The sequence below is a fragment of the Carboxylicivirga marina genome, from assembly GCF_016612505.1.
GTDB classification, from domain to species: Bacteria; Bacteroidota; Bacteroidia; order Bacteroidales; family Marinilabiliaceae; genus Carboxylicivirga; species Carboxylicivirga marina.
Genome location: NZ_JAENRR010000005.1, coordinates 115,343 through 170,530, shown reverse-complemented (window position 1 = coordinate 170,530; position 55,188 = coordinate 115,343). Strand labels below are relative to the sequence as shown.

Sequence of the window (55,188 nt, the reverse complement as noted above, 5' to 3'; positions counted from 1 at the left end):
AGAATGCTTAAAAGCCATTAGTTATTCACATTTATTGTTGATAACTAATGACTTATGATGTTGTTAAGGATTAACTAGTTACTAGAATAAGAATAATTGTTTTTGTTTGAATAGCTTCTTAAACGTATCTCAAAAAATATTGTAAATGTATTTTGTTTAGATATTAATGTGAGAAATAAGGTTATGAGCTTATTAGTACATATTACCATTCGGCCTCTTTTTATTATTGTACTTGTTTTAACAAAAGCGTTAGTAAAACCGTAAAGTTGAGAGCTTGCTCGAAAATCATACGGTTGCACTTAGGCTTGAGTTAAATAAGAGTACAATAATAAAAGCAGCCTTGAACTTTTTTCCTTAGTTTTTTGGTTTAAGCTAAAAAAGTAAGTTGGGTTTGGGCGAATAGCCCAATCAATATAAAATATTTATGACAACATCGCTTTTAATTAAATTATTAAGCAATGTTGGATTCGTTTTCTAATGGATTTTTACTATTTTGTAGTTATCAATTCGAAATCATCGTCGCAGGGTCATAATTATTAACCATTTAAATTTAGTAATTATGACACGTAGAAAAGCTCAAGAAGTGAACGCCGGCTCAATGGCCGATATAGCGTTTTTGTTGTTAATATTTTTCCTTGTTACCACAACAATGGATAGCGACAAAGGATTAGGAACGGTACTACCACCGTTTATTGATGAACCAGATCCATTAACACCACCAAAGAATGATCGGAATGTATTTGAGATATTGGTTAATGCCGATAATCAATTAATGGTTGAAAAACAAGCGATGGATATAAGTGAGTTAACAATTGCCACCAAGGAGTTTGTTTTAAACCCACACAATAAATTAGATTTATCTGATAAGGAAACTAAAATCATTAAATTCTTAGGCGAAAGACAGGTGAGCAAGGGAATAATTTCGTTACAAACAGCAAATGATACCGAGTATCAGACATATTTGTTAGTGCAAAATGAAATTATAAGGGCTTACAACGAAATGCGCAATGATTTTTCTAATGAGCTGTTTGGGAGCGACTATAAGAAGCTCACAAAAGAAGAGAAAGAAGCAATTAGGAAAGCTTGTCCGAAATTAATTTCGGAGGCGGAACCAGTGAAGATTAACTAATATGGGAGTAGAAGAAAAAACCGGCCTAAGCCGGTTTTTTCTTTGGATTATTATAATGGAATATTTCCATGCTTCTTGGGCGGATTTGACTCATTTTTATTTTGAGACATTTCCAAGGCCTGTATCAATTTAAAGCGCGTTTCTTTCGGAAGAATAATCTCATCGACATATCCGAGTTCGGCTGCTCTGTATGGATTGGCAAAGTTTTCACGATAGTCATCTACACGCTCTGCTTTGGCAATTTCATCGGTTTCGCCTCTAAAGATGATGTTTACAGCACCTTCAGGTCCCATTACAGCTATTTCGGCAGTTGGGTATGCAAAATTAATGTCTGCTGATAAATGTTTTGACGCCATTACGTCGTATGCACCACCATAGGCTTTACGGGTGATAACCGTAATTTTAGGAACCGTAGCTTCGGCATAGGCATACAATAATTTGGCACCATGTTTAATAATACCGCCATATTCCTGCACTGTGCCTGGTAAAAATCCTGGTACATCAACAAAAGTAACAACCGGGATGTTGAAAGCGTCACAGAATCGTACAAATCGTGCTCCTTTGGCTGATGATTCAATATCCAGTACGCCTGCAAGGTAATTTGGCTGGTTTGCTACAATACCAACAGTTCGGCCTGCCATTCGACCAAAGCCGGTTATAATATTCTGCGCATAATTAGGCATTACTTCAAAAAAGTGCTGGTTGTCCACCACTTTACCTATGATATCGTGCATATCATATGGCTTATTCGGATCGGCAGGAATGAGTTCTTGCAATTCTTCACTCTCGCGCCTGATATCATCTGTGGTTGGCAGTACAGGTGGATCTTCCATATTATTAGAAGGAAGAAAGCTTAAAAGCTCACGAATCATCATTAGCGTATGTTCGTCATCATCACCCATAAAGTGCGCGACTCCACTCTTAGCATTATGGGTCATTGCCCCACCCAGCTCTTCTTTGGTAACCTCCTCATGTGTAACGGTTTTAATCACTTCAGGACCTGTTACAAACATATAACTGGTGTCCTTCACCATAAAAATGAAATCCGTTAGGGCAGGAGAGTATACGGCCCCACCGGCGCAAGGACCCATGATGGCTGAAATCTGTGGAATCACACCAGATGATTTAACATTAAGGAAAAAGATATCGCCATAGCCAGCCAGACTTTGAACGCCTTCCTGAATGCGGGCACCACCTGAATCGTTTAATCCAATAAGTGGAGCTCCCATTTTAAGTGCCAGTTTCGATACTTTAATAATCTTGTCGGCATTTGTTCGGCTTAATGAACCGCCAAAAACAGTGAAATCCTGGGCGAAAACATACACTAGCCTGCCATCCACTTTTCCATATCCAGTAATAAAGCCATCGCCAGGGAAATGATTTTTTTCCATCCCGAAATTGTTGCATCGGTGCTTTACCAATTTGTCCAGTTCAACGAAAGTGCCAGCATCTAAAAATACATCAATACGCTCTCGTGCTGTTAGTTTGCCACCTTTGTGTTGCTTTTCAATTCGCGCTTCGCCACCACCAGCTTCGGCTTCACGGTTGCGCTCCTCAAACTTCTTATATTTATCTTCTAAATTCTGCATTGTTCCAATTTTTCGTGTTATTCGATTTCGATTAATGGTTGATGGCCTTCAACGGCATCTCCTTCATTTACATGAATAGATTTAATAATGCCATCGACAGCGCTTTTGTATTCACTTTCCATTTTCATGGCAGATACAACAATAACCGTTTGACCTTTTTCAACAGTATCACCGACATTAACTGGTATCTTAACGATTTTACCTGGCATAGGTGTCGAAATCGTATTTCCACCGGCATCAAGGTTTGATTTTGAAGCATTGCGATAACGCGTTGCTGCATCAATCACCTCAATTTCGTAATAGTTGTTGATGGTGTTTACTTTGTAGTGGTTCAAGTCGTCTCCTTCAATCATCTCCATGTTAATGGACTGACCTTCAACTATTATGGAGTAAGCGTCATGTTCAACCTTTACCAAATCTAAATCATAAATTCGGTCGTCAATATCGACTTTGTATTTTGTGCCGTCCTGTTCCAGGATTTTAATTTTTGCTCGGCGCGTATCTATTTTAAGTTCAATAGGCATATTAGCTGATTTATAGTCGTATTACATTTTTACGTCGGCCATACTCTTTCCATGCCGATTTATTTGGTGTGGCCACATTTGTTTTGACTGCCGCTTCCTCCAGCTTTTGTGTATAGTCAAGAAATGCCACAAATAGGGCAACATCTTCACAGAAGTCAGTGCAATCATCCTCACTGGTCATTAAAAAGTCCATATTCTTTTCAATAAAGTGTGTGTCATAATTACCATCAACAAAATCATCTGCTTCCATAATTCGAGCTACAAAAGGAATAGATGTTTTAATACCTGTAATTTTGTATTCAAACAATGCTCGTTTCATGCGCTCAATAGCTTCTTCTCTCGTTGGAGCCCACGAAATTAGCTTGGAAATCATAGGGTCGTAATGAAAAGGTATTTCATAACCCTCATATACATAGCCATCGGTTCGGATTCCTAATCCCATTGGCTCAGTAATGTTTTTCACAACTCCCGGGCAAGGCATGAAATTGTTCTTATGGTCTTCGGCATAAATACGACACTCAATAGCATGTCCATTTTGGCGTAAGTCTTCTTGCTTAAACGATAAAGGCAGACCATTGGCAACGTTAATTTGAGCTTTAACAAGATCAACGCCTGTGGTGCGCTCTGTTATTGGGTGCTCAACTTGAAGGCGAGTATTCATCTCCAAAAAGTAAAAATTATGGTCGTTGTCAACTAAGAACTCTACGGTGCCTGCCCCCACATAGTCAACTGATTTGGCAGCGGCAATTGCTTGTTCTCCCATCTTCTGACGTAACTCTTGTGTCATAAGTGGGGAAGGTGTTTCTTCAACTACCTTTTGATGGCGACGCTGCACTGAGCACTCTCTTTCGAAGAGATGTACATAATTGCCATGCTGATCGGCCATTATCTGAAACTCAATGTGATGGGGTGATTCAATGTATTTTTCGATGTAAACTGCATCATCACCAAAGGCTGAGCGAGCTTCAGATTTAGCCATTTCATAAGCATTCACCAGCTCTTTATCTTCTCTGACAAGGCGCATACCTTTTCCGCCACCACCAGCACTTGCTTTAAGCATAACGGGGTAGCCAATCTCATCGGCAATGGACTTTAGTTTGCTCGGATCATCAATGTTCTCTTTTGTGCCAGGAACAACAGGCACATTTGATTCGATCATTAATTGACGGGCGGTTAGCTTGTCACCCATTGTGTTAATGGCGTGAATCGAAGGTCCGATGAAAATGATGCCAGCTTTTTTCACTTCCTCTGCAAAGTGTGCATTTTCAGATAGGAATCCATAGCCCGGATGGATGGCATCTGCTTTACATGAAGTAGCTACTTCAATGATTTTATCGACCTTTAAGTAACTTTCAGTTGAAGCAGCCGGTCCTACACAATAGGCTTCGTCTGCATATCTAACATGTTTAGCTGTTCTGTCAGCTTCGGAGAAGATGGCCACCGATTGGATGCCCATTTCACGACATGAGCGCATGACGCGAACGGCTATTTCACCTCGGTTGGCAACTAAAACTTTTTTGATCATAATGGAATAAAGATTTTTTTAATAAAAAATTAGAAGTCGAAATGTTTCAAAGAACATATAAAGACCTATAATTCCGTGTTGCAAAAAAGCTGATTTTTATCAGACTACCAAATTGTTTTATGATTTAGTTTGGAATGAATATAAATAAGTTCGGCACTAAACACCTGCCAATGTTGAAAAGTTATTAAGTGTATCTTTGTTATAATAATTTAATTTTGACTATTATGCTTAAGAAAAAAGTAGAAGAAATACTGATTAATCAAATTGAAAAGGAAGCATATTCTTCCAACTTGTATTTAGCTATGGCTGTTTGGGCCGATACTAATGGCTATGAGGGAACAGCAAATTGGCTTTATGCTCAGGCGGAAGAAGAGCGTCTTCATATGATGAAATTCATCAAGTATGTGAATGAGCGTGGAGGAAAAGCTATTATTCCGGCCATTGAACAACCACCTTCAAATTATGATGGTATAAAAGCTGTTTTTGCACAAGTTCAAGAGCATGAGCAGTATGTAACAGAGTTGATTAGTGGTATTGTGGGTGTGTGTCTTGATGAAAAGGATTTTACTACTCACAATTGGATTCAGTGGTTTGTTACTGAGCAAATTGAAGAAGAAGCTTCAGTAGCTGCTATCAATGATAAATTAAACCTGTTGGGCGATCACAATTTGTATATGTTCGATCGTGACATTATGAGTATGCGTGGTCAGGTACCTGCGAGTGCTGAGTAATGAATGTAATACATGAAAGATAAAACAAGAAAGCCGGCTATTTTGCCGGCTTTCTTGTTTATCAATTAGTAACAATCCGCTTAATGACGAATCGTTTTCATAATTTCTTCTTCTTTCGATATTTCATCACCAGCGAGTGTTATAGCAGTTTCAACAATTGCGAGGTGCGAATAGGCTTGTGGGAAGTTTCCAAGTAATCGGCGTGTTTTAAAATCTAAATCCTCGCTAAACAAACCTAAGTGATTGCCATAGGAAAGCAAGGTTTCAAACTTTTGTGTTGCCTCATCTTTCAGGCCGATTTTATACAAACTATTAATTAGCCAAAATGAACAAATAGTAAATGCAGATTGTGGCTCGCCGAAATCATCTTCATTTTTATAGCGATACATCAAACCATCGTGTTCTAACTCCTTTTTAATGGCTAAAACTGTTTTTTTGTATCGTTGATCATCTGCTTCAATAAAACCATATGATTCCATAAGCAGTACAGCAGCATCTAAATCATTTGAACCATATGATTGGGTAAATGTGTGTTTCTCTTCTGACCAGGCATTTTTATGAATATCTGCAGAGATTTCTTCTTCTAGTGTTTTCCACTGCTTGGCATATGTTTCTCTACCTAATAAACGTGCAATTTTTTGCGCACGATCAATTGCAACCCAACATAGTACTTTGCTAAAGGTGAAGTGTTTTCCTTCACTGCGAATTTCCCAGATACCTTTATCTGGTTCTTGCCAGTTTTCATCCACAACCTTTACGATGTTACGAACGATAGTCCATAAGTCTTCGCTATTACCTAGTGTGGTTTTGAATCGCTCAAAATATTGTAAAACAACATCCATCAATATTCCGTAGATGTCGTTTTGCTTTTGTACATATGCTGCATTACCGATACGCACTGGTTTACTGCCTTCGTATCCAGATAGGTGATCAAGTTCAATTTCATGCAGGTTCTTTTCACCATGTATGCCGTACATGATTTGCATTTTTTCACCTTTATCGGGCATTAAGGCAATAATAAAGTTCAGGTATCTTTCTGCAATCCGTTCATGACCCAATTGTGTCATTATTTTCACCACCATGGAGGCATCACGAATCCAACAAAAACGATAATCCCAGTTTCGCACCTCACCAATAGTTTCAGGTAATGATGTCGTAAGAGCTGCTAATATCGCACCTGATTTCTGATAATTAAGGAGCTTAAGCGTTAAGGCACTACGATTTATCTCCTTATCATATTTTTTAAATGTCGTTGTTTTATCTGACCAGTTCAACCAATATACCTTAGTGCGCTGGTGCTTTAAGTATGATCGGCTTGTCGACTGCTGAAGTAGCTTCTGATTATAGCTCAACAGTATAAACTCATTTTGCTTAATCGTTACTGGCAGCCTTTCTTTTATACTTTTTTTATCAAATGATGAATACAAATAAATTGAATCATATTCACCGTTGGTAGTATAGGCTTTGATGTACTCTTCTTCAACATCAACCTGTGTGTCAGGTAGTGCATATTCAAGCTTCGGTTCAAAGTTGATTACCACATTAACCGAACCTGATATGTGCTTGATATATCGAACGATGTCAGGCGGGGTGTAATAAACACCATCTTCATTACGGTAACGCGGCATAAAGTCATGAAGCTCAAATACACCGGAAGCACAAATAAATTTGGTTACTAATATATTTGTACGAGTGATGTAAAACTGCTCCGTTTCATATTCTTCTGTTGGTCTGACACTAAAAAAACCACCCTTTTCATCGTCAAGTATTTTTGCAAATGTTGATGGAGATGCAAAATGCGGTAAACACAACCATTCCACCGAGCCGGTTTTCGAAACCAACGCAGCACTTCGACAATTACCAATGATACCGTAATCAAGGTTCTTCATACGCAAATAAACTTATGCAAATTCAGTAAAAACTTCTTTTTTATAAACAATGATATAACCTATAAAGATGTATATTTGCTTTATAGTGCAAAAAAAATGGTATTTTTTTAATAATGCTACTATTTGGGGGTTTCTTTTAAAAAATCATGTTTCTAATATAATCTGCCTCTCGTAATTAGTTTGATAATCAGTGTTATATCTGGTTTTGTTATTAAGCTGTTGCATAGCAGAAAATAATCAAATTTAAGCCTATGTCAAAACTTCATATTGTTGCCAACAGGTTGCCGTATAGTTTAGTAAAAGAAGAAAGTGGATACAGTTTAATCGAAAGTGTGGGTGGATTGGCTACTGGAATGAAATCAGTATATACCGAATACGGAGGTAAATGGATTGGATGGTCAGGTGTTAATTCTGATGACTTGTCGACTGATGATAGTGCCGAAATTGATAGTTTGCTTAGTGAAAAGAGTTGTGTGACGGTTCCGTTAAGTGAGCAGGAAATACTTGAGTATTACGAAGGCTTCAGCAATAAAACGGTTTGGCCATTGTTTCATTATTTTACGCAGTATGTCGATTATTCTCCAGAAAATTGGAAAGCATACAAGCGTGTTAATCAGCGATTTGCCGATAGAGTCCTTGAGGTGGCTGAAGATGGGGATACTGTGTGGGTACACGATTATCAATTGCTATTAGTGCCGGGTATGATTAAATCGATGAAACCCAATGTGACAGTTGGTTTTTTTCTTCATATTCCGTTTCCATCATATGAGGTGTTTAGGATATTACCATGGCGTATGGAGCTGTTAGAAGGAATGTTGGGAGCTGATTTATTAGGTTTCCATATTTACGACTATGAACGTCACTTCTTAAGTTCGGTTCGTCGCTTATATGGTTATGAAATTGCCTTCAACGAAATTCATGCTGAAGATCGAATTATTAAGGCCGATTCTTTCCCAATGGGAATTGACTATGATAAATTTAAGAAAACATCAGCTGCAGTGATGCAGAAAACGATTCAGGAACGCTCTGAATTACATCAGGAGTTGGAGAAGTATTTTATGACTTCGCCAAATCGACGTTTGATTTTATCGATTGATCGCCTGGATTACACCAAGGGAATTCCTCAGCGCTTGAAAGCTTTCAGGAAATTCATGGAGAAATATCCGGAGTTTCATGGGAAAGTGACGCTGATAATGTTAGCTGTTCCTAGTCGGGGGCAGGTAGAGGAGTATATGATGCTTAAAAAAGAAGTGGATGAATTGGTTGGTAATATCAATGGTACCTATGGAAGCATTAATTATACGCCAGTTTGGTATTTCTATCGCGCAATGCCATTCGAGAATCTGGTTGAGCTATACAATATGTCTGATGTCGCCTTAATTACACCTTTACGTGATGGTATGAATCTGGTGGCTAAGGAATATGTCGCTTCACGAGGTAATCAAACAGGTGTCATTGTATTGAGTGAGATGGCAGGTGTTTCTAAGGAAATGGGAGAGGCCATAACCATTAATCCAATTAACGAAGATGAAATTGCCGAAGCTCTTTATCGTGCTTTAACAATGCCAATTGAAGAGCAGAAAGAGCGTATGGGGTATTTGCAGGAAAGGATTCAGCGTTATTCTGTTTTTAAGTGGGCTGGTGAATTTGTTGATGCCTTGGAGAATGTGAAGCGTATACAAAAGGAATTTTTGGTTAAGAAGATTACTTCTAGTGTTTTTGAGGATTTAAATGCTAAATACAATAAAGCTAAAAAACGTGCTATCTTCCTTGACTACGATGGAACACTAACTTCATTTCATAAGAATCCGCAAGAAGCGACTCCAAATGAAGAGTTGTACACGATTTTAAATCGTTTAATAGCTGATGAGAGGAATACAGTTACCATTATTAGTGGTCGTGACCGATACACGCTCGAGAAGTGGTTTGCTGATGTACCTATAAACCTTATTTGTGAACATGGTGTTTGGTTGCGCAAGTATGGTGAGGAATGGCAGACGCTTACGAAAGTTAATAATGACTGGATGCCTGTTATCCGACCAGTGCTAGAGCGATTTGTTGATCGTACACCAGGTTCATTTATTGAGGAAAAGAACTATTCGTTAGTATGGCATTATCGTAAGGCCGAGCCAGAACAGAGCTTGATTCGTGCCAATGAACTCAAAGATGAGTTGCTTAATTTAGTTGGCAACCTTAACCTCGAAATTATGGAAGGTAGCAAGGTGATTGAAGTCAAAAGTGGTGGTATCAATAAGGGAATTGCTGCAAATCAGTTCATCAATAATGAGAAATTTGATTATTTAATGGCAATGGGTGATGACTGGACAGATGAATATATGTTTAAAGAGCTGCAAGCAGAAGCAATAACAGTAAAAGTTGGTATTCAACGGACAAGTGCTAACTACAAACTAGAATCAGTTGATGCTGTGCGCAAATTCTTAAAACAATTAAGTGAATAGTACAAATTAAGGATGCAAAAAAAAAACGGCGCTGTTAAAGGTGCCGTTTTTTGTATCTGCCATCGTTAAATCTCTATTTTTCCTTTGAATACAAAAGTTGCCGGCCCCTTTAGCCATACATCATCAAATCCGATTTCATTTGGCTTCATCGTAACTTCAAGTTTACCTCCCAGAACATCGACTTTAAAATGTGTGTATTCAGGTTTTAATAAATGTGCCGAAATGGCAGATGCCACAACACCTGTTCCGCAAGCAAAGGTTTCATCTTCTACGCCACGTTCGTATGTCCGTACTTTAATCTGGTTCTCTGAATCAAACTGCACAAAGTTAACATTTGTGCCATCCGGGGCATATAACTCTGAGTATCTAATTTCTTTCCCTTCCTGAACAACATTAACATCGTCAACGTCATTAATAAAACAAACATGATGAGGGGAGCCGGTATTCATAAAAGTATAATTGTCAGCTTTTTTGATATCGTTAACGCTTATCATTTTAAGATTGACAATGCCATCGTTGTATGTTGCATGATGTTCACCATCAACTGCCATAAAAGAAAAGCTCTCAGGTGATTTAACAACATTCATATGCACAGCAAAAGCTGCAATACAACGTCCTCCATTACCACACATAGATGCTTCTCGGCCATCGCTGTTAAAATAGCGCATTGTAAAATCGAGTTCAGGGTGGCTTTCTAATAACATTAGTCCATCACCGCCAATGCCAAAATGTCTATCACACAAATGGTTGATTAATGAAACGTCATCTCCGTTAAACTGATTGTTTCTGTTGTCAATAATAACAAAATCATTGCCGGTTCCTTGATATTTATAGAAGTCAATCATACTCATTTTAAGTACTTTATTTAGTGTGTAACTAAACAAAAGACAAAACGTCTTGTTTTCATTACAAAAATACGTTGATATGACAGAATATCCTTAAAGTTTGGCAAAAAAACGTTAAGGTCAAGTTAAAGTAGGTGTCGGGTATAATTTTTGAGAACAATCTTTTACTATATTTCAATATCTAGATATAATAAATGTTAAAATCAGATGAATCTATTTGATGAAGATTGATTTTCGTAATTTACCTAACAGTAACTTAATAAAAGGATTATAATATGAATGCAAAAAGATTTTTTTTCACATTTGCCATTGCTGTTGTTACAGCTGTGAGTGTCGTTTATGTTTATTCACGCATTTCAAATAATGAACCCCAAATAATAACAGTTAAAGAGCAGGTCCCAGCCATTGGTCAGTTCGCATCTGCCCAGGTACAGGGTAATTTGCCTGATTTAACCTATGCTGCTGAAAGTAGTGTTCATGCTGTCGTTCACGTGAAAACCAGAAGCAGTGGGAAGGATTATTATTCCAATAACCCATTTTATGAGTTCTTTTTTGGTCCTGGAAGTGGATACCGTCAGCAACCACAACCTGTAATGGGGGCAGGTTCTGGTGTAATTTTAACTAAGGATGGATACATCATTACGAATAACCATGTCGTTGATAATGCCGATGAGATTGAAGTAACGCTAAATGACCGCCGTACATTTTCGGCAACTTTGGTAGGTGCAGATCCAACCTCTGATATTGCTTTATTAAAAATTGATGCAGAAGAATTACCGTTTGTGCCATATGGGGATTCAGATAACCTTAAGATTGGTGAATGGGTATTGGCTGTTGGAAATCCATTTAATTTAACTTCGACAGTAACAGCTGGTATTGTAAGTGCAAAAGCACGAAGCATTAATATTATTGCCAATCGAAATCAAACGCTCGGTGTTGAATCATTCATTCAAACAGATGCGGCTGTTAATCCTGGTAATAGTGGTGGGGCATTAGTAAACCAGCGAGGCGAATTGGTGGGAATTAATACCGCTATTGCATCACGCACAGGATCATTTACGGGTTATTCTTTTGCGGTACCGGTTACCATCGCTAAAAAAGTAGTTGCTGATTTAATGGAATTTGGTGAAGTACAGCGTGGTTTATTAGGTGTGAGTATAGTTGAAGTGAGTAATGTTACAAAAGATCAGGCTGATGAACTTGGTATTTCAATTGATAAAATAGAAGGTGTATTAGTTGGTAGTGTGGCTCCAAACGGTGGAGCAGAAGAAGCTGGAATTAAAGCCGGAGATATTATTTTGTCCGTTAATGGAGAGGATGTAAACTCGGTTCCTGAGTTGCAGGAGAGGGTAAGTATGCATCGACCTGGTGAAAAAGTAAATTTAATTGTGTTACGTAATGGAAAACAGAAACCTTTTGAGGTCACTTTACGTAATATACGCGGAACAACCGGTATTATTTCTTCGAATAAATTTGACGAAACTTTAGGAGCTACCTTAGAAGCAGTGTCTACGAGTGATTTACGTCGCCTTGGAGTGCGTTATGGCATACAAGTTGTAGAAGCAGGAAATGGAAGTTTACGTCAAAGTGGTGTTAAGGAAGGGTATATTATTACTAAAGTAAATAATATGCCTATTAAAACCGTTGGTGATTTTACGGCAGCAGTAAGTGAGGCTCAGGATGGATTGTTTTTAACAGGAATTTATCCAAATGGTAGAGTCGTGTACTATGCTGTAAACCTTGCTGATTAAAATGTTTTCTGGCTTTAAGGCATGAAAAGGTTGGAAAAATAAGGAATTTGTAGTACTTTTGTGCCGGATTTTTTATAAGGAATATGAGACAACTCAAGATAACTAAGTCGATAACTAACCGCGAAAGCGCATCTCTGGATAAGTACTTGCAGGAAATTGGACGTGAAGAACTAATTTCTGTTGAGGAAGAAGTAGAGTTGGCTCAGCGAATAAAAAAAGGTGATCAAATTGCTTTGGAAAAATTAACCCGAGCAAACCTTCGTTTTGTTGTATCTGTTGCAAAGCAGTACCAAAATCAGGGATTAAGTTTACCTGACTTAATTAATGAAGGAAACCTTGGATTGATTAAGGCGGCTGAAAAATTTGATGAAACCAGAGGATTTAAGTTTATTTCATATGCTGTTTGGTGGATTAGACAATCTATCTTACAGGCTTTGGCAGAGCAGTCTCGTATTGTTCGCTTGCCGCTTAATCAGGTTGGCTCGTTGAATAAAATCAATAAAGCTTACTCCAAATTTGAGCAAGAGAACGAACGTAAGCCTTCACCAGAAGAATTAGCAGATAAGTTAGAGTTACCGCCAGAAAAGGTGGCTGATACAATGCGTGTTTCAGGTCGTCATATTTCAGTTGATGCGCCATTTGTTGAAGGTGAAGATAATAGTTTGTTGGATGTATTGGTAAATAGCGATTCTCCAAATGCCGATAAGTCTTTGATTAATGAGTCATTAGCTCGTGAGATTGAAAGAGCATTAGCAACATTAACTGAGCGTGAGAGTGATATTATCAAATTATTCTTCGGTATTGGTTGTCAGGAAATGACACTTGAAGAAATTGGTGAGCGCTTTGGATTAACGCGTGAGCGTGTTCGTCAGATTAAAGAAAAGGCAATTCGTCGTTTGCGTCACACTTCTCGAAGTAAATTGTTGAAATCTTATTTAGGATAAACTACAATTAAATATATAATAAGCCTCGAAGTAATTTACTTCGAGGTTTTTTTATGCATTAATTCTTCAAGCCTTTTAATCTCGTCACGATACTGTGCTGCTGTAATAAAATCCAGTTCTTTGGCAGCTTTTTGCATCTCTTTTCTTGTTTTCTCAATTGTTTTCTTAAGTGCATCGCTACTCATGTATTCCACAACCGGGTCTGCAGCTATATTATTGGTGTCGGGCTCAACGTAGGCTTTTGAATTAGTAGATGATTCAATAATGCTTGTTAATTGTTTGTTTATTTGTGTTGGTACGATATTGTTATCCTGATTGTATTTTAGCTGTTTCTCACGTCGGTATAATGTAGCGTCAATGGTAGCTTGCATACTTTTGGTAATTTTGTCAGCATACATAATAACTCGGCCATTTAGGTTACGCGCGGCTCTGCCTGCTGTTTGGGTCAATGAGCGTTCAGAGCGTAAGAAGCCTTCTTTATCGGCATCTAAAATGGCCACTAGAGATACTTCTGGCAAGTCTAAGCCTTCGCGTAATAGATTAACTCCAATAAGCACATCGAATGTACCTAAACGTAGGTTTTCCATTATTTTGACACGTTCGAGCGTATCTACGTCCGAATGAATGTATTCGCATTTGATTGAAAGGCGGGTCAGGTACTTTGTTAATTCTTCAGCCATGCGCTTGGTAAGGGTTGTTACTAATATGCGCTCTTTCTTCTCGATACGGTCGTTTATTTCATTAATTAGATCGTCAATTTGGTTTTGACTGGGCCGGACATCTATTTCAGGATCCAACAAGCCGGTTGGTCGAATTAACTGCTCAACAACAATGCCTTCAGATTTTTCCAATTCATAATCGGCCGGGGTTGCACTAACGTATATGATTTGGTTAATTAGTGTTTCAAATTCTTCAAACTGCAAAGGGCGGTTGTCCATGGCAGCAGGTAATCTGAATCCATATTCTACAAGATTTTGTTTTCTTGATTTATCACCACCATACATGGCTCTAATTTGCGGGATAGTTACATGGCTCTCATCAATAACAACCATGTAATCGTCAGGGAAATAATCAAGTAAACAGAATGGTCGTGTGCCTTCTTGTCGGCCATCAAAATATCGCGAATAGTTTTCGATACCTGGGCAATATCCAAGTTCGCGAATCATTTCTAAATCGTAATTAACTCGTTCATCAAGGCGCTTGGCTTCTTGTGTTTTACCATTTCCTCGTAGAAATGCCAGGTGTTGAGTTAAATCATCCTGTATTTCTTTAATGGCTTCCTGTGTTCTTTCTTTGGACGTGATGAAGATATTCGCCGGATAAATTGTGATTTTATCCATTGATTCAATGCGCTTTCCATTTTCGGGATGGAAAATTTCTATGTCTTCAATTTCATCTCCCCAAAAGATAATGCGGCAAGCGTGATCGGCATAAGCTAGAAATATTTCTACCGTATCTCCTTTAACTCGAAAGTTGCCGCGTTCAAACATTACTTCATTTCTGGAATATAGGCTGTCAACCAATTGTCGAAGGAATACATTTCTCGAAATGCTCATTTCTTTTTCTAGGGTAATGACACCTGAATGGAAGTCTTCAGGATTACCTATGCCATAGAGGCAAGAGACAGATGAAATTACGATCACATCTCTTCGTCCTGATAATAGAGCAGATGTGGCACTAAGTCTTAATTTTTCAATCTCATCATTAATCGATAAATCCTTTTCAATGTATGTGTCTGTAACCGGCAAATATGCTTCAGGTTGATAGTAATCGTAATAAGAAACGAAGTATTCAACTGCATTTTTAGGGAAGAATTGTTTAAACTCACCATATAGCTGTGCAGCTAGTGTTTTATTGTGCGAGAGTATAAGGGTTGGTTTCTGAACTTGCTCAATCACATTTGCTACTGTAAAAGTTTTGCCAGATCCGGTCACTCCCAGTAGCGATTGATGTTTCGTGCTTTCAGTGATACCCTGAGTTAATTGTTCAATAGCTTGTGGTTGATCTCCTGTTGGAGAAAAGTCTGATATTATCTTGAGTTCCATGAGAGGTCTGTTTTCAGAAACATAAAAGACAAAAAAAGAGTTGCTTTTGCAACTCTTCTGTATAATAATTTAGTTATCTATCTTTTTTTTCGACGCTTCTTATTAATAGACTTCAAATTCTTTTTCGATGAACTCTTGTATTGAGAGCGTGTTTTTAAGTATGCTTTACGATTGTATTTAGGCTCATTTTTCCAGCGACTGTCATCGATTAAGAATGTTAAGCCAAAACTGGTCGTATAGTAAAAGTCATTGGCATCTGTTTTATGTACATTGCCAGCTCCGTCTGTCCACTCACTGTGTGCATCAAGTTCATCGGATGTAGGGAAGGTGCCAATAGCTTCTATGTTTACGCTCCATTGAGAGTTTATCCAATATGATAAACCAAGGCCTCCTGCAATGGATGCAGTGATACCACTTTTGTCTCTCCAGTGAAGGCCGTCTTCATTACCAGACCCAGTACCAAAATATTCTGACGCACTATAGTAAATCATTCCAACCTGTCCGATTACATAAGGGTTGAAAGAACGTTGTTTATAGTATCCTAGTAATATATTTAATGGTTTAAATGACGCTCCAACATTAAACTCAGCATAGGTGTTATCGAAATAGGCGTATATGTCACCAACGTAATTTATTTCATCACCAGAAGAGTACGCGTGTTGAGTTCCACTCATTTTTCCACCCATAATCGAGGCTCTTCCTGACAAAAATGGAGTTAGTTCTTTCTCGCCAACTACTCCTAGTGAAAAATTTGTTCTGCCATCGTCAACCAAATCACCATAAAAATGGTTAGCACCAACACGTCCGGTGACACTAAAACCCTCCCAAATACGTGGTTTTCTTCTGCGTTGTGCATTAGATTCAGGTAGGATGGTTGCAAGCAAAACAATAAATACAATAAAATATCTAAATGATAACGGCATTCGAATGTGCTTTAATTACGATGTAAAAATGTAAAAAACTTTACGATTACGAAAATCAAATGTTTCAAAGTTGTAATAAAGATGCGTGTTTATGGAAAAAACTTTACAGAATGCACTTTTTTTTTAACCAAAGTACCTATTTATTTGATGTAAATATTCTGCGCCGCTTTAATTGTTTCTTTAATAATGTCGAAATCTGAGTAAAATAGATTGAATTCAGGTAGTCCTGGAATGCCTCCCATTTTAATCGCTTCGTTTTTATATTCCATTGGTGAATCAAATGTTTTACGAGCAGAAAAATGAAATTCGCTTGCTTTTGTGATTTTACCAATTTTTGCAATGTTATCAGGTTTAATGCCTGAGCCTACTAAAATTGTTATTTTATTAGCCGCTTTTTCTACAAGTTTAGAAATATTTTGTACACCTAAGAGTGCCGTTTGCTCCATTCCGGATGTGAGAATTCGAGAAACACCTATGTCAATGAGTTTATTGAGTGCAATAAATGGGTCTTTGCACATATCAAATGCGCGATGAAAAGTAAATGGTAAATCGCCACATGCAGCTATTAATTTTTTTGTGTTTTTAACATCAATCTCCCCCGATTTTAATAAACAACCCGAAACGAAGCCGTCGGCGCCAAGTTGTTTTGCGATTTCAATGTCAGCAAGCATAACTTCTATTTCTTCATTGGAATAGACAAAGTCGCCGCCACGTGGCCTTATGATGATAAAGACTTTAATGTCTGTAGCTATGTTTTTAACCTGTTTAATCATGCCTGCACTTGGTGTTGTGCCTCCTTCAAAAAGATTGTCACATAACTCAACACGATGTGCGCCTGCTGCTTGTGCATTAATTGCCGATTGAACGGAATCAATACAGATTTCAAACTTTAATTCCTTATTCATTGCTATCTAAATACGATCTTAGGTTATTGATATTAGTTTCCGAAATAAAGCTTTTTGCTTGTGGAGTATAAAGATAATCTATCTCATTGTTAAAATACTCTTCAACTTTTGGGCGAACCACTTTCATTGTACTGTTGAGTAGTTTATTTTTTTCACTAAAGGCTTCACTCAAAACTATTAATGTACTTGGTAGCCATCTGGTAGGAAAATTGAAACTTTCTTTATTGTGTGCTTTTAGTTCATCAATTTCATTTTGGATTAGCTCAAGGACTTTGACGATTGTTTTGTCGTCGTTTGTAGTATAGTTATTCGTTTTCATCCATTGCTTAATTTTCTCTTTGTTGGCAACGATAAGTCCTGATGTGAATGGGTTTTGATTGTTATGAAGGACGAACTGGTCTATAAAACTACAATGGTCAATTACTGTTTCTTCAATGCCTTCGGGGCTATATTTCTCGCCATCAGCGCCAATCAAAAGGCTCTTGAAACGACCTAAAACATACAAGTAGTTTTCTTCGTCTAAATAACCAAGATCGCCAGTGTAAAGCCAATCATTTTTTATGGTTTCTTTGGTTGCTTCATCGTTTTGCCAATAACCTTTCATTACGTTTTCGCCTTTTATCACAATCTCTCCTTTTTCACCTATGGGTAGTTTGTTGTCATCGTCATCACAAATCTTAATTTCAAGTTGATTAACTACTTTACCTGAAGAACCTAATTTGTGATATTTAGGTGTGTTGGCCGAAATGATTGGTGAAGCTTCGCTAAGTCCGTAGCCCTGGTACATAGGAATGCCTATCGCATAAAAGAAACGTTGGAGTTCAATGTCAAGTAAGGCTCCACCTCCAATAAAGTACTTTAGATTACCTCCAAAACGTTCTTTTATCTTGTTGAAAATAATTTTATTAAAAAGTGAATAAAGTGGGTAGCTTAATTTCTTAAAGCCTTTCCCTGCATTCTGGCCATTACCGTTGTACCAGTATGCGAAGTTCAGCCCTGTTTTGAAAAGATTAGCAGCTGATGTGCCTTTTCCCTCAATTGCTTTTTCAATATTTTTCTTAAAGTTTTTAGCCAATGCAGGTACGCTCATTAGAATTTCAGGCTTAATCTCTTGCATATTTGTGACAAAATTCTTCAAAGTTTCAAGTTGATTAAGGCCAATCTGAACTGAGGCTATGGATGCTCCTTTGTGCATAAAGGAGTATAGGGAGGCTGTGTGTGCGAATGCATGATCCCAGGGTAGTACAACAAGGGTTTTGTAATGCTGTGGTATGTTTATATAGCTAAAGGCTTGTTCAATGTTAGCTGTGTAGTTTCGGTGTGATAAGATAATTCCTTTAGGATCGGCCGTTGTTCCAGATGTGTAGCAAATATTTGCGTGGGTGTCAGGAGTGATTGATTCTACAATACTTTGTAACTGTTTTGGATTATTGTTTTTATATTCCTCAGCATCCTCATAAAACTGGTTAATGCTAATCTCGTTTGAACCTAGATCGTTAAGCTCATCCAGAATGATAATTCTCTTCACATCCGTTAACTGATCTTTTACAGCTCTTATTTTTTCTAGTTGATTGATTGATACTATAATGGTTTTTGCACCTGAATGATTGAGTCTAAAAATTAAATCGGTATCCGCTTCAAGTTTTGTTGATAATGGTACATTGATAGCTCCAATATGCAATATAGCTAATTCACTCACTAGCCATAAACGTCGTCCTTCTGACAGAAGTGCGACTCTTTCGCCTTGTCCTATGCCACAATTTAACAGCCCATTGCTAAATAGGTGAACTTCTTTTTGAATACTACTGTATGTGAATGATTCAAATTTGTCACTATTCTTTTCCCAAATCAATGTATTGTTGGGATAGTTCTTGACACTATTCTCAAAAAAATCGATTAAGCTTTGCATAATGTTGTTGTTTTCTATAACGAAATATAAGGCAAAAAAACGAGAAGTGGGTGTTCGTTTTCGCCCATGTGGTGTGTAAATGCGAACAGTACTATCTGGTGTCAATTAATGTAATGTGAATGTTTACAGTGTTATACGGATTGTGGCATTGAAGTTGAATTGATTAATTTACATTAATTAAGTTAAACCTAATGGCCATGAAGAGACATGCAGTAAGTTTTATGCTATTATTGGGGATAATAGCCAGTTCAGTGTATACAAATGCCCAGGAAATGCAAAAGATGGATAGTGTTGAATGTTTAAAAAACTATTCGCTTTACAAAGAGGCATTGAAAAAGAAGATGTATGATTATTCAATAGAAGCGTGGCGTATCATGTTCGATCAATGTCCTGATGTTACAATCCGTTTATATGCGGATGGAGTTGATATTTATAAACATTACATTAAAAAGGCGTCTGATAATGCACAAAAGCAAGCTTTAGTTGATACTCTGATGTTGATTTATGATCAGCGAATTAAATATTTTGGTGAGCATCCAAAGTATCCTGAAGGATGGATTTTAGGGCGTAAGGGACTTGATTTGGTCACATACCGACGAAATGATGCTCAATCACTTAAGGTGGCAACTAAATATTTTGAGGCCGCCTATAATGCTCAAGGCGTAAAAATGGAGCCAATGGTTGCTGTGAATTGGTTGCAAGCAACGAATGCATTGATGAAACATGGAGATAAATCAGCGCAAGATGTTTTGAATGTGTATCTTAATGTAGATGAGACCCTTGCTGCTCATATAGCGAAACAAACAAACTCCAAGCGTAAAGCGATGTTAAACAAAGCAAGTGCATCTTGTGTAGATGTAGTAACGCAAACTGGGATTGAAGATTGTGTAGCTCTTGAGAGTGCATTGTCTGATAAGTTTCTAGTTGTTCAAAATGATTCTGAAGGTCTAAGTAGATTGTTACAGCTGTTGGTTGCTTTCGATTGTACAGATAGTGAGTTGTATGCCAAAGCAGCAGAACAGAATTACAAACTAAATCCGAACGCTGAGGCATCGTATCTTTTAGCCAAGTATTTTATTAAGCAAAATGAGTTTGATAAAGCCAAAGAGTATTATTTGAAAACGATTAGTCAGGCTGAGAATGAAGAATTACAGGCTAAATGTTTTTATGAATTGGCTGTTGTTACATTTTCGCATTATAAAAACAGTCCGGAAGCAAGAAAATATGCACAAAATGCATTGCAAAAGAAGAGTAACTGGGGTAAACCACATATCTTAATCGGTAACATATATGCACAGGAAAGTACTAAATATGGAGATAGTGATTTTGAACATCAGGCTGTGTATTGGGTAGCTTTAGATAGATTTCAAAAGGCTAAGTCGATTGATCCGGAGTGTACGAAAGAAGCTGAGAAGCAAATAGTATTATACTCAAAATATTTGCCTGATAAAGAAACAGGGTTTTTCCATGGAATTCAAGAAGGTGATATGTATACCATTGGTTCATGGATTAATGAAAAAACAACTGTAAGATATCGCTAGAGGCTGGTGATTAAAAAGAAAGAGGCTTGTTCGTAACGAACAAGCCTCTTTCTTTTTACTTGTCGGTTATACCAAATTTGTATAAAGTTGTTTGTCTATATTTTTCCCCTGGTTTTAAAATTGCACTAGGGAAGTGATCTTGATTAGGGGAGTCTGGGAATTTTTGAGCCTCAAAACAGATGCCGTAGTTCTCAGTGAATGTAATGTCATCCCGTTGAAGACTGCCGTCTAAATAGTTGCCTGAATATACTTGAAATCCAGGCTCAGTTGTGTAAAACTCTAAAGAACGACCAGTGTTCTTATCAACTAATCTGGCGCCAATGTTTAAATCATCATCATGGCCATTGATAATGAAATTATGATCATACCCTCGTCCATCAACATCGGCAATTCGTTCACCGATAGTTTTTGGGAGTAAAAAGTCCATTGGTGAATCATTTACCGGAACGATTTCGCCTGTTGGGATGTCATTTTTATCTTTGGGGGTGAATTTATCAGCATACAATACCATTAAATGATTTAATACATTGCTTTGCATGCTCGACAAATTAAAATATGAGTGATTGGTAAGGTTAATCACTGTGGTTTTATCAGTTGTGGCTTCGTAATCAATTACTAATTCATTGTCGAAAGTAAGTGTATACGTCATTTTTACACCCACCTTTCCAGGGAATCCTTCTTCCATATCATCTGATGTTAATGTTAAAATAACACCTGTTCTTTTGGGCTCCTTAAACGTTTCCATCTTCCAAACTTTCTGATGAAATCCGCCTGGCCCACCATGAAGTGAGTTAGGACCATTGTTTGACTCAAGGTTGTAATCTTTGCCATCTAAAGTAAACTGACCGTTTTTAATTCGGTTGGCATAACGACCAATTGCAGCACCAAAGTATGGGCAATTGTTCTGGTACCCCTCATCTAGGTATGATTCTACGTCATCAAACCCTAAAGCGATTTCGGCAAAGTTTCCTCTACGATCAGATGTTTTAATACTCATAATGATGCCGCCATAATTAGTAATAGTGACTTGAGTATGTTTTCTGTTTTGAAGTGTAACCGTCTTAACCTCTTGGTTAAGAGAAGGAATGAACTGTCTTTTTTCGTTAATGATCATAGCGATGATTGTGGATTATATCTACAAAAATAAGAAAAAAAGTAATTTTAACATTTTATTACTATTTATATTGTTGGCAGGTAAAAAAGTAGTAGTTTTATATCTCGAAGGCAATAAAATAGCCTTCCTTATAGTTGACTACTTTATCCGAAAGGATACTTAAATAAGCGCAGGTAGTTTTTTGGTTTTAGAGAGAAGAGGTTATTCATTTGAATAGCCTCTTTGTTTTTTATCAACAAAATGTTTAAAAGTTAATTAATTATCCACTTGCTTCTACATGAAAACTACTGAACTATTATTAAATTTGCAGCTTATTAAAAACAAATTCAAAACATTCATTCATGGTTCTGTTTTTCAAGGGAAACTCAAAGCAGATTATTGCGGTAGGAACGCAATCCGAACTTTCAGCTGATAACATCAGTAAATTGGAATGGCTATTTAGTGGGGCAAAGCTTTCTGAAAGTAAAACTTTAGAAGGCTTTTTTGTTGGTCCACGCAAGGAGATGATTACTCCATGGAGTACTAATGCCGTTGAAATCACTCAAAATATGGGTGTTGATGGTATTATCCGTGTTGAAGAATTCTTCGAGGTTGATTCTGATAAGGCTGAATTCGATCCAATGTTACAAGCCATGTATACGGGCTTGTGTGATGGTATTTTTACAATTGATAAAGAGCCTGAACCAATTGTTCACATTGAAGATATTGCTGCCTATAATGTGCAGGAAGGATTAGCTTTGAGCTCAGAGGAAATTAACTATTTGAATGACTTAAGTGAGCGCTTAGGTCGAAAGTTAACTGATAGTGAGGTTTTCGGATTTTCACAAGTCAACTCAGAACACTGTCGACATAAAATCTTCAATGGTATTTTTATAATCGACGGTGAAGAGAAAGAAAGCTCTTTATTTCAGTTAATTAAGCGCACATCTAAGGAGAATCCAAATTACATTGTTTCGGCCTATAAAGATAATGTGGCATTTGTTGAAGGACCAAAGGCTATGCAATTTGCACCAGGTCGTCAGGATACAGCTGATTTCTTTGAAACAAAAGAAATAGACACAGTATTGTCATTAAAAGCAGAAACACATAACTTCCCAACAACCGTTGAGCCATTTAACGGCGCTGCCACTGGAAGTGGTGGAGAGATTCGTGATCGTTTAGCTGGTGGGCAAGGTTCATTACCATTGGCAGGTACAGCTGTTTACATGACTTCTTATTCGCGAAGTGAAGAAGGGCGAAGCTGGGAAGAGAATGTAGAAGAACGCCCTTGGTTATATCAAACACCAGAAGAGATTTTAATAAAGGCATCTAATGGTGCTTCTGATTTTGGTAATAAGTTTGGACAACCAATGATTTGTGGTTCAGTTCTTACTTTCGAGCATTTCGAAAATCAGAAGAAATTTGCTTTTGATAAAGTTATCATGTTGGCTGGTGGTATTGGATTTGGCCGTAAAGAACATGCTATAAAAGCTGACCCGGATAAAGGAGACAAAGTCGTTATCTTAGGTGGAGATAATTATCGAATTGGTATGGGCGGTGGAGCTGTTTCATCTGTTGCAACAGGTGAGTTTGACAACGCTATTGAATTAAATGCAGTTCAGCGTTCAAATCCTGAAATGCAAAAGCGTGCAATGAACGCTATTCGTGCTTTGGCCGAGTCAGATGAAAATCCAATTGTTTCTATTCACGACCACGGAGCAGGTGGACACCTTAACTGTTTGTCTGAGTTGGTAGAAACAACAGGAGGGACCATTCACCTTGATAAATTACCTGTAGGTGACCCAACCTTATCATCAAAAGAAATTGCTGGTAACGAGTCGCAAGAGCGTATGGGGCTTGTACTTAAAGATAAAGATATTGAGAACTTAAAAAATATTTCGGCCCGTGAGCGTGCTCCTTTCTACGAAGTGGGAGAAACAACAGGCGATATGCACTTTAAGTTTGAAGACGATAAAGGCAATGCACCAATTGACTGGAAGTTGGCCGATATGTTTGGTAATCCGCCAAAGACAGTTATGAATGACGAAACAGCTGATGACAAATATTCGGCTGTTGAATATGAATCCACAGAGGTTGAAAAATACATCAGTGATGTGTTACAGCTAGAAGCTGTTGCCTGTAAAGACTGGTTAACAAACAAAGTTGACCGCTCAGTAACGGGTAAGGTGGCCAAGCAGCAATGTGCTGGTGAATTGCAGCTACCTTTAAATAACCTTGGGGCTTGTGCCATTGATTACAAAGGTGAAAAAGGTATTGCAACTTCAATAGGGCATGCACCGGCTATTGGTTTGGTTGATTCTGCTGCAGGTGCAGTTGTTTCAATTGCTGAAGCATTAACAAACTTAGTGTGGGCACCATTAACACACGGTTTAAAAGGTGTGTCGCTAAGTGCTAACTGGATGTGGCCATGTAAAAACAAAGGTGAAGATAGCCGTTTGTATCGTGCTGTAGAGGCGGTAAGTGACTTTAGCTGCGAATTGGGAATTAATATTCCAACAGGTAAAGATTCACTATCGATGACACAGAAATATAAAGATGGTGATTTAGTATACAGTCCTGGTACAGTTATTATCTCAGGAGCTGGAGAAGTAAATGATATAAAAAATATTGTGGAGCCTGTATTGGTTAAAGATACAGATACACATATACTACACATTGATTTATCATTCGATAGCATGAAGTTGGGTGGTAGTTCATTTGCGCAGGTCGTTAACAAGTTAGGTGCAGAAGCGCCTACTGTAACTGATGTTGATTATTTCAAGAATGGTTTTAATGCCATTCAAGACTTAATTAATGAAGGTTTAATATTAGCCGGCCATGATGTGTCAGCCGGTGGTTTGGTAACAGCCTTATTGGAAATGAACTTTGCAAACACCTCATTTGGTGCTAAAGTTGACTTAAACAATTACGAGGAGAAAGACCTTATTAAATTGTTGTTTAGTGAAAATCCGGGTGTTGTTGTTCAGGTTAAGAACCTGGCTGCTGTTTCATCAGTACTTGATGCCAACGGTATTCAGTTTATGGAGCTTGGTCAGCCTGTTGAAAAGCGTGAGTTGATCATTGAAAACCATGGCGCCACTTTAACGCTCGATATTGATAAGTATCGTAACGATTGGTATAGAACATCATATTTATTAGACCGCAAGCAAAGTGGTGAAGCTCTGGCAAAAGAACGTTTTGATAACTATGCCAAGCATGCTTTGGATTATAACTTTCCTACAGCTTTTACTGGTCAGTTAGGCCAATGGAACCTGGCACTGGATCGCAAAGAGCGTTCGGGTATCAAAGCTGCAATCATTCGCGAAAAAGGAGTGAATGGGGATCGTGAAATGGCATACAGTATGTTCCTGGCAGGTATGGATGTGAAAGACGTTCATATGACTGACCTTATTAACGGACGCGAAACATTGGAAGATGTGAATATGATTGTGTTTGTTGGAGGTTTTTCTAATAGTGATGTGTTAGGTTCTGCTAAAGGATGGGCAGGTGCATTCTTGTACAACCCTGCTGCTAAAAAAGCCTTAGATAATTTCTATGCTCGTCCGGATACCTTGAGTTTAGGTATTTGTAACGGATGTCAGCTAATGGTAGAGCTTGGCTTGGTTTATCCAGAGCACGAAGAAAAACCAAAGATGCTTCATAATAATTCTCACAAGTTTGAATCAATCTTCCTGAATATGGAGATTGCTCAGAACGATTCGGTGATGTTAAGTTCGTTATCTGGTAGCAAGTTAGGTGTTTGGGTAGCTCACGGTGAAGGTAAATATCAGTTACCATATGCCGAGGAACAATACAATATTGTTGGTAAGTATTCGCACGAGACTTATCCGGCAAATCCAAATGGTAGTGATTATAATACTGCAGCTATTTGTTCAAATGATGGTCGTCATTTAGCGATGATGCCTCACTTAGAGCGTGCCATCTTCCCATGGCAGTGGGGGTATTATCCTGCTGACAGAAAAGAAGACCAGGTATCTCCTTGGATTGAAGCATTTGTTAATGCTCGCCAATGGATTGAAGCAAAGAAGTAAGAAAAAGTGACTAGGTAATAGTCATTTAGTAAGATAGTAAACCTGTCAGGAATATTAAACCTGACAGGTTTTTTATTTCTCACATCCCAAAAGCATTTGTTTATTACTTCCCTCACTGTTGAAATAGCTCAAAATAGTTTGTTTTTAGCTCCATGTAATGTTGCAATGACTAAAATACATTTGCTTTTGCGCATTGCACCGATGAAATGGGTTAAAAATATTTGCTTTTGCTTCCTGCATCATTGAAATGAGCAAAAATACTTTGCTTTTGAGTGCTGCAGCATTACATTGAGTAAAATACATTTACTTTTACTTCTGAGAATACAGTTATCCAAATGCATTTGTTTATGAATGAGGCTTATCGACCATTAGGCTGGTTAATGTACTCGTATTGCAAGGGATTTCTTTCTTCCTGAAAGCCAGTCTTATGAAAATAAACTTCAAAATACCATAATTTATATTGCTCACTTTTGCCATTCTGTTTGTATTTTTGCGAATTAGCACTTTTCAAATTGAGAGCAGGATATGGCGGAAAGCGTAAGAGACTTTATAAGCGGAGAAATTGATTTTTATGCATCACATGATATAAGTAGTACAGGCACAAATTTGTACAAAGAGGGGAAGGTATCGCTTCAACTGTATCAAAAGGCATTAGACAACTGGATATTTTCGGTGAAGGACACGAAAATGCACAAAGTGCAGATACGAAACCTGAATCAACGTCAAATGGAGACGATGTGTAACTGTTCATTTATTGGTGGACGTTTTTGCACACATACCATAGCCGCGTTGCTATTTATTGCCGAGATAGACGGTAATATCCAGATGGGCTTCGAAAAACGTAATGAACAAACGAGTCAGCGCGCTGTTTCTGGGCGTTCTGTACTTGGGTTTGAGTTGCCGTCATTCGAGAATATTACAGAATCGTTCGTCAAAGAAAATACAACCTACTCGATATTGAGTGCGGTTTCTTATAGCTATCAGGTTAGTTATATCTCCGAGTTGCAAATACAGGATAATAAACTCATCGTACAACTCGACCAAAACTTTAAGAAGCATGTGCGTTTGGTGTTTATCCATGTTGATGATAAGGTTTATATCACGCCTGAAGAGAAAACCAACCTGCAGTCATTGACTGAACCCGAGGTTATTTGCTTATTAAAAATTGCTCGCTCAGCTAGTCCTGACTTATTAAAGCGAGTCTTTAAAAATAGTCTGGAAGGCTTAAAAGCCGAAACCTTAACCAGACATGGAATAGAAGTTGGGGACTTTAATACTTATTTTACCATTGGCTTTGATGAGAAAGCTGGTTTAGTGGCTTTGCAAACCGAATTTGCAAAGGGGCTGATGCCTGTCGAAAAAACAGAACAAGATTTGGTGGAGCAAATACTTCATGAAATTGATGTGGAAACGTTTCATTTGGAAGCGAATGAACAGGTATTGAAGCAGGAGCGCGAATTAGGCTTTATATTAGAGTTAAGCACCACAAAAACATATTTTAGTGATAATTATGTGATTGAGTTGACGCCTATTATTGGTAAACCCAATAAAACAAGGGAAGCTTTAAGTTCGCATATTGCCGAATACGATGGTGTTCACGATGATTATTTATTAAATATCAGCGAACACCAAAAGGAGCTGTTAGAACTGATAGATGAATGCAATGCGCAGGTAAAACCGTCCGATTTGTTTATTATACATAAACGAATAATGGAGTTGTTAGCTGAGGAAAAACATGTGTATGTCAATAATTCTAATAACTATAAACTACGAAAAACAGACCTGGAACCGATTGTGATAGCAGCTGAAGCTATTGATGGATTTTACGAGGTGAAAGAGGATGAAAATTTCATATACCTGAATCCGAAATTGAAAATAGGAGAGAAGGTTATTTCTGTTGAGAATATTGATATTGAGCAATCGGGGCAATTTATCTATGTGGTTGATGGGGTTTATTATGTCACAAAAGATTATCGTGTGGCAAAACTGATAGTTGAGCATAATGAGCCTATTAAAATGGTCAAGTCGCATAAAGAATATTTCTTTAATGAGGTAATTAAACCTTTGGCTCATAGCTTTGATATGGATTTTGAGAAAGGCATATATCCTTTGGAAACAGCTGAATTGGACTTCAGAAAGAAGCAGGTGTTTCTTTCAGAGCGCGATCAGCATCTTTTAATTACTCCTCAGGTAGAGTATCATCATGGTGTTTCGGTTAAGTTAACTACCAATGGCAACGTGTTGATTGAAGAGGATGATAAGATTATTCAGTACAAACGTAATTTTGAGTTAGAGGAAGATTTTGCAGAGCAGCTTTCGACCTTGCATCCTAAGTTTGAAGCACAGAAAAGTAGTAAGGTATTTCATTTACATTATAACGAGTTTAATCACGATATGTGGTTTTATAAGTTCTTTGATGCATTGCAACTTAATAATGTGGAAGTATATGGCTTGAATGAACTTAAAAGCTTCAAATACTCGCCACATAAAGGTAAAATTTCAACAGCAATCAGTTCCGGACAAGATTGGTTTGATATTACCATTAATGTCAGCTTTGGCGATAATGTGGTTAAGCTAAGCGACATTCGTAAAGCGGTATTGAAAAAGCAGCGCTATATTCAGTTATCCGATGGTTCAGTGGGCGTTCTACCTGCCGAATGGTTTCATCGTTTCGAGAAATATTTCCGACACGGAGAACTGGACGGTGATAAACTATTAGTCTCAAAATTACGCTTTTCAATTGTTGATGAGCTATTCGATCATATTGATGATGCTGTTGTTTTAGAAGAGTTGGCTGAAAAACGTCGTAAGCTGGCAGCTTTCACTCAGATTGAGGAAACAGCCGTGCCTGATGCAATTACAGCCGATCTGCGTCATTACCAGAAAGAAGGATTAAACTGGTTAAACTTCCTGCATGAAATGGGATGGGGCGGTATTTTGGCTGATGATATGGGATTAGGTAAAACATTACAAGTATTAACCTTTTTGCAACATGTGTTGGAACAGGATAAGCGTACGAATCTGATTATCGTACCTACTACACTGCTTTTTAACTGGGAGAATGAGATTCGTAAGTTTGCACCAACACTTAACGCTTATTATCATTATGGTGTTCAGCGTGTTGATAAGGCTGATACTTTTGATGATTATGATGTCGTTTTTACCACATATGGTATTTTGCTTCGCGATATTGAGATGTTGAAAGATTATCAGTTTAACTACATTGTGCTGGATGAATCGCAGGCCATTAAAAACCCTGCATCGCGTCGTTTTAAAGCAGCTAGCTTATTGCAGGCTAAAAGCCGATTAGCACTCTCGGGTACACCTATCGAGAATAGTACCTTTGATTTGTATGCGCAAATGAGCTTTGTTAATCGTGGATTTTTGGGTGGTGTTAGTAATTTTAAAGATAGCTTTTCAAATGCCATTGATAAAGATGGCGACGAATTAATAGGAGGGGAGTTACAGCGCTTAATTAATCCATTTGTATTGCGTCGGACAAAAGAGAAGGTTGCCAAAGAACTACCTCCAAAAACAGAAGATGTGATTTTCTGTGAGATGGATACAGCGCAGCGTAAAGTGTATGATGCTTATCGAAATCAATTCCGCGACCAATTGATTGGTAAAGTAGAAGAAGATGGAATCGGTAAGTCAAAAATGATGGTGTTGGAAGCATTAACACGCTTGCGTCAGATTTGTGATTCACCTCAGCTGATAAGTAACAGTAGCTTTGATGAAACAGAATCGGTGAAGATTAAGGAAATCGTTCAGCACATTACCGATAAAACGGCCAATCATAAAATACTGATTTTCTCACAGTTTGTGAAGATGCTTGGACTCATAAAAGATGAATTAACGCGTCGTAATATTGAGTTTGAATATTTGGATGGCAAGAGTACTACAAAGCAGCGTGAGCAGTCGGTAAATAATTTCCAGACCAACGATGAGTTAAGGGTGTTTTTAATCAGCTTAAAAGCAGGTGGAACCGGGCTTAATCTTACCGCTGCTGATTATGTTTATATCGTTGATCCATGGTGGAATCCGGCAGTGGAAAATCAAGCGATTGACCGTTGTTACCGAATTGGACAAGACAAAAACGTATTCGCCTATCGAATGATTTGCCGCGATACCGTTGAAGAGAAAATACTTAAACTACAAGAACGTAAAAAGAAGGTAGCTGGCGATATTGTGCAAACCGATGAAAGTATTATGAAAAACTTAACGGTTGATGATATTAAGGATTTATTAGGTTAGATTAGGTTAGATTAGTATTAGACTGTTAAGCACGTTTAATAGTTAATGAAAATATGGTTAAAAAAATAAGTCCTGTATCTGATTAAGATGCCGGACTTTATATTTTAATACATGGCCTCAATGGCTTCTTTGTATAATTGATTGACTTGCTTTCGTCTTACTTTTAATGAGTTGGTAAGCATTGTGTTATCAATACTGAATGGCTCATGTAATAATTGAAACTTAATCACCTTTTCGTGCTTAGGAAGGCTTCTCTGGAACTTTTCAATTTCTTTTTCTATCCGTTTGTAAATGATGGGTTCTTTCAGTAGGATAGCCATTTCTTTAGCGTTCAAATTTTCTGAATTGGCTAGTTGTTTAATTGCAGGAAATGCAGGTACAACTAATGCTGTAAGGTACTTTCGGTTATCACCAATAATACATATCTGCTCTATCAGTGAGCTTTTTGAAAGTTCCAATTCCACTTTCTGAGGAGAGATGTATTTACCGGTTGATGTTTTAATAATATCTTTAATACGCTCTGTCATGTGCAGTTTTCCAGGATTTGGAATTGAGCCCTGATCACCCGTATAATACCAACCATCTTTCAATACCTCTTTTGTTTCTTCTGGCTTTTTATAATAACCAGTAAAAACGGTGCCTCCTTTAACCAGAATCATGTTTTCCTCATTGATTTTAACTTCAATATCGGGCATGATATCGCCTGTGTAATCGAAATCGTAATTCTGGTGCGGCATGCAAGAAACTGTTGCTGTTGTTTCAGTAGCGCCATAGCCATAACAAATGTACAATCCGATGCTGTGAAAAAAGCGAAGCAGAAATTTGTTTAATGCCGAACCGGCACATGGCATATATCGAATATTACCTCCAAACACTTGTCTTACTTTTTTATATACTAAAGCATTGGCAATGTTTCTTTTTAAAGATAGAAGGGCAGGTGCTTTTTTGCTGTCTTTTTCGTATTCGATGTATTGCTGACCAATTTTTACAGCCCAGTTAAAAACTGCTTTTTGAGCTTTAGGCCATTTGTCGGCTGTTAACTGAATAGCATCATATGTTTTCTCAAAGAAGCGCGGAACCACACACATTACCGTTGGTTTTACCTTGGGTAATTCTTCAATAATGGCCTTAGGATTTAAATTGTATACGTTGGTACTTCCGCTGTGTAGCAAATAATACGTCCAGGTGCGTTCAAAAACATGGCTTAACGGAAGAAAACACATGGATACATCATCTTCTCCTAACTTTAAACGCTTATCGTGTATTTGAAAAGAGTACATGAACTGTTTATGTTGAAGCATGCTTCCCTTGGGTTCCCCCGTCGTGCCAGAAGTATAAATTATGGTTGCTAAATCTTCCTCAGTGGCCTCTGAGAGTTGTTTCTTTAATTTACTATCACAGTCAGGATAATTTTGCTTTGTTAACTCCTCAAAAGAGAAGATGCGTTCATCCTCATGCGCCTGGCAATCAAATGTAATAATGCATTTGAGGTGTTCCGATTCATTGAGAGCTTTTATACCATTGTCAATCTGCTCGTTATCACCAACTAACAAAACCTCCATTTCTGTTTCATCAACAATGTATTTTAATTGCTGATAAGTTGCAGTTGGGTAAATTGGTACAACCACAGCACGACAGGATAAAATCGCCAAATCACTAATAGTCCACTGCGGACGGTTTTGACTGTAGATACCTACATTACTGCCAGTATTTACATTATTTTGAAGCAAGAAACTTGCAATTTGTTCTGATTGTTGAAGGAACTCACTCCAACTTATTGAAGCGTAATCGTTGCCTTTCTTAAATCTGAACACTTCGCGGGTGTTGTATTTTTCAGCTCTGTTACGGAGTATTTGGGCTATGTGTTTCTCTTTCATGTATTTCTTTATTTTGGCGAATGTTTCCAGCGTTTGTGCGACCATAACCAATCACTCGGATTAGTCAATATAACATCTTCTACTTTGTTTTTGTATAATTCAGTTATGGTACCTTCAGTTAATTCGAGCGGTTTCTCTACTAAGGTGCTCAACTTAACTTCATAATAGCCTCTTTTTACCCGTTGTATATCAATGTATACAATAGGGTAATTATAGCGTTTGGCATATTTTTCAGGGCCGTATAAAAAGGCTGTCTTTTGCTTAAGAAAGTTGAGCCAGTAGGCATTGTCAAGCTGTCGTCCTTTAGAAGGGCTTTGGTCAGCTGCCAATAGATACACCCGTTTTTTATTTTTGGTTCTTTCGAACATTTCTGATGTTTCATTAATAGGTACTAATTCAGTACCACATTTGGCACGACTATTCAACAGGATTTTGTTGATGTATTTATTTTTAAGGGGTTTATATAAAGCCATAAAATGGTTAGAACATTGTGTGCTGCCCGACTGGCTACCCCATTCCCAATTGGCATAATGAGCTGTAACGCCAATAATACCGTTGTGTTCTTTCAACAGAGATTCTAACAGTTCGGGGTTAATGATTTTATGTCGCTTAATAATGGATGACTTCGTCATCGTAAACGACTTAAAGCTTTCCAGTAGGTTGTCGGTGAGGTTTTGATAAAAACCTTTGGCAATTAGATCAATTTCTTTTTTTGACTTATCCGGAAAGGATTGTTCTAGATTACTGTATATAACCTGGTGCCTATATCGCACGGCTTTGCGCATAACAATAGCTGCTATGTTCGAAAACCAATAAAGGACTCGAAATGGCATGATACTTACCATGGCGACAAATGATAAGAAGATGCCTGTTGTCAATAAATTCATTAAGCGATAGTGTTTCCTTTTAATTTAATAGCTTTACTGTTCCACTGTGCCGAAAGTTACAAATTATGAGGATTATTTAAAGATAATCGAATGCTAATTCCATCGTTTATGTGCTTGTTTGTATTGACCAGGCGACATTTTGAATTCTTTTTTAAAGCTCTTAATGAAATAAGAACTGCTGTTAAATCCAACTTTGTAAGCAACTTCATTAATGTGGTCGTCTGTGCTAATGAGTTTAGCTGCAGCCTCTTTAAGTCGAATGGTGCGAATAAAATCTGTGGTTGACTTGTCGGTTAATGCTTTTAGTTTTCTGTGCAGATGACTTCTGCTCATACCTAACTCAGTACCCAGTTCCTCAACACCAAATGATTCATTTTCCATATTTGTTCGAACTGTTTCCAATGCTTTAGTAAGAAACTGTTCATCTAATGATGAGCCTGTTATTTCTGAAGCCTGAGTAAAAGCAGTGCCCATAAAAGCCTCTTTAAGTTTCTCACGACTTTTAAGTAAGTTTTTCACATAGGCGGAAAGTAATTCCGGGTTAAATGGTTTGGGAACATAGGCATCGGCACCTTTATTCAGTCCTTCGATTTTATTTTCAATCGATGTTTTAGCCGTTAGCATTATTACGGGAATGTGACTTGTTTGAATATCACTCTTAATGGCATTACATAGTTCAATACCATTCATAACAGGCATCATCACATCTGTGATAACCAAATCGATGGTACGTTGGCTCAAAACATCAAGGGCCTGTTGTCCATCAGTTGCAGATAAGACTGTATAGCTCTTACTCATTATTGAAGTGAGATAATCAATAATTTGCGGATTATCATCCACTACAAGTAGCTTATATTTTGAATTTGATAAAGTGGTGTTATTCTCCGTTTTTTGATCTACGGTTTTCTGATCGTTTACAATTATTGATTCGGTAGTTTGATTGGCCTTATTGCTTGACGTACTATTGATTATTGGGATAGTAACTTTAAACGTTGTTCCTTGTCCCTTCGTTGAACTAACAGTAATTTTTCCACCGTGTAATTGTACAAGTGATTTAGTTAATGCTAATCCAATACCTGTTCCTGTTTCGTGTGTTGCTTTTGTTTTAAAGCGCTTGTATTGCTTAAACACCTCCTCAGGATTATCACTGTCAATTCCCTCTCCATCATCAGATACTTTAATTACAAGTTTTTGTTGTTCGATAATTTGTTCGGAAGAGAGTTGCATTGACAATAGAACATTACCATGTTCATTGCCATATTTAAAAGCATTGGAGAGTAAATTGTAAATAACCTTTTCAATGATGTCTTTGTCAAACTGAATGTTTAGGGATTCAATGTTTGATTCGATTGTAAAGTTCATGTTTCTTTCAGTGGCCATGTACCTAAAAGCTTCTCCACATTCTTTAATAGATGAAATTATATCACCATTAATTGCGTTTAGCTCCAATGAACCTGTTTCTACTTTTCGAAAATCCATTACCTGATTAATTAATCGTAGCAATAGATTGGTGTTTTTATGGGCAATTGTAAATAATTTTTCTTCTTCAGCATTCAGTTTTAAGCGGTTGTTTAAAGATTCTAGTGGTCCTGATATTAAGGTTAATGGTGTTCTGAATTCGTGTGATATATTAGTGAAAAACTGTAAACGCATCTGGTTAAGTTCTTTAATCTTTTCGCGTTCCATCACTTCAAATTCGAGTTTTCGACGTAAATCAATCCAAAGAACGGTGTAACGGATGTAAGCAATCATTGCTGAAGCTATAATTAGAAAATAGGCCAGATATGCATACCATCTTTTCCACCAGGGAGCTAATACAACTATTTTAAGCTCTGTTTCGGAAGTGCTCCAAACGCCATCATTATTCGCTGCTTTAACTTTAAATATATATTCACCAGGCTTAAGGTTATTATATTTCACTAATCTGTTCGACGATGCTTTACTCCAGTTTTCTTCCGCGTTTTCAAGTATGTAACTGTAAGAGTTTTTTTCAGAAATAAAGTAGTTAATTGCAACAAATTCAATACCCACATTTGCTTGGTTGTGATTCAGAATAAGCTCTTTTGTTTCAGCAATGTTATTAGTGAGTGGGCTTTCGGCTTCTCCTGATTTAACTGGTGAGTTATTGATGTATAGTTCCGACAATAAAACTTTTGGGACGTTGTTGTTAACTTTTATAACATTTGGATCAAATACATTTAGCCCTTTAACACCGCCTACCATTAATTTATTCGTTTGTGAGTATAACAGGGTATTGAAAGTGCTGCCAAGTAAGCCATCCCTGCTATCGTAGTTCTGAAACCGGCCAGTATTTATCTCGTACTTTGAGATGCCTCCATGTGTTGCAAACCACAGTAAATTTTCTTGGGGCTCAATAATATCATATACTTGCTCCTGAGCCAATCCATCATTAATCGTTAAGTTGATTATATCACCTGTTTCAGGGTTTAGGTTGAAAATACCACCGCCATTAGAACCAATCCACATTTCTCCATTTTGTGTTTCATAAATGCTGAGAATAGCATTTTTTCCTACACCACTGTCATTGATTTGATCAAAGAGGTATCGAATGTATTTTTCTTCATTGTAAAGCCATACATAAATGCCGTTACTGGTACCAATCCAGAGGTTTTGCTTAGAGTCAACAAACAAACAAAGAATATAGTCATTCATTACTTCAGCCAATTCCGGATATATCTCGCGAAGTTTTTTGAATTGTTTAGAATGTGTGTCGAATTCGAACAAACCATTACCTAATGTACCTACCCAAAGCTTCTTACTATATTGCTGGCATAACGACCATACCGAAATGGATATTTCTTGATGGTTGAGATAACTATTAGGTTTATAGGCTATGAGTTGATTGGTATGTTCATTTAACCTGGCCAGGCCGCCACCATAAGTTCCCAACCATATATTTTGCTCTTCATCTTCAAGTATTCGCTTTATCACATCACTTTTTAGGTTCGATGTTAACTGGTTAAAGCTTCTGAATGATTCTGTTTTATGGTCAAACAGGTTTAAACCACCACCATCGGTACCCACCCAGATGCGATTTTTTGAATCTTCATGTATTGTTAAAATTGAGTTGTCGCTAATGCTGTTAGGGTCGTGTAATTGATGAGTGTAGTGCTGAAATCGATTTCGTTCCATATTAATTATGCGTACACCTTTGCCAATTGTGCCAATCCAGTATAAACCATTACTATCTATATAAACCGAAAAAACTGCCTTTGTATCTATCTGGTTAAAAGCATTAGTATACTCTTCGTTGTAGAGCACTACTTTTTTTATCGGATCTATATTGACAATACCTCCACCATCAACGGCGGCCAAGATACTGCCATCTTTATTAAGCGTTAGCGACAGTATAATATTAAGATTAGGAGCACCGTTATTGCCACTCATATTAAACTGTTCATACACTTTCATTTCCTTGTCGAAACGATAAAGTCCCATGTTGTCAGTTGCAATCCAAATGCTTCCATTGCCATCGTCGAGCAAGGCATTGATTTGCATGGTCGGAAAATCGAAATTTATAAAGAAATGCTCCTTTGGATTGAACATACTAAGTCCATTTCCATAGGTGCCAATCCACAATTGGCCATTATAACCTTCGGTAATGGCTGAGATAGTATTTGTATATGTACCTACTGAGCTATCTTGAGAAAAGCAGGTGAAACCATCAATCTGCTCATGATAGAAATGTAAACCACCGCCCATAGTTCCAATCCACATGTGACCTCGACTATCGAGCAATAATGCTCCAATTTGATTATTTGATAGAGCTGCAGGTTTATCTTCATCGGCCCAATATCGTTTAAATTTTTCGGTATCCTTATCGTATTTATTCAGGCCAAAGTTGGTGCCGACCCAAATGTTACCATTGTTATCTTCCTGAAGGTTAGTTATGTAATTACTTGTTAAGCTTTCCTCTTTATCTGAAGTACTGTAGAAACTCTTAATTTCATATCCATTGTACCTGTTTAATCCATAATAGGTACTAAACCACATATAACCACGACTGTCTTGCATAATACCGTTAACCGAATTATTACTTAAGCCATTTTCGGTATCGAGACCATTAAAACCATAGGTTCCTGTTTGGCTATAAGATGGCAGTGAGATGATTATAAAAAGAAAAATAACTATACGCTGCATAGTAATCATTTTAGATTGTGATGAAGATAGAAAAAAATCATAACTGTTGTTTGCTTATTATATGCTTGTCGTTTAGTTTCAAATAATTTGCATGCTTGCCTAGGAGCTTTTAAAAGGTTTCATTTGACATTTGTTTATATGATTATAAAAGCTTTACAGATTGTCAAGACAACCTTCAATAACTTAAATTAACACTTGTAGGTCTTTTTTATTAAACCAAATCAGGTTTTGGAGTGTTAATTGTTGAGTAAAATTCCATTCTAGTGATATGGAACGATTCAAGAAAATGAACAAACAAGCAATAATTATGAGTAAAGAAGTTCCGGTAGCCAATAAAATTAAAACAGATCTACACGAAATATTAGATATTCGTTACTTAACAGATAGCACCTTTGTATTAAGAATTGAAAAGAAAGAATTGGATTTTGAAGCTGGGCAACATGTGTGTGTAGGACCTCCAAATGGAATTCATACGCGTGAATATTCGATTTATAGTGCCGAGCAAGACGATTGTCTTGAGATTTTGGTAAAAGAAGTAGAAAATGGCTTGGTATCACCTAGTTTAAAGAAGTTGCAAAAAGGTGGATTTGTGGTCGTAGAAGAGCCTGTTGGGTATTTTACAATAAATAAAAACCTTCCGGCAAATCAGAAATATGTTTTTATTGCTAGTGGAACCGGTATTTCACCATTTCATAGCTTTGTGTTGAGTAAACCAGATTTGAACTACACCTTATTGCATGGTGTGAAATATGCCGAAGAAGCATATGAAGCAGATGCTTTTAACAAAGAAGATTATGTGCTTTGTACATCGCAAGAAAGCAAAGGTGATTATAATGGTCGTGTAACGGATTATCTTAAGACAAATTCGTTTGGAAAAGATGCCCATTATTATTTGTGTGGCAACTGTAATATGATTCATGATGTATATGATATACTGGAAGAGCAAGGGGTGAGTACAGATAACATTCATGCCGAAGTATATTTCTAGAAACGGAAATTTGATTGAGTTTAAGATATAGTAATTAAGCAGACATAGAGTGAAATATCATTTAGTAACATTGGGATGTCAGATGAATCAATCTGATAGTGAAAGGGTAAAGCGTGTTCTGGAAGGGATGGGAGCCCAATGGACCGATGACGAAAACGATGCCAATATTATTGGTATATTGGCTTGCTCGGTTCGTCAAAAGGCCATCGACAAGGTTTATTCTAAAATTGCCAATTGGAATAAACGTAAAGCCTCTCAAAACTTGATTACATTCATCAGTGGATGTATTTTACCTGCAGATAAAAAGAAGTTCTTAAAGCTCTTTGATATCGTATTTGCTATGCGTGAGTTACCTCAATTTCCGCAAATGATGTCGCAATATGGTATTACAACACCGGTAGGTTTAGAAAAAGATAACCTTAACCCAAAGGAAGAAATGAGCTTTTTTTGGCAGGTGAAACCTAAGTACAACAGTTCATTTGAAGCCTTTATACCAATACAGAATGGTTGCGATAAGTTTTGCTCATTTTGTGCCGTACCATACACACGTGGCCGTGAGGTCAGTCGTCCTTCTCAAGAAATCATCGATGAAGTCAAAAGTCTGGTTGAGAAAGGTTATAAGTCAATAACATTACTAGGGCAAAATGTTAACTCATACGGACTTGATAAAAAAGGTAATGAATTATCCTTTTCACAATTGCTGGAAGAGATCGGCAAAATAGGCAACGAAAGTTCACAAACATTTTGGGTGTATTTTACTTCGCCACATCCGCGCGACATGGGACGAGATGTTGTTGAAGTGATTGCAAAATATGATTGTTTGGCCAAACAGATTCATTTACCCATTCAATCGGGTGATGATAAAGTGCTTATTAAAATGAATCGTAAGCATTCGGTTAAAAAGTATCGGGAAACAGTATCTGTCATCCGGGAATTGATACCACAAGCGACTTTATTTACCGATATCATTGTTGGTTTCTCGGGTGAAACAGAAGAGCAGTTTCAAAATACGCGTAAAGCTTTAAAAGAATTTGAGTATAACATGGCCTACATTGCTATGTATTCAAAACGGCCTGGAGCCGCATCGTACAGTTGGCCTGATGATGTCGATTTAAAAGTTAAAAAAGAACGATTGGTACTATTGTCAGAGGATTTAGCTGAGGTTGCCGGATCATACAATCGTAACATGCTTGGTAATGTATATTCTGTTTTAGTTCGCGATACGGATAGAAAAGGTGGTTATTTAAGTAGTCAGACAGAGGGTAAAATAACCGTTCGATTTGCTTCTGAAGATCAATCATTAATCGGACAAATTGTGAATGTGAAGATTACATCAGCCAGCAATTTTTCAGTTGAAGGAGAATTGGTTGAAGTGTCAGAATTGGTAGAATAACAGGATGAAAAGAAAGGTTGGATTTAAGACGTTAGGTTGTCGATTAAATCAATTCGAAACCGACGCCTTGGCCTCAAAGTTTGTGAACTTAGGTTACGATGTGGTTGAAGATAGCAAGGACACTGATGTGTTTGTGGTGAATACGTGTACTGTTACTAATCAGAGCGATCAGAAATCGCGTTATGTTGTTAATAAAGCCTTAAATCAGGGGCATGGAGGTATGCTTATTATAACCGGTTGCATGGCTAACCATCATAAGGAGCAGCTCGAAAAGCGTTATCCTAATGCATACGTAATTAATAATGATCAGAAGAGCGCTATACCGCAGTTAGTTGAAGCACATTTTAATAAAGAGATAAAACCTTCCAATGATCATAAGGGGGGAGTCTTTAGTTATGCTCCTGCTGCCGAAACTTTTCACACCCGAAGTATGATCAAAATTCAGGATGGTTGTGACAACTACTGCACCTTCTGTATAATTCCTAAGGTTAGGGGGAGGGCAGTTAGTCGTTCGGTAGATGATATTCTGGAGAATATCCGTCAAGTAGTTTCCTTTGGTTATAAAGAAGTGGTTATAACAGGTGTTAACATCAGTCGATATAACGATAATGGCACCAATTTTTCAGCGCTGCTTAAGCAAATCGTTGATTTAGATTTGGATTTCAGAGTTCGCATCTCTTCCATCGAGCCCGACAGTTTCGATGATGAATTTTTTGAATTATTAAAACATCCGAAAATTACACCGCATTTGCATTTGTGCCTACAAAGTGCTTCCGAATCGGTATTGCTAAAGATGCGCCGCATGTATACCTATAAATTGTATCAACGAATTATAGAGCGCCTGCGTACCATTGACCCATTATTTAACATTACCACAGATATAATTGTGGGTTTTCCTGAAGAGTCAGTAGCGGATTTTCAGCAATCGCTCGATGCCGTTAACGAAATGCAGTTTGGCCATGTACATACCTTCAAGTATTCAAAACGTGAAGATACAAGAGCAGCGCGCATGACCAATGTAGTGCCCGAAAAAGAAAAGACAAAAAGAAGTGAAGAGTTACGTCAGGTAGCAGTTGATGCTAAAATTAAATACAGGAAACAATTTATTGGTAAAACACAGCAGGTGTTAATTGATACCGTTAAAGATGGCTACTCTAAGGGTTATGGTGAGTATTATATTCCTGTAAAAATAGCCGGAAAGCTTAAAAAGAATCAACTCTATAATATTCAAATTCTAGATATGGAAAATGATTCGATAGATCCATGTCTAAGGGCTAAGATAGTTGAATAAGAAATGAATTCTAAGCAAATATGAAAGGTGGTTTATCCACCTTTTTTTATGTCCTTTTCTTCGAACTCAATCAAGTTTAATTAATAATTGTTTCTTAAAATAACTCTTGTTAAGTCTTTAATAACAGCTATATGCAACAATAGTAATACTCTGGCACAATAGTGTTATTCAAGTGTTAAAAGTTCTATCATTAACAACATTGGTTTAATTCGCCCATGTTGCCTTCCTATAGATTTGCTGTCGTTGAAATGGAACAAATGAAAATGACAATAAGCGACAGAGATAAACCATCGAGTATAAAGCATGAGGCGCGCCGCTATTTTTTAATACGCAGCGTGCTGATTGTCCTTTTAATACTCATGTTAACCCTGTTGCTACTTCTCACATTCATATAATTAATATGTTAACTAATTCCAAAAATTAAACTCTTTATGAAAAGAAGAATTAACTGGATTCAAAGAGGACTCATTGGTGCAGTTATGTTGCTTTTATCAGTAAGTATAGCAATTGCCCAAGATGTTTCAATTAGCGGTACTGTAACTAGTGCCGAAGATGGAATGCCAATACCGGGTGTTTCTGTGGTTCAAAAAGGTACTACCAATGGTACAATTACTGACATTGATGGTAACTACACCATTACTGCTCCCAATGGTGAGGTCATTTCATTTACGTTTGTAGGAATGAAGGCTCAGGAATACACAGTTGGTGCTCAAACAACAATTAATGTGGCATTACAGCCCGATGCCGTTGATTTAGATGCTGTAGTTGTTACAGCTCTAGGAATCAAGCGCGAAGAAAAGTCACTTGGGTATGGCGTATCAAAAGTAGACAGCGAAGAAATACAAGCTGCAGCAGGTAGTGATGTACTAAGTTCAATGCAGGGTAAAGTTGCCGGTTTAGACTTAGGTTCTGCGCAAGGTGGACTAGGTTCTTCAAACCGTGTTGTTTTGCGTGGTAATAGTTCAATTTCTGGTAATAACCAGCCGCTTTATGTGGTTGATGGTGTACCAGTAAACAACTCCACAGTTGAAGAAGCTTCTGGTGTATGGGATCGTAAAGATTTCGGTTCGGGTTCGATGGATATTAACCCCGATGACATCGAAAATGTAACTGTTCTAAAAGGTCCTAATGCTGCCGCTTTATACGGCTCGCGTGCACAGAACGGTGCGATTATTATCACTACCAAATCAGGTACGAAAGGACAAGGACTTGGAGTTGAAATATCAAGTTCAAACATGTTTGATGTCGTAACAGACCAGTATTTACCAAAAGTACAAAACAAGTACGGACAAGGTAGTTATGTCAATAATGTTCCAACTTACAGCACTACAGTAACCGATGATAGTTGGGGACCTGCAATGGAAGGTCAGAGCTTGCCATCGTGGAGTGGTTTTGAAGAAAATTTAACGTATTCGCCACAACCGAATAATATCAAGGACTTTTTCGAGACAGGCTTTAAATCAACCAATACCATTGCCCTAACTAAAGGAGGAGAAAATGGTTCGTCTCGATTCTCGTATACGAATTTAAATGGAAGTGGTATTGTTCCTGGCAATGAACAAAATCGTCATAATTTTAATATTAGAACACAATACGATTTGGCTGATTGGTTACGTGTAGATGCCAAAGCCAACTATATCAATCAGGAGATTGAAGGTGGAACATGGTTAGGAGAGGGAAGTAGTAATGCGATTTACGGTTTATTAACCTTACCTCGTAATACAAACTTAAATGAGTTAAAGCGTTACAACTATGAAAACACACCTAACGATCCGTTTATCGGAACGCAAATGAATCCATATTGGACAACCTTGCACGATAACATGATTAACAAGAAGGACCGTTTAATTGGCTTCATTAAAGTTGATTTTGATATCACAAATAATCTGTCAGGTTTTGTAAGAGCAGGTACCGATTATACCGATAACTCAATTGAGGAACGTTATAATATTGGTCATAAGCAAAATAGTACTGGTCAGTGGATAATGAACCAATACAAGCGTCGCGAGTCAAACTTTGATGCTTTATTAAGTTATAACAAGCGTTTTGGTGAGTTGGATTTTGGAGTTAACCTTGGTGGAAACATCATGAAAAACCAAAGTCAATCAACTTATAATCGTGGTGATGATGTTATTTCAAATGGATTTTGGAATATTCAGAATTATCTAAATAAAAATGCGAGTTACAATATCTACGAAAAGCAAGTAAACTCAGCTTATGCAACATTGAATTTAGGATATAGAAATTTCCTTTATTTAGATGCATCTTTCCGTAACGACTGGAGTTCAACGCTTCCAAAAGAAAACCGTTCTTACTTTTATCCGGCTGTTTCAACAAGTATCCTAATAACTGAAGTGCTTGAAATGGATAATGTGAACTTATTGAAAGTTCGTGTTGGATATGCTGAAGTAGGTAACGATTCCGATCCTTATCGTTTAGCTACTACTTTTGGAGTTAATCCTTTATTAGACCATAATGGTATTCCTTTGATGGATGTTGACGGAACTCCTGGTGTACCAGATTTGAAACCAGAACGTACTGGTTCATTTGAATTTGGTGTTGATTTTAGAGCTTATAATAATCGATTATTCGCTGACTTTAACTACTACACACAGTCAACTAAAAATCAGTTGTTCACTACAAAGGTGTCATCTGCAACTGGTTATGTTAATAAGTACTTAAACGGTGGCGATGTGGTTAACAGTGGATTTGAAATGTCATTAGGAGGTATTCCTGTTCAAACCGGTTCTTTCGAGTGGGAAACAACTTTAACTTTAGCTAAGAACGTTACCGAAGTTAAAGAACTTGCTGAAGGATTAGATACACAAGTTCTGGCCGATTTAGGAAACATTGTTGGTGGAGTTCAAATTGTTGCCAATAAAGGCAAAAACGGATATGGCGTAATCATGGGTATGCCTGCCAAAGTTGATGGTGAGTATCAATTAGGTAATAATGGCTTCCTGGCAGGTAATGAGCGTGTGGAGCTTGGTAATTTTACGCCAGATGCAACATTTGGTTGGTTAAATACATTCTCATACAAGCGATTGAACTTACGAGTGTTAGTTGATGGTAAGATTGGTGGTGATGTTATGAATGCTACGAAAGGAGCTATGACTGCCAAAGGAATAACAGAAAATACCCAGGCGCATCGCGAAAACGGAGTTGAGGTATCGGGTGTTGATGCCAATGGCGATCCAACGACCGTATTGATGAATGCACAGGCTTATTGGGGTGGATTGGCTAACTATGGTGAGCCATGGGTTGTTGATGCAACCAATGTTCGCCTGCGTGAGTTAAGTTTCGGTTATAATTTCAAGCTCGACCCAGGTTTCTTCATTAAAAACTTGAGCCTTAACTTCAATGCTTATAACCTGTTCTTTATTTATCGCGATGAAGATGCAAAAGACATTGACCCGAATCAAACCTGGGGTACCGGTAACGCACAAGGGTATAACTTATACAATGTGCCTTCTACAACTTCTTATGGTTTTACTGTAAATGTTAAGTTTTAATCAAAAGTAAATTTAAACAGATGAAAATATTTAATAAATATATTTTAGTTGGTTTGCTTGCTGTAACAAGCTTCAGTTGTACTGATGATTTTGATCAGATGAACACAAACCCCAACTCACCATCAGCTGATAATCCGGCTACCGAAGCAGTATTAGCTAGTTGTATGCGTAAAGCTTTTCATGAAGACAGATACGAATTCTGGCGTGGTGTTGTTTTACATGCCGAACGTTTTGCTGGTCATGTGGATGGTGGTTACAAAGGTGGCTGGTGGGCACCAGGTAATTCATACGATTATCATGAAGGATGGACTGCAGCTGCCTGGGATTCTTATAATTCTTCTTCTTTCGTCAATCACTATGGAGGAGCGTTATTTGCTAATACCAATGTTCTTTTAGAGTATTACGAACAAAATCCTGAGGATGAGTTTGCAAAAGAATTTACAGGAATATGTCATGTATTACGTTCATTTCAGTTTCTTAAAATAACCGATTTATTTGGGGATGCACCCTATTCAGAACATGGTAATATTGATATTCCAACGCCAAAATTTGATGCTCAAAAAGATATCTATGACGATATTGAAGCTAAATTAAAAATGGCTGTGGAGGACTATTTGGCCGCTGATGTAAATATTGGAACAATGTCTGACTATGATTTAGTTTACGGTGGAGATGTTTCAAAATGGAGAAAGTTTGCTAATTCACTTCGTTTACGCATGGCTTTACGTCGTTCAAATGCCGATGCCGATGGAGCTAAAACTATTTTAGCAGATATCGTAAAATATCCGTTGTTAGAAGGGAACGATGATAATGTTATGGTAGAACGAACACAATCATCAACCGATCTTCACAATCAATATTATGGTTTCTTCAAAACATGGCCTGGTTCAATGCCAAATGGCGAATACCAGTGGGATGGATATAACTTGTCTTGGGGACCTGGTCCAGGAGCATTTATTCCTGCTCGTGAAATCGTTGAAGTGATGAAAGGGAGCGCATTATTTGCATCACAAGTCAAAGAAGGTGGGTCATCGACAGATGATATTAATGCTTTGTCTGGTATTTATGATCCACGCCTCGATAAGTATTTTATGAAACCTTTTGGTAAGGAAGGGCATGAGCATAAAGGTCGACCAGGAAGAGCTGAATACTTCCTTAAAGATGGTGTGATTACAAATATTCAGAATGATGATGTAGAGGGAGAAGTTCATAATTACTCTTGGATGCACCCATCGATATGGTACGATGGTGGGACATGGAGTCCGGTAAGCCTCGATTATGCCGAAGTTTGTTTAGCCTTAGCCGAAGCCGTTAACCGTAATTTAGTATCGTACGGACAATCAGATGCTGAGTGGCTAAAAGCGGGCTTAGAAGCAAGTTGCGAGAAGTGGGGTGCTGAAGTTGGTACTTTTGCTGATGATGTAGTAGCCAAATTCAACAGTGGCGATGCGGACGATAAAGAAGCTATAATTGCTACCGAACGCTGGGTGTCAGCTTACACAATGCCTCATCAGGCGTTTTCAATTCTTCGTCGTACAGGCCATCCTGAGTTTGTTTATCTTGATAAGGACATGACAATAACAGGTACATGGGTAAATCCTGATGGGGCAACTGAGGAAAGAACTATTGAGAAATATGCCCAAGGTAGTACAAATTTTAAACTGCCTCAGCGAATGAGAGTGCCTGAAAGTGAAGTGGCCATTAATGATAATGTACCAGAAGAAAGTAAGGACATGATGAATAAAGTATGGTGGGCAAATTACTAATCTTATAATTTTAGTCTCTAAAACCAAACTATTATATAAGTGCGATTAATGAAGAAGAGCTCTGCTAAGGCAGGGCTCTTTTTTTATGGGCAATTACAAAGGTGTAAATATGTTTCAAAATGATTAAACATGTTCCTAATTGTAAAGAAATGTAAAATAATACTTGATTATCATTTGTGCTATGCCTACATTCAACCGTTTGATAATTATTAAACTAAATCATTTTTGCTGGTGAATTAATATTATAAGATGTATGACATGTATAATCTAAATATTAACAATAAATAACAATCATGATTATTAATAACCTAAAAAATCACACGTATGAAAAAAAATGTAAGTTGGTTTAAAAGGTGTTTGTTGCTTATACCAACACTCATTTTCGGAGCGTTTATATACGCTCAGGATTTAAATGTTACAGGTACAGTAACAAGTACAGAAGACGGACAACCAATACCGGGTGTTTCCGTACTTCAAAAAGGAACTTCTAATGGAACAATTACCGATATAAGCGGTATGTATAATATAACAGTTCCTCAAGGTTCAGTTTTGGTGTTTTCTTTTATCGGTATGGCATCAGAGGAAGTAACCGTCACTTCAGTAGGTCCATATGATATTGAAATGCAATCAGAAACTGAGGGCCTTGATGAAGTTGTAGTTACTGCTCTTGGTATAGAGAGAGAAAAAAAGTCCTTGGGGTATGCCATGCAAGAAGTTGAGGGTAATGCTGTAGTTGATGCCCGAGAACAAAACTTAGCAAATACATTGTCAGGTAAGGTTTCAGGTTTACAGGTTGTTCGAGGAGCAGGAGGGCCATCGGGTTCCTCGAAGATTATACTTCGTGGTAACAACTCATTAACAGGAGATAACCAGCCTTTAATTGTTGTAGATGGTATGCCTATTAATAACTTTACCGATGGTGCAGAGGTAGATCAGTGGGGATCTGGTGATGGTCGTGATTTTGGTAGCGGTATTGGTGATTTAAATGCTGATGACATTGAATCAATGTCAGTCTTGAAAGGTGCCTCTGCAGCTGCCTTATATGGCTCGCGTGCTGGGAATGGAGTTATCTTAATTACTACGAAAAAAGGAACTAAAGGAAAGGGAGCTGGTTTTACAATCAATTCTAGATTTGGAGTCGAAAGTTTATTGACGCAGCCTGAACTTCAGGATGAATTTGGTCAAGGATCTGATGGTATATACGATCGTATGTCGGGAAGTTCGTGGGGGCCTAAAGCAGAAGGTCAAATGGTTGATAACTGGGAAGGAAAACAAGTACCTTTGCAAACATATGATAATGTTGAGAATTTTTTCCGTACCGGTACGATTTCGAATCATAATATTTCGTTTTCTCAACAGTATAATAAGACTTCCGTATTTGCATCTCTCACAAGATTTGATAATAAGAGCATGATTCCTGAAACAGATGTTGATAGAACCACATTTACAGTACGTGTTAATACTGAATTTGGGGAAAATGAACGATGGAAATTTGACTCAAAGGTATCGTATATCAATTCTAATTCTGAAAACAGACCATTACCTGGAATTGCAGCACAGAATAATACATTCTTTACCATCTGGACATTACCTCGTTCGATTGATATCAGAGAATTTAATCCTTCAATTGATGAAGATGGGAATCAAATTTGGTGGGACGACGGTAATACTCCTCAAGGAAACCCATGGTGGAACCTTCAATATGGAAAGAACACTGATACACGCGATCGTTTCATGGGATTTATGATGCTGGCATATGAATTTAATCCATGGTTAAGCGCAGAAATTAAGGGAGGTACAGATTTTTATACCACCAAGAAAGAAGAGAAGATCCATACCGGAGGTATTGTTCGCCCTGCAGGTGTATATTCTAAAAATTTTGACGAGGTATATGAGAATAACCTTAGTTTTTTAGTAAAAATGCAAAAAGATGATATTATTGATCGTCTTGGAACTTTCTTGACTTTTGGAGGAAATCTAATGCATCAAAAATCACAAGGAATGGGTGGAAACTCAGGTGATTTGGTTGTTCCTAATTTATTTGCTTTGAATAACGGTGAAAATCCACCAACTGTATCAGAGCGTTTTTCAGAAAGGAAAATGAATTCTCTTTATGGCTCTCTACAGCTAAATTGGGATGGTTATTTATTCTTGGATGCTACGATGCGTAATGACTGGTCTTCTACTTTAAGTGAGGATAATCGTTCTTTCCTTTACCCATCAATCAGTTTATCGGGAATTGTTACTGATATGTTAGATAAAAACGGTATTGATGTACCAAGTTGGATTACTTATGCTAAAGTTCGAGGATCATATGCAGAAGTTGGTAATGATTTAAATCCTTATGAGTTATATAATACTTATAGTATTGGTAAATCACCATCTCCTCATGAGCAAACAACAGCACAGCCTGGTTCTACTCTTTATGACTCAGGTGTTGTTAATGAGTTAATCAAATCATATGAACTAGGTTTTGATATTCGATTTATAAACAATCGATTTGGGTTAGATTTTACATGGTATAAAACAAATGCAACTAATCAATTAATTAAACTGCCTTTAGATTCATTTAGTGGATATAAGAATAAGATAGTGAACGCTGGTAATATTCAAAATAAAGGTATTGAAATAATGTTGGATGCTGATATATTCAGAAATCCTGATGGATTTAACTGGACCGTTACTGCAAATATGTCCCAGAATGAGAATAAGATTCTTGAATTAGAAGGAGATGTGGAAGAATATTCTTTAGGAGCTGTAGATGATCTTAAAATTGTTGCCATGGTTGGTGGCGACTATGGAGAGATGTATGGTAAGAAAATGCTTCGCGTTGAAGATGAGGTAAGTCAATATTTTGGTCAAGTGATTGTTGATGAGAGTGGACTGCCAATTAAAGGAGATGAATGGGAATATTTGGGTAATCAACAGCCAGATTGGATGGTGGGTATTACAAATTCGTTCTCATATAAGAATTTGATGTTAAGTTTCTTGCTTGATATGAAGTTTGGAGGTAAAATTTTCTCAGGAACAACTGCATTTACCCATGGCCGAGGTGTAGCAGCCGGTACTGTCGTTAATGGAGAACGAGAAGAGTTTGTATATGAAGGTGTCGTTGATAATGGAGATGGTACATATGCTCAGAATAGTACAGCAGTATCTCCTGAGTTATATTGGGGGCGAGTTGCCTCGCAAGGTAATTTAGGTATAACCGATGAGTTTACTTATGATGCTTCAAGTATCAGAATTCGTAATTTAAAATTAGGATATAAGTTACCAACTAAATGGTTTAACGACATTCCAATTGTAGGTGCTGATGTATCTATTATTGGTAATAATGTTTGGTTAATTGACAGTGATACACCAGGTATCGATCCGGAATCAGTAATAGGAGTAGGTACTAATGCCATCGGTATGGAAATGGGCTCGCCTCCAACAATGAAATCTTGGACGTTTAATCTATCACTTAAATTCTAATAGGAGGACTTACAATGAGACAATTTAAAATATATATATTAGTTCTAACGCTGTTAACAACAATATCATATTCTTGCAGCGATTTCGATGAAATAAATATTAGTCCAACTGCTGTTGGACCAGATAAAGTACAAGTTGAATACTTTATCAATAATTCTATTATAAAGGCTCAACAAAACCCACACATTGCTGAACGTATGTTCATTCTTAATTGGAAAGGATGTGCACATTACGAACGAGGCTATTATGCAATTACCGGGGGGGATATTAATGGTTGGTCTGAAGATTATTGGAAAGATTATGTAGGGTCATGGATTAATCTTGCTCAACAAGCGATTAATATTGGTAATGAGCAGATTGAAAGTGGAACTGGGTATTCATATACTAATAATTTAGTTCAGATTGCCCGAATTTGGAAAGCGTATTTAATTAGTGAAGTGAGTGATAATTTTGGCCCAAATCCTGCAATTAATGCATTTCAGGGAGAAAATCCTGATTCATACAGTTTAGAAGATACTTACCATTACATTCTTGACGAGCTCGAGGATGCAGTTGGTAAATTGGATGAAGGTGTGGATATGTCACCTGTAACTGAGTTTGATTATATGCTTGGGTTTGATGTGGTATTATGGAAAAAGTATGCAAATTCATTACGTTTAAGATTTGCAATGCGTTTGTCAGAAGCCGATAATGGGTACGCACAGACTAAATTTGAAAAGGCTGTTGCTGATGCTGGGGGTATAGCAGGTTTTGTGATGTCATTAGATGAAATGCCAACTGTCCCTGAAGATGGAGGTTGGAATGATTTGACTCGAGTAATGTCACGTCCTTGGAACAGACAGTATATGACAGCAACTATGTCTAATATTACTTTTGGTCTTGGCGGTGTTGAAAGTCGTAATTTACTCTCTGTAGATGGCGTAGCATTATCTAATCTTGATGAAGCTGTTTTTGATGACCACGTTAAATCTGTTCAGAGTTATTTAGGTTTGTATATGCCTGAAAATATTGCTACTGCAGTCAACGATCCTGCTAAAGGACACTTTTTCGACGGAATACCAGATAAATTAGATCCACGTATATGGAAAATGTTTGGGTTAGTTGGTTATGACGATGGTACAGTCATGTTTAGATATGATGATACTGGCGATGCTTACGATATTAAAGCATGGGATGAAAAGGAACCTGCAGATACAGTTAGGTTGAATTCTAGATATAGTTTTAACTCATGGACTAATGGTGATCATGGTGAAAAATCGTCGAGAACTGATAAATTATATTGGTCATATAACCAACCATGTAAATCTAAAGTATATCATGATGGTCCAACGGAAAGAGTTTGGTTTGGGAGTTGGGAAACATACTTCTTATTGGCCGAAGCTGCATCTTATGGTTGGAATGCTTTAGGTTCGGCCAAACAGCATTATGAAGAAGGTGTAGCTCAAAGTTTTGATTATCATGGATTGAGTCAGTTTGCTAGCGAATATGTATTGTCTGCTGAATATAATAGAGTTGGTACAAGTGTGAGTTTTGACCATACTGATGAGGCGGTTGATTATACCATTAATAATTATGACCCATATACAGAAACAGCAGGAACAACTACATACGAGTATCCGACTAATTTTGGTTTACCAACCAATAATGACGTTCTAACAAAAATTATCACTCAAAAATGGATTGCCAATTGTCCATGGGTTCCAATGGAAGCATGGAATGATCACAGAAGGTTAGGTTTGCCATTTTTCGTCAACCCCGCAGCTGAACGGTTATTACCAGATATGCCGAATGCCAATGAAACAACTATTTTGGAAAGTAGGAAGGAATTTTTCCCGCAACGTCTGAGATATCCTGTTTCATTACAAAATACGAATCCTGATAGTTATAATCAGGCACTTCAGTTCTTAGGAGGTGAAGATGACGTATTGACACCACTTTGGTGGTCGAAGAAGTAATTAAACTCATTATTCATTATAGAAAGGCTGGCAATTGTGTCAGCCTTTTTTTATTTTAACTACCTGACATTAATCATAGGTATAATTCAAATACCTTTCGCACTTTTGTTATTTAGAATAAAGATAGATAGGAACATAATTACACGCTAAAAAATACTGCATAATGACGATGATGAAAGCACTTGTAAAATCAAAAGCCGAAAAAGGTATTTGGTTGGAAGAGGTTAAGATACCAGAAATTGGGCCTAATGATGTGTTGATTAAAGTATCAAAATCTGCCATTTGTGGAACTGACCTGCATATTTATAAATGGGATGAATGGGCACAAAACACCATTCCTGTAGGCATGACAATTGGTCACGAATATGTGGGGCATGTGGCTCGGGTTGGAAGTGAAGTTAAGGAATTTAAAGAAGGTGATCGAGTAACAGGCGAAGGTCATATTGCTTGTGGTCATTGTCGTAATTGTCGTCGCGGACGCCAGCACATATGCGAAAGAACAGTTGGTATTGGTGTTAACATTGATGGCTCATTTGCCGAGTATGTTAAAGTACCTTCAGCCAATGTGATGAAGATTAATGCATCAATTCCTGATGAAGTATTGGCTATTATGGATCCGTTTGGTAATGCGACTCACACTGCATTATCATTCCCATTGATTGGCGAGGATGTATTGATAACAGGTTCGGGACTTATTGGTAGTATGGCTGTAGCTGTCGCTAAATTTGCAGGCGCTCGATATGTTGTTGCTACTGAAACTAACGAGTTTAGAGCCGAACTGGCACGTAAGATGGGAGCTACACGTGTAGTCAATCCAATCACCGAAAACTTACGCGAAGTGATGGATGATTTGGGTATGATTGGCTTTGATATTGGTTTAGAATGTTCTGGTGCTCCGGCTGCGTTTAACCAATTAGTAGAGCATATGTATAATTCAGGTAAAATCTCAATGCTCGGCATATTACCTTCATCAACACAAGTGGACTGGAACCGCATTATATTTAAAGGTCTTACCTTAAAAGGTATCTACGGACGTGAGATGTACGAAACATGGTACCACATGGAACAAATGTTAATGTCAGGACTTGATTTAACTCCAATTATTACGCATCAATACAGCATTAACGACTTTCAGAAAGGATTTGATGTGATGGAAGAAGGGAACTGCGGAAAAGTACTTTTAAACTGGAATTAATTAATTCGCACCATATAAATTGAAGGTAGCCGTTATGGCTACCTTTTTTTATATCTGCTTGTTTACATTTATTCTTAAATTTGGCAGATAATACGCTAAATATGGTAAAAGTTAAACTTTATATAATTGTTAGTTTACTCGCAGGTTCTCTAGTTGTAAACTCTCAGTCGTTGAAACAGTGGGGAGAACAGTTAAATAAGCTCGAGCAGAAAACAGATCCTAACAATAAACGTTTTGATTTGCTGGAATTAAGTAAAGGCTTAAAAGAAATATGGCGTGATGAAAATGATATCAATGAAGTTCTTCATCATACCAATAAGCTAACGGTATCTAAGTCGGCGGATAAAAAAATGACAATAGCCGCATTTGGTAATTCAACTTACCAAGGTGTTTTTCAACTTGAATGGCTGGTGCAGTATGATAATAGGATTTGGTCATTTTCGGAAAAATTTAATTATAACGGTTCTAAAAGCTCAAGTGACTTTACTTATACATTATCAGGTTCTGATGCAGATTTGTACAGTTTTCAAATAAATGATGGGAAACAAGAAATTGTGGATGCGATAGATGTTGTTACCAAATGTAAGTTTGAAGAATTGCAACAGATGCAAGGCAATGAGCAAAAGGATTCTTTAAATACGGTACTACTAAAACGATTAAACTTCCTATGGTCTGATAAAAGCAAGTTCGAAACATCTTTTAAGCAACTAAAAAGGATGAAGACTTTGATTTCGGATGATGAGAAAGTGAAAATATGCACCTATAATATTCAAAAGGAAGGCTTTAATCAGTTGTTTTATGGAGCCGTAATTCTAAATGATGGTGATTTAAAGGTTATACCATTAAACGATACGTCGCCTAAGATTAAATCACCAGAGCGTTCAACACTGTCTGATAAGAAATGGTATGGTGCTATCTATCTTGATTTGATACAAAATCAAAGTGGCAACAAAACTTACTATACGCTGTTGGGCTATAAAGGTCACGGAGAATTTGTAAAAACAAGGGTGATTGATGTATTGATTGTTCAAAATGGGCGCTTACGTTTTGGTGGCCCTATTTTCAAATCTGATAGAATTACGCGTAATCGCCTGGTGTTTAAATATTCAGCAAAAGCTACCATGATGGTGCGTTATGATTCTCGTGAAAAAATGATTGTATTCGATAATTTGGCACCAACAGAACCAATGTTCCGAGGTGTTTATCAATATTATGGGCCCGATTTTTCATATAACGCCCTGAAATTTACAAAGGGTGTCTGGCAATTACGAAAAGACGTCGACCTTCGAAACCCAAAGCTGAATTAACAGATTAAGCTATGACAGATTTTAAACATTTTGTGGAGCAGTTTGCCGACTTAAGAATTTTGCGATATCAGATTCCTGGTTTCAGTGAGTTACCACTCAAAAAAAAACTATATATCTACTATTTATCTGAGGCAGGCCTTTGTGGACGAGATATCATTTGGGATCAGAATTGTGAGGCTAACCTATGGATTCGTAAGGTTTTGGATAAGTTGTATTGTGTGGTTGATAGTAATAGTGATGGCTTTGGTAAGCTTGAGGAGTTTTATAAACGTGTTTTATTCGCCAATGGCATTCATCATCATTATAGTACCGATAAATTACAGCCGAATTTTGCTGCCAATGAGCTTAATAATTGGATTAATTATTTAAGTGCGGATGATGTAAAGGAACTACAATGTGATTCCATTCAGGATATTGTAAAAAAAACAGTGAAGTTGCTGTTCGATAATCAATATCTTAACAAAATGGTGTGTCAGGATGAGGGCAAAGATTTGATTATTAATTCGGCCAATAACTTTTATAAAAACATTAATCAGGCCGAAGCTGAGGATTTCTATAAGTCAAAGTTAGAAGCAGAAGATCTTGAGCCTGTTTCATATGGATTAAATTCTCGATTAATAAAATCTAACAATAAAATCTCAGAAGAAACATACTGTATTAATGGTAAGTATTCCAATTCAATAGAAAAAATCACCTATTGCTTAGGTAAAGCTGCAGAAGTGTGTGAAAACAAACAGCAAAAAGCATTGATTAATACCTTATGCAATTATTATCGTTCAGGCGATTTAACTCTATTTGATGAGTACAGTATTGAATGGATAAAAGAGCAATCTGGCGAAGTTGATTTTATCAATGGTTTTATCGAAGTGTATGGCGATGCGCTTGGTTACAAAGGTGCCTGGGAAAGCCTGGTAAACATTAGCGATAAAGAGGAAACGGAAAAAGTATCAATCATAAGCGATCATGCTCAATGGTTTGAAAATCATTCTCCTGTTTTGGCAGATCATAAAAAAGAAACGGTGAAAGGTGTTAGCATGAAGGTAATTAATGCCATCATGCTTGGTGGCGATTGCTATCCGGCATCACCATTGGGTATTAATCTTCCTAATTCAGAATGGATTCGCGAAAAACATGGTTCTAAATCTGTTTCTTTACAAAATATAAGTCAGGCCTATGAAATGGCGTCCTTGACTTCAGGAGTGGTGGAGGAATTTGCCTTCTCTACAGAAGAAATTAAACTGCATAAACAATATGGCGCCATTGCAGATAATTTA

Annotated in this window: 31 protein-coding genes (1 of these 31 running past the window's edge); 18 read left to right on the top strand and 13 right to left on the bottom strand. The window is 37.4% G+C overall.

Annotated features, from left to right (window positions below; translation table 11 throughout):
* Nucleotides 1–559 precede the first annotated feature (559 nt).
* Entirely contained in the window at nucleotides 560–1,129 is a 570-nt protein-coding gene (locus tag JIV24_RS03625; protein WP_200463640.1) for an ExbD/TolR family protein, read from the top strand.
* A 50-nt stretch (nucleotides 1,130–1,179) separates the two neighbouring features.
* Here the strand turns inward: JIV24_RS03625 and JIV24_RS03620 are convergent, their stop codons facing one another.
* The 3 genes from JIV24_RS03620 to accC are packed head-to-tail and all read right to left on the bottom strand — an operon-like array spanning nucleotide 1,180 to nucleotide 4,767.
* Complete coding sequence (locus JIV24_RS03620; protein ID WP_200463639.1) at nucleotides 1,180–2,718, bottom strand: acyl-CoA carboxylase subunit beta; 1,539 nt, start codon at nucleotides 2,716–2,718, stop codon at nucleotides 1,180–1,182.
* Between the two features lie 17 nt (nucleotides 2,719–2,735).
* Nucleotides 2,736–3,242, bottom strand: a complete 507-nt coding sequence (locus JIV24_RS03615; protein WP_200463638.1) for an acetyl-CoA carboxylase biotin carboxyl carrier protein subunit — start codon at nucleotides 3,240–3,242, stop codon at nucleotides 2,736–2,738.
* 10 nt (nucleotides 3,243–3,252) lie between these two features.
* Nucleotides 3,253–4,767 (bottom strand): acetyl-CoA carboxylase biotin carboxylase subunit, encoded by a 1,515-nt coding sequence (accC, locus tag JIV24_RS03610; RefSeq protein WP_200463637.1) that lies wholly within the window; start codon nucleotides 4,765–4,767, stop codon nucleotides 3,253–3,255.
* A 224-nt stretch (nucleotides 4,768–4,991) separates the two neighbouring features.
* On the opposite strand from accC, the gene JIV24_RS03605 reads away from it, so the two are divergent.
* Nucleotides 4,992–5,498 (top strand): ferritin, encoded by a 507-nt coding sequence (locus tag JIV24_RS03605; RefSeq protein ID WP_200463636.1) that lies wholly within the window; start codon nucleotides 4,992–4,994, stop codon nucleotides 5,496–5,498.
* An 80-nt stretch (nucleotides 5,499–5,578) separates the two neighbouring features.
* Here JIV24_RS03605 and JIV24_RS03600 read toward each other — a convergent pair whose 3' ends face one another.
* Nucleotides 5,579–7,387, bottom strand: coding sequence for a glycoside hydrolase family 15 protein (locus JIV24_RS03600; RefSeq protein ID WP_200463635.1), 1,809 nt, complete (start codon nucleotides 7,385–7,387; stop codon nucleotides 5,579–5,581).
* A 251-nt stretch (nucleotides 7,388–7,638) separates the two neighbouring features.
* On the opposite strand from JIV24_RS03600, the gene JIV24_RS03595 reads away from it, so the two are divergent.
* Nucleotides 7,639–9,846 carry a bifunctional alpha,alpha-trehalose-phosphate synthase (UDP-forming)/trehalose-phosphatase gene (locus JIV24_RS03595; protein ID WP_200463634.1) on the top strand — a complete coding sequence of 736 codons (2,208 nt, stop codon included), beginning with the start codon at nucleotides 7,639–7,641 and terminating at the stop codon, nucleotides 9,844–9,846.
* 65 nt (nucleotides 9,847–9,911) lie between these two features.
* Here the strand turns inward: JIV24_RS03595 and dapF are convergent, their stop codons facing one another.
* Complete coding sequence (gene dapF, locus JIV24_RS03590; RefSeq protein WP_200463633.1) at nucleotides 9,912–10,697, bottom strand: diaminopimelate epimerase; 786 nt, start codon at nucleotides 10,695–10,697, stop codon at nucleotides 9,912–9,914.
* 269 nt (nucleotides 10,698–10,966) lie between these two features.
* Between dapF and JIV24_RS03585 the strand changes: the two genes are divergently transcribed.
* Both JIV24_RS03585 and JIV24_RS03580 read left to right on the top strand, forming a co-directional pair.
* Nucleotides 10,967–12,442: a Do family serine endopeptidase gene (locus JIV24_RS03585; RefSeq protein ID WP_200463632.1), complete on the top strand. Its 1,476-nt coding sequence runs from the start codon at nucleotides 10,967–10,969 to the stop codon at nucleotides 12,440–12,442.
* An 83-nt stretch (nucleotides 12,443–12,525) separates the two neighbouring features.
* Complete coding sequence (locus JIV24_RS03580) at nucleotides 12,526–13,386, top strand: sigma-70 family RNA polymerase sigma factor (protein ID WP_200463631.1); 861 nt, start codon at nucleotides 12,526–12,528, stop codon at nucleotides 13,384–13,386.
* Nucleotides 13,387–13,421: 35 nt separating this feature from the next.
* Here JIV24_RS03580 and uvrB read toward each other — a convergent pair whose 3' ends face one another.
* From uvrB to JIV24_RS03560, 4 genes are all read right to left on the bottom strand, one after another.
* Entirely contained in the window at nucleotides 13,422–15,431 is a 2,010-nt protein-coding gene (uvrB, locus tag JIV24_RS03575; RefSeq protein ID WP_200463630.1) for an excinuclease ABC subunit UvrB, read from the bottom strand.
* Nucleotides 15,432–15,508: 77 nt separating this feature from the next.
* Nucleotides 15,509–16,354 (bottom strand): hypothetical protein, encoded by an 846-nt coding sequence (locus tag JIV24_RS03570; RefSeq protein WP_200463629.1) that lies wholly within the window; start codon nucleotides 16,352–16,354, stop codon nucleotides 15,509–15,511.
* Between the two features lie 140 nt (nucleotides 16,355–16,494).
* Nucleotides 16,495–17,259, bottom strand: coding sequence for a copper homeostasis protein CutC (locus tag JIV24_RS03565; protein ID WP_200463628.1), 765 nt, complete (start codon nucleotides 17,257–17,259; stop codon nucleotides 16,495–16,497).
* Nucleotides 17,252–19,168 (bottom strand): AMP-dependent synthetase/ligase, encoded by a 1,917-nt coding sequence (locus JIV24_RS03560; RefSeq protein WP_200463627.1) that lies wholly within the window; start codon nucleotides 19,166–19,168, stop codon nucleotides 17,252–17,254. The genes JIV24_RS03565 and JIV24_RS03560 overlap by 8 nt, the downstream gene beginning before the upstream one ends.
* 197 nt (nucleotides 19,169–19,365) lie before the next feature.
* Here JIV24_RS03560 and JIV24_RS03555 point away from each other — a divergent pair, with 197 nt between their 5' ends.
* Nucleotides 19,366–20,709 (top strand): tetratricopeptide repeat protein, encoded by a 1,344-nt coding sequence (locus JIV24_RS03555; RefSeq protein WP_200463626.1) that lies wholly within the window; start codon nucleotides 19,366–19,368, stop codon nucleotides 20,707–20,709.
* 55 nt (nucleotides 20,710–20,764) lie between these two features.
* On the opposite strand, the gene JIV24_RS03550 is transcribed toward JIV24_RS03555, so the two are convergent.
* Nucleotides 20,765–21,823, bottom strand: a complete 1,059-nt coding sequence (locus tag JIV24_RS03550; RefSeq protein WP_200463625.1) for an aldose epimerase family protein — start codon at nucleotides 21,821–21,823, stop codon at nucleotides 20,765–20,767.
* A 341-nt stretch (nucleotides 21,824–22,164) separates the two neighbouring features.
* Here JIV24_RS03550 and purL point away from each other — a divergent pair, with 341 nt between their 5' ends.
* Together purL and JIV24_RS03540 are read left to right on the top strand one after the other, a co-directional pair.
* Nucleotides 22,165–25,854 (top strand): phosphoribosylformylglycinamidine synthase, encoded by a 3,690-nt coding sequence (purL, locus tag JIV24_RS03545; protein WP_200463624.1) that lies wholly within the window; start codon nucleotides 22,165–22,167, stop codon nucleotides 25,852–25,854.
* Nucleotides 25,855–26,379: 525 nt separating this feature from the next.
* The gene (locus JIV24_RS03540) at nucleotides 26,380–30,108 is read left to right on the top strand and encodes a DEAD/DEAH box helicase (protein WP_200463623.1); all 3,729 of its coding nucleotides are present in this window, start codon (nucleotides 26,380–26,382) and stop codon (nucleotides 30,106–30,108) included.
* Nucleotides 30,109–30,212: 104 nt separating this feature from the next.
* Here the strand turns inward: JIV24_RS03540 and JIV24_RS03535 are convergent, their stop codons facing one another.
* The 3 genes from JIV24_RS03535 to JIV24_RS03525 form a co-directional block, all read right to left on the bottom strand.
* Nucleotides 30,213–31,985 carry an AMP-dependent synthetase/ligase gene (locus JIV24_RS03535; RefSeq protein ID WP_200463622.1) on the bottom strand — a complete coding sequence of 591 codons (1,773 nt, stop codon included), beginning with the start codon at nucleotides 31,983–31,985 and terminating at the stop codon, nucleotides 30,213–30,215.
* An 8-nt stretch (nucleotides 31,986–31,993) separates the two neighbouring features.
* Entirely contained in the window at nucleotides 31,994–32,896 is a 903-nt protein-coding gene (locus JIV24_RS03530) for a lysophospholipid acyltransferase family protein (RefSeq protein WP_289047891.1), read from the bottom strand.
* Between the two features lie 69 nt (nucleotides 32,897–32,965).
* Nucleotides 32,966–37,033: a hybrid sensor histidine kinase/response regulator transcription factor gene (locus JIV24_RS03525; protein ID WP_200463620.1), complete on the bottom strand. Its 4,068-nt coding sequence runs from the start codon at nucleotides 37,031–37,033 to the stop codon at nucleotides 32,966–32,968.
* 307 nt (nucleotides 37,034–37,340) lie between these two features.
* On the opposite strand from JIV24_RS03525, the gene JIV24_RS03520 reads away from it, so the two are divergent.
* The 10 genes from JIV24_RS03520 to JIV24_RS03475 form a co-directional block, all read left to right on the top strand.
* Nucleotides 37,341–38,021, top strand: coding sequence for an FAD-binding oxidoreductase (locus JIV24_RS03520; protein WP_200463619.1), 681 nt, complete (start codon nucleotides 37,341–37,343; stop codon nucleotides 38,019–38,021).
* A 49-nt stretch (nucleotides 38,022–38,070) separates the two neighbouring features.
* Entirely contained in the window at nucleotides 38,071–39,414 is a 1,344-nt protein-coding gene (miaB, locus tag JIV24_RS03515) for a tRNA (N6-isopentenyl adenosine(37)-C2)-methylthiotransferase MiaB (protein WP_200463618.1), read from the top strand.
* 4 nt (nucleotides 39,415–39,418) lie between these two features.
* Nucleotides 39,419–40,705 (top strand): tRNA (N(6)-L-threonylcarbamoyladenosine(37)-C(2))-methylthiotransferase MtaB, encoded by a 1,287-nt coding sequence (gene mtaB, locus JIV24_RS03510; protein WP_200463617.1) that lies wholly within the window; start codon nucleotides 39,419–39,421, stop codon nucleotides 40,703–40,705.
* Between the two features lie 431 nt (nucleotides 40,706–41,136).
* On the top strand, nucleotides 41,137–44,217 hold the full coding sequence (locus JIV24_RS03505; RefSeq protein ID WP_200463616.1) for a SusC/RagA family TonB-linked outer membrane protein: 3,081 nt from the start codon (nucleotides 41,137–41,139) through the stop codon (nucleotides 44,215–44,217).
* A gap of 20 nt (nucleotides 44,218–44,237) precedes the next feature.
* Entirely contained in the window at nucleotides 44,238–45,983 is a 1,746-nt protein-coding gene (locus JIV24_RS03500; protein ID WP_200463615.1) for a SusD/RagB family nutrient-binding outer membrane lipoprotein, read from the top strand.
* A 324-nt stretch (nucleotides 45,984–46,307) separates the two neighbouring features.
* Nucleotides 46,308–49,457, top strand: coding sequence for a SusC/RagA family TonB-linked outer membrane protein (locus tag JIV24_RS03495; RefSeq protein ID WP_200463614.1), 3,150 nt, complete (start codon nucleotides 46,308–46,310; stop codon nucleotides 49,455–49,457).
* Nucleotides 49,458–49,471: 14 nt separating this feature from the next.
* Nucleotides 49,472–51,412, top strand: a complete 1,941-nt coding sequence (locus tag JIV24_RS03490; protein ID WP_200463613.1) for a SusD/RagB family nutrient-binding outer membrane lipoprotein — start codon at nucleotides 49,472–49,474, stop codon at nucleotides 51,410–51,412.
* A 169-nt stretch (nucleotides 51,413–51,581) separates the two neighbouring features.
* Nucleotides 51,582–52,607 (top strand): L-threonine 3-dehydrogenase, encoded by a 1,026-nt coding sequence (tdh, locus tag JIV24_RS03485; protein WP_234445693.1) that lies wholly within the window; start codon nucleotides 51,582–51,584, stop codon nucleotides 52,605–52,607.
* Nucleotides 52,608–52,708: 101 nt separating this feature from the next.
* Entirely contained in the window at nucleotides 52,709–53,914 is a 1,206-nt protein-coding gene (locus tag JIV24_RS03480) for a hypothetical protein (RefSeq protein WP_200463612.1), read from the top strand.
* Nucleotides 53,915–53,925: 11 nt separating this feature from the next.
* Nucleotides 53,926–55,188, top strand: the 5' portion of a protein-coding gene (locus JIV24_RS03475) for a dipeptidyl-peptidase 3 family protein (protein WP_200463611.1). Its footprint extends 687 nt past the window's final position; only the first 1,263 of its 1,950 coding nucleotides appear in the window; it begins with the start codon at nucleotides 53,926–53,928; its stop codon lies off the right edge, out of view.

What these genes read in the sequence shown, in the direction of transcription:
- JIV24_RS03625 (WP_200463640.1), top strand. Translation starts at nt 560, where the DNA reads ATGACACGTAGAAAAGCTCAAGAAGTGAACGCCGGCTCAATGGCCGAT.
- JIV24_RS03620 (WP_200463639.1), bottom strand. Translation starts at nt 2,718, where the DNA reads ATGCAGAATTTAGAAGATAAATATAAGAAGTTTGAGGAGCGCAACCGT.
- JIV24_RS03615 (WP_200463638.1), bottom strand. Translation starts at nt 3,242, where the DNA reads ATGCCTATTGAACTTAAAATAGATACGCGCCGAGCAAAAATTAAAATC.
- accC (WP_200463637.1), bottom strand. Translation starts at nt 4,767, where the DNA reads ATGATCAAAAAAGTTTTAGTTGCCAACCGAGGTGAAATAGCCGTTCGC.
- JIV24_RS03605 (WP_200463636.1), top strand. Translation starts at nt 4,992, where the DNA reads ATGCTTAAGAAAAAAGTAGAAGAAATACTGATTAATCAAATTGAAAAG.
- JIV24_RS03600 (WP_200463635.1), bottom strand. Translation starts at nt 7,387, where the DNA reads ATGAAGAACCTTGATTACGGTATCATTGGTAATTGTCGAAGTGCTGCG.
- JIV24_RS03595 (WP_200463634.1), top strand. Translation starts at nt 7,639, where the DNA reads ATGTCAAAACTTCATATTGTTGCCAACAGGTTGCCGTATAGTTTAGTA.
- dapF (WP_200463633.1), bottom strand. Translation starts at nt 10,697, where the DNA reads ATGAGTATGATTGACTTCTATAAATATCAAGGAACCGGCAATGATTTT.
- JIV24_RS03585 (WP_200463632.1), top strand. Translation starts at nt 10,967, where the DNA reads ATGAATGCAAAAAGATTTTTTTTCACATTTGCCATTGCTGTTGTTACA.
- JIV24_RS03580 (WP_200463631.1), top strand. Translation starts at nt 12,526, where the DNA reads ATGAGACAACTCAAGATAACTAAGTCGATAACTAACCGCGAAAGCGCA.
- uvrB (WP_200463630.1), bottom strand. Translation starts at nt 15,431, where the DNA reads ATGGAACTCAAGATAATATCAGACTTTTCTCCAACAGGAGATCAACCA.
- JIV24_RS03570 (WP_200463629.1), bottom strand. Translation starts at nt 16,354, where the DNA reads ATGCCGTTATCATTTAGATATTTTATTGTATTTATTGTTTTGCTTGCA.
- JIV24_RS03565 (WP_200463628.1), bottom strand. Translation starts at nt 17,259, where the DNA reads ATGAATAAGGAATTAAAGTTTGAAATCTGTATTGATTCCGTTCAATCG.
- JIV24_RS03560 (WP_200463627.1), bottom strand. Translation starts at nt 19,168, where the DNA reads ATGCAAAGCTTAATCGATTTTTTTGAGAATAGTGTCAAGAACTATCCC.
- JIV24_RS03555 (WP_200463626.1), top strand. Translation starts at nt 19,366, where the DNA reads ATGAAGAGACATGCAGTAAGTTTTATGCTATTATTGGGGATAATAGCC.
- JIV24_RS03550 (WP_200463625.1), bottom strand. Translation starts at nt 21,823, where the DNA reads ATGATCATTAACGAAAAAAGACAGTTCATTCCTTCTCTTAACCAAGAG.
- purL (WP_200463624.1), top strand. Translation starts at nt 22,165, where the DNA reads ATGGTTCTGTTTTTCAAGGGAAACTCAAAGCAGATTATTGCGGTAGGA.
- JIV24_RS03540 (WP_200463623.1), top strand. Translation starts at nt 26,380, where the DNA reads ATGGCGGAAAGCGTAAGAGACTTTATAAGCGGAGAAATTGATTTTTAT.
- JIV24_RS03535 (WP_200463622.1), bottom strand. Translation starts at nt 31,985, where the DNA reads ATGAAAGAGAAACACATAGCCCAAATACTCCGTAACAGAGCTGAAAAA.
- JIV24_RS03525 (WP_200463620.1), bottom strand. Translation starts at nt 37,033, where the DNA reads ATGCAGCGTATAGTTATTTTTCTTTTTATAATCATCTCACTGCCATCT.
- JIV24_RS03520 (WP_200463619.1), top strand. Translation starts at nt 37,341, where the DNA reads ATGAGTAAAGAAGTTCCGGTAGCCAATAAAATTAAAACAGATCTACAC.
- mtaB (WP_200463617.1), top strand. Translation starts at nt 39,419, where the DNA reads ATGAAAAGAAAGGTTGGATTTAAGACGTTAGGTTGTCGATTAAATCAA.
- JIV24_RS03505 (WP_200463616.1), top strand. Translation starts at nt 41,137, where the DNA reads ATGAAAAGAAGAATTAACTGGATTCAAAGAGGACTCATTGGTGCAGTT.
- JIV24_RS03500 (WP_200463615.1), top strand. Translation starts at nt 44,238, where the DNA reads ATGAAAATATTTAATAAATATATTTTAGTTGGTTTGCTTGCTGTAACA.
- JIV24_RS03495 (WP_200463614.1), top strand. Translation starts at nt 46,308, where the DNA reads ATGAAAAAAAATGTAAGTTGGTTTAAAAGGTGTTTGTTGCTTATACCA.
- JIV24_RS03490 (WP_200463613.1), top strand. Translation starts at nt 49,472, where the DNA reads ATGAGACAATTTAAAATATATATATTAGTTCTAACGCTGTTAACAACA.
- tdh (WP_234445693.1), top strand. Translation starts at nt 51,582, where the DNA reads ATGATGAAAGCACTTGTAAAATCAAAAGCCGAAAAAGGTATTTGGTTG.
- JIV24_RS03480 (WP_200463612.1), top strand. Translation starts at nt 52,709, where the DNA reads ATGGTAAAAGTTAAACTTTATATAATTGTTAGTTTACTCGCAGGTTCT.